Origin of the sequence: Neorhizobium sp. JUb45, from assembly GCF_004343585.1 — a bacterium.
GTDB lineage: Bacteria > Pseudomonadota > Alphaproteobacteria > Rhizobiales > Rhizobiaceae > Neorhizobium.
On sequence record NZ_SLYW01000005.1, the window covers coordinates 223,285 to 278,736 of the forward strand.

Consider the following 55,452-nt stretch of genomic DNA (forward strand, 5'->3'; position numbering starts at 1 on the left):
GGCGCGCCCGCCGGCTTTATCTGACAGAGGAAGGCAGAAAGGCCGCGACGGCCATTCGTGCAAGGCTGGTGGCGCTCGAACACGAACTGCTGGAAGAGTTCGGTAATGGCGACATTGCCGCGATGCTGAACCTCTTCGAACGGGTGGAGACGAAGATTGAACAGGCAAGGGAGAAGGCGGGCAAACCGTGAGACATCTCCTTTCCTTCTTGACCGATATCGACCCCGCGCGCCTGCAGGCGACGGCGCGCACCGCCATTGCCTCCTGCGTGGCCCTCGGCCTCGGCACGTTGATTGGCCTCGATCACCCGCAATGGGCGGCAATGACCGTCTGGATCGTCGCCCTGCCGACGCGTGGCCAGCGTCTGGAACGAAGCCTCGCGCGTATTGCGGGGACGACGATAGGCGCGATGGCGGGCATCGGCTTCATCGTTTTGTCAGGCGGCAGTCCAATCGGCATCGTTCTCGGCCTTGCCCTGTGGCTGGGCCTTTGCGCCGGCACCGGCAATCTGCTGACCGGCCCGTTGTCCTATGTCAGCCTGCTGGCGGGATATTCCGCCGCCATGGTCACACTACTCGGTCATGGGCATGAAGACTCCATCGCGGCGCTTGCGCTCGATCGTATCCTGACGATCTGCCTCGGCGGCTTGATCGGGACGCTCGCCGCAATTTTCAGCACCACGAAACCCTCCGATATTGCCCAGGACACACGTGCCATTGTCGAAACCTTCCTCGATCATGTCGCGGCCGGCGGTCCCGACCGCCAACAGCGTGCGCAGCTGATCGCGGCGATGGCCGTGCTGGACGAAAAACTGGATGCCGTATCCGCAGGCTCGCTGCGTACACGCCGGCAAGCGCGCGATATCCGGCAATTGCTGGCAGCCATCATCGGATGCCTCACGGAGCCGAAACCACACGCACCAGGCAAGATCCCGCCGACGCCGGATCGGACGGGCACGCCGCTATGCGATGACGCCGTGGCAAACCGTATCGCGACACTGGCGGCGGACGTCGCATCATCATCACCGCATCTGGCCGCCTCGCTGACGGCAGTGGCGGCGGCATGGCGGCAGGCCAATCCAACCGCCGGTACGATCGACAGGGAGCGCCCGTCCCACCCCGCCCTGCCTCGGCATCGCGACCGGATCGGCGCAGGTCGTGCAGCCTTGCGTTCGGCCGGCGCCGTGGCCGCGACGGGTATGCTCTGGGTGATCACCGGCTGGCCGCTCGGGCCTTACATGGTGATGGGCGCGGCGATCATGACGTCGGTCTTCTCAACCTTTCCGACCCCTCACCTGCAGATGCGCTGGGTGGTTGGCGGTTCGGTTGCCGGCGCGCTGGCGGCAGTGTTCGCCCATCTGTTCATCCTGCCGATGGCCATGAGCGCAACGCTGGCAGCCCTTTTGAGCATGCCGCTCATTCTTCTTGGCGCACCGGTCATGGCGCATCGGCGGGTGGCGCTGGCCGGCATGGAATACAATCTCATCTACCTGCTGATGATGAACCCGAACCTGCCGGTCGATGACAATCTTGCGCGCGCGCTGCTGCAGGCAGTTGCCGTCGTGCTTGGTCCGGTCTGCGCCTATCTGGCGTTTCTGGCAGTCCCCATCGATCCGCGTCGACGGCTTGATTTCATCATCCGGCTGATCGTCTCCGAACTCACGGCCATTGCGAAAGGGGATTTTGACGACTTGAAGCGCCGCCGACACTGGCGTTTGCGCATTCATCACCGGCTGATGTTGCTGGCCCGATGGGCGCATCGCAGCGGTGGCACCGGTTCCCTTGCATCCGATGGCGGAATGACAGCACTTGCACTTGGCAACACGCTTCTGCATGTGCGGGACATGGCGGCAAGGCCGGCCCTGTCCGCAGGATCGCGACGCGCGCTGAAGGCGACATTGTCGAGTGTCGCCACCCTGCCCGAAAAGCCGGAACGCGTGACCCGGCTTTTAAGAACGGCTGCAAAGACCCTGACAGAAATCGATCCGCAGAGTGCCGCGGGCCTCACCGAAACCGCCGGCCTGCTGGCCGCCAATCAGGATTTCTTCAGGCGCGCAGGCTGACCGGAAAGGACGAACTCAATCGTCCTCGCCGTGGCCCGCAATCATCATCGCCTCGAAAGCCAGGCGATCGGTCTTGCGCATGCGTTCCGATTCCGATTTCAGCTGCCCGCAGGCAGCCAGAATGTCACGACCACGCGGCGTGCGGATCGGCGACGCGTAACCGGCCTGATTGATGAAATCGGCAAACTTTTCGATCGTTGCCCAGTCCGAGCACTGGTAGTTTGTGCCCGGCCACGGGTTGAACGGGATCAGGTTGATCTTGGCCGGCACGCCCTTCAGCAACTGAACCATCGCCTTAGCGTCTTCCAGGCTGTCGTTGACGTCCTTCAGCATCACATATTCGAATGTGATGCGGCGGGCATTCGACAGGCCGGGATAGTTGCGGCAGGCGTCGATCAGTTCCTTCAACGGATATTTCTTGTTGATCGGCACCAGCATGTCACGCAGCTCGTCGCGCACGGCATGCAGCGAGATGGCCAGCATCACGCCGATTTCGTCACCGGTACGGAAAATTTCCGGCACGACGCCCGAGGTCGATAGCGTCACGCGACGCTTGGAGAGGGACAGACCATCTCCATCCGTGGCGATCAGAAGCGCCGTCTTGACGTGGTCGAAATTATAAAGCGGCTCGCCCATGCCCATCATGACGATATTGGTGACCTTGCGGTCACCTGTCGGCACAAAAGCGCCAGGCGGCGTGTCGGCACCCGGAAAGTCGCCAAGCCGGTCGCGGGCCAGAAGAAGCTGGCTGAGAATTTCCTCGGCAGTCAGGTTACGAACCAGGCGCTGCGTACCGGTGTGACAGAAGGAACAGGTCAGCGTACAGCCGACCTGGCTGGAAATGCACAGCGTGCCGCGGCCTTCTTCGGGAATATAGACCGTCTCGATCTCGACCGGACGACCGGCACCGCGCGGCGGAAACCGCAGCAGCCACTTGCGCGTGCCATCGTTGGAAATCTGCTCCTCGACGATTTCCGGACGGGCAATGGTGAAATGCGCCTTCAGCATTTCGCGCATGTCCTTGGCGACATTGGTCATCGCGTCGAAATCGGAAACGCCGCGAATGTAAAGCCAATGCCACAGCTGGCTGACGCGCATACGCACCTGCTTTTCGGGAATGCCCTTTTCTTTCAGAGCCGCGCCCATCTGTTCGCGCGACAAACCGATCAGCGATGGCTTGGAACCGAAAAGATCCGGATTGGCGACAAGCGGCTTCTTGGCGACGACGCCTGGCGCAAAAACCTCTGTGACTGACATGTTCTATCCCGTTCGAGCACATGACCAGCGCCACCGCGAAACAGGCGGATAAGGCTAGGGGCATGTCTGTTCGTGAAACCTGAAACGGCCGCGGCAACGTGTGGCCTGACCCTGTTGAGCCGGGCTTTATCATCAAAATGCCGCCGCGTCACCCTGTCTTGGAAAAACGACGAAGGCCGGTCTTGCGACCGGCCTTTCTCTGAAACGCGCAATAAAATTCTTACTTGCAGGATTCGATCTGCTTGAGAGCAGCCGAAATACCGGCGAGCGAATAGGCGTAGGACGTCTTGGTGCCGCGGCCGGAAACGGCGCTGACGCTCATGTTCGTGCCGGTCTTCATGGCGGCGACCAGGGCCGGCTCTTCGGCAGCATTCTCCACCCAGGCAGCCTTTTCCTTGGTGAACATGACAAAATTCTTGCCATCGATAGTGACAGTGACCTTGGAATTGGCCTGCATCGTGTAGCCCATCATTGCCTGCGGTTCGTAGGAGATGTTCTGGCCCGGACGCTGCGAAACGATGAAGAAGATGTCCCCATGATCGACGGAAGCAGGTTCCTTGGTGGTCGGAACCGACAGGACGTAGCAGACCGTGCCGTTACCCTGCTTGTAGGAATATGCGCCCCAGGCCTTGAACTGCTGAATACGGTTCGGCGCCTGTGCGGCGGCAATGCTCGTGCCTGCCAGCATGAGGCTCAGCGCAATGGCAATCTGTCTTGCAAACATGGGTTTCCTGCCAATTTTTTTATGAACGGTCGACCGGAAGTCCCTGCGGGCGTGGTCGCGATCGCTCTATTTTGACCAAATTCTGGTTACCAAACCGTGAAGAACGGTCCTGAAAGGGAAGGAGGTGTACCACTTCCGGCATCATGGGACATTTCGCCTGAACCCGGTTTTAACCACGTTTTTGACTTTGTTTCACCTGAAGTTCGAATGTGGGCCTGTGCGCCCCTCATATTTTACTGACACAAGGAATGGGGCAACAGTTTGTCCTCTTCCAATACGCTGTTTTGACATTAGAATAGCTGAATACGAGACGGATTTTTGATGAATGACGGACGAAGTGCTCAGCGACAGTGACCAGAAAGATCGCTTCGCCGCTCTGGCAAGGGCTGTCGCGGAAGATCGCGACCAGCTTGCATTTCGCCAATTGTTCGATCATTTCGCGCCACGCCTGAATTACTGGCTGCATCGCCGCGGCCTTGCCAATGAGGAAGCGGAGGAAATCGTTCAGGAGGTCATGACGGTTCTCTGGCACCGCGCCCAACTCTACGACGTCAATCGCTCGTCGCTTTCGACATGGCTGTTCCGCATTGCCCGCAATCGCCATATCGACCTGCAACGCCGCATCAAGACCAGGATGATCGACGGCAAGGAACCGCTGCTACAGATCGATGACGTGCCCGGCATGGAGACCATGCTGGAAAGCGAGGAGCGTGAGGCGCAAGTGCGCGAGGCATTGACCCGCATTCCCGGCGAGCAGATGGAGCTGGTGCGCGCCTCGTTTTTCCTCGGTTATTCGCATAGCGAAATCGCCGCCTGCACCGGCCTGCCGCTCGGCACGGTCAAATCGCGCATACGACTTGCGTTCGAGCACCTGCGCAAAGCGCTCGATAATTCAGATCGATTGTCGTCGTAATGGATCTTTATTTGGCGGCGGAGGCTGCAGCGACATCCGTCTCGTCAGCCAGGGCACGGTCGGCAGCCTCGTAATGCTCGTCGGTGATGTGGACGCTGATCATCTTGAGCGCTGCCGCAAGCACCGCGACATCATCCGTAAAGCCGGCCACCACAAGAAAATCCGGGATGATATCGATCGGCAACACGAAATAACCGAGCGCCGCCAGCAATACACCCTTGGCCCGAGTGGGCGTTTTCGAATCGGTGGCGCAATAGAAGGCGGCAACCAGATCTCGCGAAAACGGAACGTAGCGGGCCGCCTTGCGAAGCGTCGGCCAGAATTTGGCTTTCACCTGCGTCTCGCGGCGATTTTGAGTTTCCTCGTCGCCGGCCAACAGTATCTCACCGATTTTCACGTCATCCATAAAAGCGTCTCCGAAGCGAACCCCGTGGAGCCCCTCATATGGCCATGACAGGCCATACCTTCAATCCTGGCCAGCAACGCTATCCATCAAATGCGCCAGCTTGAAGTCAAGCTCGGTCAGTCCACCGGCATCATGCGTCGACAGCGTCACATCGACCTTTGAGTAGACGTTGAACCATTCCGGATGATGATCGAGCTTCTCCGCAAAAAACGCGCATTGCGTCATGAAGCCGAAAGCCTCGACAAACGTCTTGAACTTGAACGTCCTGACGATGGCCTTGCCATCATCCCGCAAGGCCCAGCCGGAAAGGTTTGCCAGTTCACCTTCAATGGATTTAGCTTCGAGTTTCTGGGGTCGCATCATGCACCTTTGAAATCGATCGGAAGCCTTCAGTAGAGGCTGGTCTCATGAAGCTCGCCGCCCGCATGGCTCGCCCCCCATGATTCGTTCAGCGGAAAGATTTCCTCTGTCACGTAAGGTCCGCCACCGACAGATTCCTTCGATGACAGAAGGACGAAACGGCCGGCCGTAAACGGCATGGCATGGAAATTCCCGCGACCGCCGAGATAATGCACGACATCATCCAGGCGGCAGGATTTCAGCCGTCCCAGCGTCACATGCGGCATGAACTTTCTCGGCTCGGCAGGCAGGCCAATACGCTGGCAGATCCGTTCGATCTCACCCTGCAAGGCAGCCATTTCGGGGGATGGCGTGACACCTGCCCAGACCGAATGCGGCTTCTTAGAGCCGAAGGAACCGATACCGTTGATACTGATCTGGAATTCCTGCCGGTCGATCCGGTCCAGCCGGTCAACGATTTCGTCGGCAGTGCGGTTATCGACATCGCCGATGAAGCGAAGAGTGATGTGATAGTTCTCCACATCGATCCAGCGTGCTCCGGGTATTCCGCCCCGCAGCAGTGACAGGCTCATCGCGACATTGCGCGGTATCTCGAGGGCGGTGAAAAGTCTCGGCATGGGGACCTCCTCGAATCTCTCGGATCTGACAACAGCGGAACATGCATGACGGTTCCGTGCAACCTACTATTTCTTCTCCATAAGAATAGAGCGAACAAAGTTCTGCATAACCGGCAGAGAGCGCTCGACCATGACCTTCACACCCTCTGCATTGGGATGCATGCCATCGTCCAATTGCAGCGATTGTTGGGCTGCAACGCCATCGAGAAAGAATGGATAGAGCGGCACATCATATTTTTCCGAAAGCTTTTTATAGATCGGATTGAAACGCTCGGCATATTCGCCGCCCATGTTCGGCGGCGCCATCATGCCCGCCAGAACTACAGGAATGCCTCGCTCTTTCAGCCGCGCCAGAATGCCGTCGAGGTTCTTTTCGCTCTGCTCAGGCGAAATACCGCGCAACGCGTCATTGGCGCCGAGTTCGACGATCACGCCTGCCGTGCCATCCGGCACCGACCAGTCGATGCGCGACAGTCCGCCGGATGTTGTATCACCGGAAACGCCGGCATTCGTGATCGTGACGCTCAGCCCTTCGACCTTTAGCGCCGCTTCCAGCTGCGCCGTGTAGGATTCGTTTGGAGGCAATTGATAACCCGCCATCAGGCTGTCGCCAAAACCGACGATCTGGACGGATTGGGTTGGTGCGGGGCTTTGTGCCACGGCAGAAAAGGCCGTTAACGACAACGTGGTTATGACGGTGAAGTGAAGTGCGAGCGCTTTCAATCCCATGAAGACCTTCCTAGATTGCCAACCTGTTCGCCGGCCCCTTGCCGACATCCCATCATGACCGCTGTGTACATGCCAATATAGGACGCCTGCGCGTGACTAAAACCATCATCGAGCTGAAGAAGGCTGATCTTACCCTCGGCAGCGCCGCCGCATCCGTGCATGTATTGAAGAATATCGACGTCCAGATCGGCCGCGGCGAAGCCGTCGGCATCGTTGGCCCATCCGGTTCGGGCAAATCGACCCTGCTGATGGTTCTCGCCGGCCTGGAACGGCTCGATAGCGGCGAGATCGTCATTCTCAACACCCCGCTCCACCAGCTTTCCGAGGATGGCCTGGCGGATTTCCGCGGCCGCAATATCGGTATCGTCTTCCAGTCGTTTCACCTGATCGCCAACATGACCGCAATCGAGAACGTTGCCGTGCCGCTGGAACTGGCCAATGCGCCGAACCCGTTCGAAACCGCGCGCCAGGAGCTGATCGCAGTCGGCCTCGGTGAACGTCTCAATCACTATCCCGGCCAGCTGTCCGGCGGTGAGCAGCAGCGCGTGGCGATCGCCCGTGCGCTTGCCCCCTCGCCTTCGGTTCTGATCGCCGACGAGCCGACCGGCAATCTCGACACCGAGACCGGCCGTCAGATTGCCGACCTCCTGTTTTCAAAACAGGCCGAACGCGGCATGACCATGCTGCTCGTCACCCACGACAACGCACTTGCAGCTCGCTGCTCGCGGCAGATACGCGTGCGCTCAGGCGAAATCGTTGCCGAAGGTGCAGCACCCGGTAGTGTCGGAGAAGCAATCCGCGCATGAGAAACAGCACGTCCGCCCGCCTGTCGATCGCACTTCGCCTCGCCCTTCGCGAAATGCGCGGCGGCCTTTCCGGGTTTTACATCTTTCTCGCCTGTATCGCGCTCGGCACCGGCGCCATTGCCTCGGTGAATTCCGTTTCGCGCGCCATAACCGGCGCGATCGCAACCCAGGGCCAGAGCCTGCTAGCCGGCGACGTGCGTTTCGAACTGAACAATCGCGAGGCAAGCGAGGAGGAGCGTACATTCCTCAACGGCCTCGGCACGGTATCGGTCTCCACCAACCTCCGCTCGATGGCGCGGCTGCCGGATGGCTCCGACCAGACGCTTGCCGAGGTGAAGGCCGTCGATGGCGTTTATCCGCTCTATGGTCAATTGAAGACCGAGCCGAACATGCCGATCACCAATCTCCTCACCCATGAGGACAACGTGTATGGCGCGATCGCTGCGCCGCTATTGCTCGATCGTCTCGGCATCTCGGTTGGCGACGAATTGCTGCTCGGCAACGCGCGTATCAAGATCAAGGGCACGATCGTCACCGAACCGGATGCGGTCTCTGAAGGTTTTGGCTTTGCGCCGCGCCTGCTGATTGCCCGTGATGCCCTTACCGCATCCGGCCTGATCACCACCGGCAGCCTTGTCGAACATGCCTACCGCATCAAGCTGGCAGACCCGACCACAAGCAAGGCCGTTGTCGCCAGCGCCAACAAACAGTTCCCGAGTGCCGGCTGGTCTGTTCGCAGCAGCGATCGCGCAGCGCCGTCGCTGACGGAAAATGTCGACCGCTTTTCGCAGTTCCTGACGCTTGTCGGCCTCACCGCCCTCATCGTCGGGGGTGTCGGCGTCGCCAACGCCGTGCGCGCCTTCCTCGATAGCAAGCGCACCACCATCGCCACGCTGAAATGCCTCGGTGCACCCGCTTTCGTCGTCACCATCACCTATCTGTTCCAGATCCTCATTCTGGGCGGCGTCGGCATTGCCATCGGCCTTGCCGTCGGCGCCATCGCGCCCTTCATCGCCCTGCGTTTTCTGGATGGCGCATTGCCCGTTCCGGCCGAAGTCACGCTTTATCCGTCCGCACTCGGCATCGCAGCCCTGTTCGGCCTTCTGACGACCTTTGCCTTTGCCATCCTGCCGCTTGGCCATGCCCGCGAAGTACCGGCCACAGCGCTCTTCCGCGAACAGGGTTTTGAGCAGGCCCGCCTGCCCTCCTGGCCCTACCTCGCGGCCGGTGGCGTTGCCTTGGCAGCCCTTGCGGCACTGGCGATCTTCGCCGCCGAAGACCGATTTATCGCCTCCATTTTCCTCGGTGCGGTTGCTGCGGCATTCGTGCTGCTGCGCATTGTTGCAGGTGGCATATCGGCGCTGGCGCGCCATTGCCCGCGTGTCTCTTCGCCCGCCCTGCGACTGGCGATCGGCAACATCCATCGTCCCGGTGCGCTCACTTCGTCCGTTGTCCTGTCGCTCGGCCTCGGCCTGGCGCTGTTGGTCACACTGACGCTGATCGACGGCAATCTGCGCCGCCAGTTGAACGGCACGATGACGCAGAACGCCCCCAATTTCTTCTTCGTCGATATCCAGAGCGCCGAGCGCCAGGGTTTTGTCGATATCCTGAAGCAGCAATCTCCGCAGGGCACGATCACCGAAGTGCCGATGTTGCGCGGACGCATTCTCGCCTTCAACGGTGAGGACGTCGCCAAGATGAACGTGCCGCCATCGGGACGCTGGGTTCTGCGCGGCGATCGCGGCATCACCTATGACGCCAGTCTGCCGACCGGCTCGAAACTGGTCGAAGGCGAATGGTGGTCTGAAGATTATACCGGTGAACCGCTCGTTTCCTTCTCGGCGGAAGAAGCGGGCGAACTGGGGCTGAAGATCGGAGACACAGTTACCGTCAACGTGCTTGGCCGCAACATCACCGCCAGGATCGCCAACTTCCGTAAGATCGAGTGGGAATCGCTTTCGATCAACTTTGTCATGGTCTTTTCGCCCAACACGTTTCGGGGCGCGCCACATGCGTGGCTGGCAACGCTGACGGATGCCGGCGCATCACCGCAGGCCGAGGCCGCCATCCTCAGAACAGTGACCAACGCGTTCCCGACCATCACCAGCGTTCGCGTCAAGGACGCGATCGACATTGTCGATCAGTTGGTGGGACAGCTCGCGACTGCCATTCGCGCGGCCGCCGCCGTGGCGCTGATCGCCTCCGTGCTGGTGCTGGCCGGCGCACTTGCTGCCGGCAACCGCGCCCGCACCCATGATGCCGTGATCCTCAAAACGCTCGGTGGCACGCGCTCCATGCTGATCCGCGCCTTCAGCTACGAATACATGATCCTCGGCACGGCAACGGCCATCTTTGCCCTGTTCGCCGGCACCGGTGCGGCCTGGTATGTGGTGGCAAAGATCATGCGCCTGCAATCGACCTTCATGCCGGATGTCGCCGTGCTGACGCTGGTGATCGCGCTGGTGCTGACGGTCGGTATCGGTCTTGCCGGCACGTGGCGCATTCTGGGACAGAAGGCGGCACCCGTATTGCGCGAACTTTGATATATGGGCCTGACGATCGTCAGGCCCCGACCGCATGTGCGCATTAAATTTTCTCCACTTTCAGGATTCGGGCTTCAAAGCCTTGAATGATAACGCAACTGCCAGCATATTCTCTTCATGCTTGCTGGAGCTCCGCAGCGGCGACCGGCATTTGCCCGCACACCGAAACGATCTGGGAGCTTTGAGAGGAAACCATGGCTGATCCCTACAACTACCAAAACCGCATGGCACGCGGCGGCGTACAGTCGGGCGCGATGATCGATCAGGGCCTTCGGTCCTATATGCTCAAGGTCTACAACCTGATGGCGCTCGGTCTTGCGATCACCGGCCTGGCTGCCTACGGCACCTATACCGCAGCGCTCAGCAGCCCGGCATTCGCACAAGCCATCTTTGGCTCGCCGCTTCGCTGGGTGGTAATGCTGGCGCCGATCGCGCTCGTCTTCTTCCTCAGCTTCCGCATCCATAAGATGAGCGTTTCTGCAGCGCAGACGACGTTCTGGATCTATGCGGCGCTGATGGGTCTTTCACTGTCGTCGATCTTCATGGTCTATACCGGCCAGAGCATCGTTCAGACGTTCTTCGTGACCGCCGCTTCCTTCGGCGCGCTGTCGCTTTACGGCTACAGCACCAAGAAGAACCTGTCGGCAATGGGTTCGTTCCTGATCATGGGCCTGTTCGGCCTGATCATCGCCTCGATCGTCAACATCTTCCTCGCATCTTCAGCACTCGGCTTCGCCATCTCGGCAATCGGCGTGCTGATCTTCGCGGGCCTCACCGCCTACGATACGCAGAAGATCAAGGAAATGTATTACGAAGGCAACGACGCCACCACGACCGGCCGCATGGCCATAATGGGCGCGCTGACCCTGTATCTCGACTTCATCAACCTCTTCCTGTTCATGCTGCGCTTCCTTGGAAACCGCGATTAATCAGGAATTCGTCCATTCTGGAAAGGCGGGGCTTCGGCTCCGCCTTTTTATTGCCGCCCTTAGGGGCTGGGCATAGGTTTGGTCCCACCGAACAACATCAGGCCTCTCCATGACCTTTCGCCTGCGCGACGCAACGCCTGCCGATCTTGCCGCCATTACGGAAATCTACCGTGACAGCGTTCTCAACGGCACGGCGAGTTATGAAATTGCACCGCCGGATCAGACGGAAATGGCTGGCCGCTTTCAGGCCATCAGGGACAAGGGCTATCCATACATCACTGCCGAGGACGATGACGGCACGCTTCTGGGGTATGCCTACGCTTCGGCTTTCCGTACCCGCCCCGCCTATCGCTGGCTGGTGGAAGATTCGATCTATCTGGCGCCGGAAGCCCGTGGCAAAGGCGTCGGCAAGGCGCTTTTGAAGGAATTGCTGATCCGCTGCGAAGCACTCGGATTCCGCCAGATGGCAGCCGTCATCGGTGGCGCCAGCCCGGCCTCGGTCGCGGTCCACAAAAGCCTAGGCTTCGAGATGACGGGTACCATGAAAGGCACCGGTTTCAAGCACGGTAAATGGCTGGATACGGTGTTCATGCAGATTGCACTTGGCGATGGAACGAACACCGCACCGGACCCTGCGACCTATCCCGGTTCGCTTTTTAGCGAATAAGCAAAAGCGAGCCGTTCAATCTACCAGCTTCAACACCTTGTCGAAGACCTTCAGCACCTGCTGAAGCTCATGGCCACGTTTCAGGATCGTTCCATGCGTATTGACCACCGAAAAGGCGCCCTGCTTGGCGGCAAGTTTCGGATTTTTCTCGATACGGAAAAGCGGCATTTCACCCGATCGCTTGAAGACGGAAAAGATCGCTTTCTCGCTCGTGTGATCGATCGCATAATCCTTCCACTCGCCCTCACCCACCATGCGTCCATAGATCCACAGGATGGCGTCGAGTTCGCGCCGGTGAAAGGTCACGGGCAGCGGATCGAGATTTTTTCTATACTGGTTGAGATCGACAACAACGGTACCGTCTTCGGGTTTTGATCCCCTCGGAAAATCCGGCTGATCAGTCATCACGGCTCCAGATCGACTATTGCAGAGATATGACAGTGTGCCTCAGCAGCCATAAAATGCAAGACGCAGACGGTTGAGCCAGAGACACCTTACAAAATCAGCGGATGCAATCGACCAAGGTTATTTTTCTCGCCGCATTTCGGTCAAAACAGCGCCCGAATCCGAGGCGAGATTGGCTTTGTTGGTTGACGCCTTTGCGTCAAACAAGCCCGATCCGGAGCGCTGACCCTTACCCCCAGCCCCCCAACGCCTCGGATCGGGCAACCAACACCCTTCCAGACATCAGCAATATCCGGTCTCGTCACGAATCATTTTTTGATGGAAAGCGTCAGTCGCGCTTGCGTCCGGCCATCAGCATGGTTGCGCCGACAATGGCTGCGGGTTCGCCACCTGGCTTGGAAGACTGCAGCAGAATGGCGCAGCCATCCTTCTTGCCCTTGCCCATGGTGCGGGCAGGTACAGTGATCTTCATGTCCTTGCCATCCCACATGCCGACGGTCTGCACATCGTAAACGCTGTGCCAGTATTCCATCTGCTTGCCGGTGTTCTCGCCCTTCTGGACCTCGACCTTTTCCTTCTTGGTGAAATAAGCGATCACGATATCGGCCTTGCCGGTGCCGGCGCCGATATTGATCTCGATCTCTTCACCGTTCATGGCGGCCTTCACCGGCACTGTCAGACCCTGGCCGGCCGTTTTCATGCCGTCCATCTTTCCGTTGATGGCGGTAAGGTCGGTTCCGATCAGGTGATCACGGCCATTGACGACGGCCTGCGGGGTATAGACGCCGCTGCGCCCGAAGGCATGAGCATAACCGTACTGGCGCTCGGTGTTTTCCTTGGAGCTCAGCGTATCGGTCCAGCCGAGATAGTTCCAGTAATCGACATGATAGGAGAGCGCGACGACATCGCCCTGCTCGACCAGCTTCTTCAAGGCGGCGTCTGCCGGCGGACAAGAGGCACAGCCTTGCGAGGTGAACAGCTCAACGACGCCCTTCGGCTCCGCAATATCGCCAGCACAGGCAAGACCGGCAGAAAACAGGCCGATCAGGAATGCGGCGCTACGGACAGTCGAAAACATCGAATAAAACCCTCTGGCGAACCGGCAATCACAACGGTGACAGTACGGTCACGCACATCTCATCCTGCAAAATAGTCAATCCATGTAGTCAAACGGAAGTCACAACAGGGTGAGGACCAGATACGTGATCGGTGCCTCTGTCATGTTTCTTGACGATTTGCCATGAATTGCTGAAAAAACTACGAGCGTCAAATCAGTTTCAGCAAGCCTTGGGTCAAATAGACGGCACCGACAGCTGTCACGACCCAGCGGGTCCAGCTTCGGAAGTTTGCGTCCGTCATTTTCTGCAGGATACCGTTGCCGGCACGCGCGCCGAGTATGGCGATTGGAGCCGCGATCAACACAGCGATGGCATCGACCGTTGGAAGCTGTGAAGCAGCATCCCAGTAAAAGGCGATCTTCGCCATATGTGACAGTGTCTGAATGGATGCCTTTGTCGCAATCACCTTGCGGCGGTCCATCTGGGTGCGAATGAAGAAGATATCGACCGTAGGACCCGCCACGCCGACGCTGATCGTCATGCCGCCCGAAAGCAGCCCCGCCAGAAAGGCGTGCGAAGGACGCGATGCATCGAGCTTCAGCTTGTTGACCGGCAACCAGACGAGGATGGGCATCAGGCCGACGCCGATCAGCACCACCATCAGGTTGGGCGTATAACTGGTCAGGAACAGGATCACGGCCGACAGCGCCACGCCGGAACACAGGACGGCAAGGATTTTCCAGTCGATATACGCGCGCGAGAACCATGCGCGGGAACCGTTCGACACCATCTGGATGACGCCCTGAATCGCGATTGCCGTGCCGACGGGATAGAGAAACAGCAGCACCCAGAGCAGGATCAGCCCGCCTGCCATGCCGAAAATGCCGGAGAGCAGCGACGTCAGGAAGACGGTGACTGCCATTCCGATGAAAATGATGAGGGACAAGGGTGGGAAACCTGAAAATGCGATGCGGATTTATGGATTGAAAGAAACGCCCGCCGAATGAACCGGCGGGCGCTGTATCGGCGAACTCAGGCAGCCAGATCGCGAAGAACCGTCTGCAGAATGCCGCCATTGTTCATGTAGATGACCTCGTCGAGCGTATCGATGCGGCACAGGATCTTGACGTCCTTCTCCGTGCCGTCAGCGTACGCGATCTTGGCAATCTTCCACTCACGCGGCTTGATATCGCCTTCCAGCCCCTCGATGGTGACGGTCTCATCACCCTTGAGGTTGAGCGAAGCCCAGGTCGTGCCCTCTTCGAAAGTGAAGGGAACCACGCCCATGCCGACCAGATTGGAGCGGTGGATACGCTCGAATGACTGGGCAATCACAGCCTTGACGCCAAGCAGGTTGGTGCCCTTTGCAGCCCAGTCACGCGACGAACCGTTGCCGTATTCGACACCGGCGAAGATGACCAGCGGCGTGCCTTCTTCCTTGTACTTCATCGCCGCATCATAAATCGACAGCTCTTCCTTGGACGGGTAGTGAATGGTGTAGCCACCTTCCTTGCCGTTCGGGCCGAGCATGTGATTGCGGATGCGGATGTTGGCGAATGTGCCGCGCATCATCACTTCGTGATTGCCGCGACGTGTGCCGTACTGGTTGAAGTCGGCAACAGCGACGCCGTTTTCCGTGAGGTAGGCGCCTGCCGGCGACGAAGCCTTGATCGAACCGGCCGGGGAAATGTGGTCGGTGGTGATCTTGTCGCCGAACAGACCGAGGACGCGGGCGCCCTTGATGTCCTTGAGACCGGTTCCCTTTTTGCCCATGCCGACAAAATAAGGCGGGTTCTGCACATAGGTGGAGTTGTTGTCCCAGGCATAGGTATCACCATCCGGGATCTGTACGGCCTGCCAGTTTTCATCGCCCTTGAAAACGTCCGCGTATTTGCTCTCGAACAGTTCGCGGGTGACGTATTTCTGGATGAACTCCTGCACTTCGGCAGAGGTCGGCCAGACATCCTTGAGGAAGACCGGCTGGCCATCGCTGCCAATGCCGAGCGGCTCCGTCGTCAGATCCTTCTGCACCGTGCCGGCCAGCGCATAAGCGACAACGAGCGGCGGCGAAGCCAGATAATTGGCCTGGACGTCCGGCGAGATACGGCCTTCAAAATTGCGGTTGCCCGAAAGCACGCCCGAAACGATCAGGCCCTTGTCGTTGATCGTCTTCGAGATCGGCGCCGGCAGCGGGCCGGAATTGCCGATGCAGGTGGTGCAGCCGAAACCGACAAGGTTGAAGCCGAGCGCATCGAGATCATTTTGCAGGCCGGACTTGGCAAGATATTCGCCGACGACCTGGGATCCTGGTGCAAGCGAGGTTTTCACCCAAGGCGCAGTCTTCAGACCCTTGGCAACGGCGTTGCGGGCCAGCAGGCCGGCAGCGATAAGAACCGAGGGGTTGGACGTGTTGGTGCAGGACGTAATGGCGGCAATCGCGACGTCGCCATGGCCGAGATCAAAATCGGTGCCTTCGACCGCATAGCGGTTTTCCAGCTGACCCGGCTTCTTGTATTCGGTGTCCATCGAGCCGGCGAAACCGGAGGCGATGCCTTCCAGTGGAATACGGCCTTCCGGACGTTTTGGGCCGGCCATGGACGGCACGACGTCGTTGAGATCGAGTTCCAGCGTATCGGTAAAGACGAGATCGGCACCGTCATTGTCGCGCCACATGCCTTGCGCCTTGGAATAGGCTTCGACGAGCGCGATGCGCTCCTTGGTGCGGCCGGACATGTTGAGATAGTTGACGGTTTCGGCATCGACGGGGAAGAAGCCGCAGGTAGCACCGTATTCCGGGCCCATATTGCCGATCGTCGCACGGTCTGCGACCGGCATGTTGTCCATGCCCGGACCGAAAAATTCGACGAACTTGGAAACGACGCCCTTCTTGCGCAGCATCTGCACGACGGTCAGCACGAGGTCGGTCGCGGTGACGCCTTCCTTCAGCTTGCCGGTCAGCTTGAAGCCAATGACTTCCGGCAGAAGCATGGAAACCGGCTGGCCGAGCATGGAGGCTTCGGCCTCGATGCCGCCGACACCCCAGCCGAGCACGCCAAGGCCGTTGATCATCGTGGTATGAGAGTCGGTGCCGACGCAGGTATCGGGATAGGCGGTAACTTCGCCATCTTCCTCATTGGTCCAGACCGTCTGGCCAAGATATTCGAAATTCACCTGATGGCAGATGCCGGTGCCGGGCGGCACGACGCGGAAATTCTTGAACGCCTGCTGGCCCCACTTGAGGAAGCGGTAACGCTCGCCATTGCGCTGGTATTCCAGCTCGACATTGCGGGCAAAGGCGGTCGGCGTGCCGAATTCGTCGACGATGACCGAGTGGTCGATGACGAGGTCGACGGGCACGAGCGGATTGATTTTCTGCGCATCGCCACCGAGCGACTTGATGCCGTCGCGCATGGCGGCGAGATCGACAACCGCCGGCACGCCGGTAAAGTCCTGCATCAGCACACGGGCGGGGCGATAGGCAATTTCAGCCTCGGCCTTGCCCTTGTTGTTGAGCCATGCGGCAACGGAAAGGATCTGCTCCTTCGTGACGGACTGGCCGTCTTCGAAGCGCAGAAGGTTTTCCAGCAGCACCTTCATGGAAAAGGGCAGGTTGGAAACGCCTGCAAGGCCGTTCGCTTCGGCTTTGGGCAGGCTGTAATAGACATAGTCCTTACCGCCTACGGTAAGGACGGAACGACATTGAAAGCTATCAATAGATTTGGCCACGGAAAATAACCCCGCTGATATCAAGAGCCAACACGCGCGTGCGGACGCCTATGCACTTGGAAATGCACTATAGGATGCGGGTGCGACCATTTCCGCTGTCCGCACGAGAAGATTTATGGTCTTCAGGTCCGGCGCTGAGTGGAAATCACGCCGGCCGCTGGCGTGGTTGCCATGTATATAGATAGTTTCTAAGAAGCCTTCCAGATGCTTTGACGCAGAGCACGAAACATTTTTGCGATCAGATGTTTGAAAACTTGACGAAAGCCCGCAGATGCGACTGACGGTAGACGCCCTGAGCGCGCGACGCGGAGAAGACCTTATTTTCAAGGATATCTCCTTCACGCTCGGTGCAGGAGAAAGCCTGATCCTGACCGGCCGCAACGGCTCGGGCAAGTCCACCCTGCTGCGCGCCATCGCCGGATTGCTGCACCCGGAAAGCGGACGGGTGATCTGGATTTCGGACGGCGCGGAAGACGGTATGCGAGCGGCGGAAGCCTGCCACTATCTCGGCCACCGCAACGCCATGAAGGCAGAATTGTCAGTGCGCGAAAACCTCGAATTCTGGCAAAGCTTTTTCGGCGATTTTGCCGGCGGTCAGGGCATGTCGATCGGCGAGGCGGCGGAAGCGGTCGGGCTCGGCGGCATAACTCACCTACCCTTCGGATATCTGTCCGCCGGCCAACAGCGCCGCATGGCCTTCGCCAAGCTGCTTGTCGCCTGGCGCCCGGTCTGGATCCTCGATGAGCCGACGGCAGCACTTGATGTGAGTGCGGAAAGCGTTTTTACCGCCTTGATCAAGACCCATCTCGGCAAGGGAGGCATCGTGCTGGCGGCCACCCATCAGCCGCTTGGGCTAGAGAATACCCAGGAATTGAAGATGACGGGCTTTGCCGGTGTTATGGAGAGCATGTGGTGATACAGCTTCATTATCGCCTCCCCCCGGCAGCCCCCCTCTGCCCTGCCGGGCATCTCCCCCTCAAGGGGGGAGATCGGCTGGGCGCACATCCCGCAAACCACTTTAGCCTTTCCGTGCAACACAAGGTTCTTGGAGAAATTACAGTCAGGCGCCTTGTGATCTCCCCCCTTGAGGGGGAGATGCCCGGCAGGGCAGAGGGGGGTAACCGCACCCACGAGGCTCAGCCACAATGATCGCCCTTCTCCTCCGCGACGTCAAACTTTCCGTCCGCGCCGGTGGCGGGGCACTGATCGGCGTCCTGTTCTTCATGACGGTGGTCGCCGTGATCCCGTTCGGCGTCGGTCCTGACCTCAACCTGCTGTCGCGCATCGGCCCGGCCATCGTCTGGATCGGCGCGCTCTTATCGTCGCTGCTTGGCCTAGACCGCATGTTCCAGACCGATCGCGAAGATGGCTCGCTTGACCTTATCCTCATGCAGGAACACCCGCTGGCGCTGACCGTGCTCGTCAAATGCCTGGCGCACTGGCTCGGCAACGGCCTGCCGCTGGTGATCGCCTCGCCGCTTCTCGGTCTGTTCATGAACATGGACGAGGTGGCGATCGGTGCGACAATGCTGACGCTTCTGGTCGGCACGCCGGCACTCACCTTTATCGGTGCTGTCGGTGCCGCCGTGGCCGTCGCACTGCCGCGTGGTGGCCTGCTGGTTTCCATTCTGGTCCTGCCGCTGGCCGTCCCCGTTCTGATTTTTGGCGTCAGCGCTTCATATGCCGCCGTGCAGGATCCCGCTCCCTTCATGCCGCCGTTCCTGATACTGGTGGCGATCACGATGTTTTTTGCCGTTCTTGGCCCGCTGGGTGCGGCACTGGCTTTGAGAAACGCCGGCGATTGACTAGAAGCAAAGCCGTGGCCCGCCCCATCAAGTAGAAAGCCCCATGCCTCAAACTGCTGTTTTGACCAAGCTGACAGATCTCGCCAACCCGACGCGGTTTCTGAGCCTTGCTGCGCGCATCCTGCCATGGATGGCGGGGATCACCGCGATCCTGTTCGCGATCGGCCTTTACCTGAGCTTTGCCGGCGAAGGCGATTACCAGCAGGGCATGACGGTGCGCATCATGTATGTGCATGTGCCGGCCGCCTGGCTGTCGATGATGTGTTATTCGGTGATGGCAGCGTCGGCGATCGGCACGCTGGTCTGGCGTCATCCGCTGGCCGATGTTTCCCATAAGGCGGCCGCCCCGCTCGGTGCGGCCTTCACGCTGATCGCGCTCGCTACCGGTTCGCTGTGGGGCAAGCCGATGTGGGGCACATGGTGGGTGTGGGATGCACGCCTCACCTCCGTTTTCGTGCTGTTCCTGATGTATCTCGGCCTGATCGCGCTCAACCGCGCCATGGACGATCCGGGCAAGGCAGCGCGTGTTTCGTCCGTGCTGATCCTCGTCGGTTTCGTCAACATTCCGATCATCAAGTTTTCGGTCGACTGGTGGAACACGCTGCACCAGCCGGCCAGCGTCATCCGCATGGGCGGCTCAACGATCGACAGCACCTTTCTCTGGCCGTTGCTGATCATGGCCATTGCCTTCACCATGCTGTTTTTCACGCTACATGTGGCTGCGATGCGCAATGAAATCTGGCGCCGCCGCGTCAGCGCGCAGCGCCGAATGGCGGCTCGCATGGCCGGCCAGAAAACGGACAATACCGCTGAGAAGGGTGCGTGACATGACCCATACATTCTACATCGCCATGTCATACGGCATCGCCGCCCTGATCAGCCTCTGTCTGATCGCCTGGGTCTGGCTGGATGGCCGGGCCCGGAGCAGAGAGCTGGCGGAACTCGAAGCGTCCGGCATTCGCCGCCGCTCGACCCCGAAGCCAGAAGGCGAAAAGGCATGACCAACACGCAACCGACGGAACAGAAACAGCGCGAAGGTGAGCGTCGCGGTTTTGGCCGTTATGCGCTGGCGCTCATCCCACTTGCCGTTTTTGCCGGTTTTGCCGCCATTGCCGGTAAGATGCTTTACGATCAGGACGTGAACGGTCGTGACGTCTCGGCAATTCCTTCAGCGCTGATCGGCCAGAAAGCACCAACGCTCGCGATGCCGGCACTTGACGGCTCAAACCTGCCGGCGCTCAACGCAGATGCCATCAAGGGCAAGCTGACGCTGGTCAACGTGTTTGCATCCTGGTGCGTACCGTGTCGGCAGGAACATCCGATCCTGAAAAGCCTTGCCGAACAAGGCCAGTTGAACATCGTCGGCATCAACTACAAGGATCGCAACGACAACGCGCTGCGTTTCCTCGGCGAACTCGGCAATCCCTACAAGGCGATCGGCGTCGATCCGAACGGCAAGGCGGCGATTGACTGGGGGGTTTACGGCATTCCGGAAAGTTATCTGGTCGGCCCGGACGGCACGATCCTCTACAAGAAGGTCGGTCCCTTCGACAGCCAAAGCCTGACCAATGGCCTGCTGCCGGCCATGGAAAAAGCGCTCTCGAAATCCTGAACAGCGCAGATGACCGGCGGCTCAGGCCGCCGATATGCTGTGAATGCTTGCCGAGCTTTCCGGCCGCTGACGACCTTCGATGACGACACGGTTACGACCGGTGTCCTTGGCAGCGTAAAGGCAGGAATCGGCTCGCGAAATCGCCTCATGAACCGAGCGGTCGTTGCGTGAGACGGTGGATACGCCAAAACTTGCCGTGACCTTGCGACGAATGCCGGTTGTTTCCCAGCGACGGTTGGCAAAGGCGTGGCAGATGACCTCCGCATGCACACCGCCCTCGGTGAGTGACATGCCGGGCAGGAAGGCAACGAATTCCTCCCCGCCGAACCGGGCAATCAGCGCCCCTTCCGGCAACTGTCGGCGGAACATTTCAACCAGAATGGTGATGACCACATCGCCGGCCGCATGGCCGTAATCGTCATTGACCCGCTTGAAGTGATCGACATCGCTGCAGATGACCACGCCACGCTCGCTTAATTCACCAAGCTCGGCAATGGCACGATCGAAACCGCGGCGGTTAAGCGCATTGGTCAGCGGATCGCGATGGGCCGCATCCTGATGACCTCCGATGACATCGAGGACCGTTGCCGCAAGCGCCGTCAGCGCCATCAGGAAACCGATAATGCTGGCGCCGACCTGCATGAAGAAGGCGTAGTCCGATGCCAGAAAGCGATCGAAGCCCATATAGGACTGGTCGGCCAGCACGAACGACATGGTAACCAATCGCACCAGGGTCTCGATGAACACGAGGCTGACGATACCGAACAACGCGATATCGATTGGACGGCGCAGATCGCGAACCACGGCGGCAAGCGGCAGGGCGATGAGAACCAAGCAGAAGACGTCGCTGGACAACAACTCGCCACGCATGCTGTCCGCGATCAGGACGAAGTAACCGATGGCGACCATCCCGATCGCCCAAAGCGCCATACGTGCTTTACGAAGACGCGGGCGGCGGAAACGCAGGAGAAGCGCGTCACCGAACAGATAGAAGCCGGTGAAGAAGAAGGCATTCGCCAGAACAGCCTGTCCGCGTGCCGGAAGGAAACCAAGCAGCAAGGGCGTGGCAAAGCCGAGAGCGGCGGCGATATAACCAAAACCCCAGGCAGGGGCACTGCGGTCGCCCAGGCGCGCCACCCCGAAAAACACCAGACCGAAGGTCAGGAAAATGAAGGGCAGCAGATAGGCGAAATTATCCTGGGATTCCATGTCGTCCTCGCGACGCGGCCTAAGGGGTACATCCCCTCAAGAACTGACATTCCGGTTCTATGACGCGACTGTTAACGAAACCTGATTGCTTTTACGCAAGTGCACAGGCTTTACAGCGCGGATTGCCATTCGCGCACTGCATCCACGGGGGAAACCAGCATCAGCACGTTCAGCGTCAGATTGTCGCGGATCAGATAACCGGTGAGCAGTTCGAAGAAAATCGCAATCGCCACCGTCATCCAGACAGGCAGGCGTGCCGCAACGAAAAATCCGAGCGCCATGGAGACAGTGTCCATCGCCGAGTTCAAGATACTGTCGCCGTTATAGCCGAGTGCCATCGTGGCCGAGCGATAGCGGTCGATGATTAAAGGCGAGTTCTCAAGAATTTCCCAACCGGCTTCGATCAGCACCGCCAGCGAGAAGCGGGCCGACAGCGGTGCGCGACGCAATACCAGCCAGCCAAGCCCGTAAAACAGAAAGCCGTGGATGATGTGGGAGGGCGTATACCAGTCGGCGATATGCTGCGAATTGCCGGGCGAATTTACCCCCGGCTCGAAAAGTTTTATGTAACCGCATTCGCAGATCGGGATACGGCCCATAAAATACAGGATGCCGATCTGCGCGATGAACAGAACCAGCGCGCCCAGCAGCCAGCGGCGCGATTGAGAATCCGGTTCGAAGGCGCCCGTCGCCGTCACTTGCCGTTATCCGTCGCGGTGTCTTCGATCGTGTGGCGCATGATCAGCGGCATCTGCGAGAGCGTGAAGGCGATGGTAATCGGCATCGTGCCCCATACCTTGAAGTTGATCCAGAACGCATCGGAAAAATTACGCCAGACGACTTCGTTGATGACGGCGAGGAACAGGAAAAAGATGCCCCAGCGAACCGTCAGCTTTCGCCAGCCTTCCTCATCCAGCCGGAAGGCGGCGTTGAAGACGTAACCGAGCAGCGACTTGCCGAACAGGAGGCCGCCGAGCAGGACGACACCAAACAGGGTATTTACGATGGTCGGCTTCATCTTGATGAAGGTTTCATCCTGCAGCCAGATCGACAGGCCGCCGAACACCATGACCACCACGCCCGAAACGAAGGGCATGACCGGCAGGTGCTTGAAGACGATCTTTGAAACAATCAGCGACGCGACGGTCGCCACCATGAACAGCGCCGTTGCAATCAAAAGCGGCCCGCCAATGGCGGTCAGCGCCGGAAATTTTTCCGCCAGCCATTCGCCACGAAGATTGCCGAAGAAAAAGACCAGCAAAGGGCCGATTTCCAGCGCCAGCTTGAGGCCGGGATGCTGTTTCTCTTCCTTGGTCGGCGTGGTGTCGCTTTCGATCTGCATGGGATCCAACTTCTTGGGCTAAGCGTCAAACGGGTTGTGCTGGCGAAGCCAAACACGCTTTTCGTGGCATCAATGCGTCAGGCCGGCAATGGCATGGGCGAAATCCTGCGCCTCGAACGGCTCCAGATCATCCACGCCCTCACCCACACCGATAAAATAGACCGGCAATTTGTGCTTGGCAGCAATGGCGACCAGAATGCCGCCGCGCGCCGTGCCATCGAGCTTGGTCATGATCAGGCCGCTGACGCCGGCGACATTGCGGAAAATTTCCACCTGGTTCATGGCGTTCTGGCCGGTCGTGGCATCAAGCGTCTGCAACACGGTATGCGGTGCATCGGGGTCGAGCTTGTTCAGAACACGCACGATCTTTTCCAGTTCCGCCATCAGCTCGGCCTTGTTCTGCAGACGGCCGGCAGTATCGATGATCAGCACGTCCGACTTGTTGGCGCGTGCCTGCTCGAAAGCGTCATAGGCAAGGCCCGCGGCATCCGCGCCAAGCTTGGTGCCGATGAATTCCGAACCGGTACGATCCGCCCAGATTTTAAGCTGCTCGATGGCTGCCGCGCGAAAAGTGTCGCCGGCGGCGAGCATGACCTTCAGGCCCGAGCCAGAGAGTTTTGCAGCCAGCTTGCCGATCGTGGTGGTCTTGCCGGTGCCGTTGACGCCGACGACGAGGATGACATGCGGCTTGTGATCGAGATCGAGCTGCAGCGGCTTGGCGACCGGCGCCAGAACCTTGGTGATTTCCGCCGACATGATGCGTGACACGTCTTCGCCGGTGACATCCTTGCCGTAACGTTCCGACGACAGCGTATCGGCAATACGCATGGCGGTTTCGACACCGAGATCGGCCTGGATCAACAGGTCTTCGAGTTCTTCCAACGTCTGTTCATCCAACTTGCGCTTGGTGAACAGGGCAGTGATCTGGCCGGTCAGCTGCGACGATGTGCGGGCAAGGCCGGCGCGCAGGCGCTGGAACCACGTAAGGTTTGCCGGGGGGACGACCGCGACCGGTTCGGCTTCCGGCTTGGCAGTGGAGAAACCTTTGGGCAGGATTGGTGTGGATGGGGCTGCGCTTGGAACGATTGCCACTTCACCGCTGGAATCAGCAGTTGAGGTAATACCCCCCTCTGTCCTGCCGGACATCTCCCCCTCAAGGGGGGAGATCGAATCGTGGCTTACGCCCTGCTCTATAACGGACGTCGAAGCCTCAGAGATGGACTTTTGAGCAGGCGAACCATCACCTTTTACGCCCTCTTCAGATGGGGCCGAAGCCGGCGCATCCGTGATCTCCCCCCTTGAGGGGGAGATGCCCGGCAGGGCAGAGGGGGGTGATTCTGCACTCGGAACATCGACGGTTTCGGCCGCAGCCTCCGCCTCCAGCAGCGACAACGGCACGACGCCAAGTTCCGAAATTTCCTCGACGCCCGGAAGAATGGCAACAGGCTCTTCCTCGGCAACCTGAGTCTCGACCGCAGCTTCCTCAAAGACATCACCGGACGGCCCACCCGCCGTTTCCATTTCCACAGCCGCGACCGGGTCAGCGGCAACAGGCAGATCCTCATCACGCGATTTCGGCTCCAGCTCGGCCTGAACGGCAGCAACGTCGGCCGCCGCGTCCGGGGCCGGATGCGCGACCTGTTCCTCTGCCGGCTTGTCGCCGAAGGTGAAGACGCGTTTGATGAAGCTCAATGCCATATGTGATATCCGTTCCGGTCAGGCCGCCTGCTCGTGACGAGCATCGGCCACGACGGTCATGTCGAGATGTTTGCCGTTGTGCCCTGTTATCATAACGCGCTTGAAGTCGCGGGGAATAAGGTCAGGGGCTGCAACCAGCGAAAAGTTTTCCGTATGCGCCAAGCCGTTGTTCTCAACGATGATGGTCTGCTCGGTGCCGACCATGCGATCGAGATGGGCGCGGTGCAGCGCTTCGCCACGGGCGCGCAGCCGTGCCGCACGATCCTTGACCAGCGCGCGATCCACCTGCGGCATGCGGGCGGCCGGCGTGCCGGGGCGCGGGCTGTAGGGAAAGACATGCAGGAAGGAGATGCCGGCTTCTTCTGCAAGCGTTGCGGCACCTTCGAACATCTCTTCCGTCTCTGTCGGGAAACCGGCGATCATATCCGCCCCGAAGGCGATATCAGGCCGCAGGCGGCGGGCCTGTTCGGTAAAGGCCAGCGCCTCGGCGCGGCTGTGGCGGCGTTTCATGCGCTTCAGGATCATGTCGTCCCCATGCTGCAAGGACAGATGCAGATGCGGCATGAAACGTGGTTCGTCGGCAATCAGATCCCAGAGGTGATTGTCGGCCTCGATACTGTCGATCGACGACAGGCGCAGGCGACGAATGTCGGGAACCTGTTTCAGCAGCGTCTTGGCGAGATAACCCAAGGTGGGGGTACCGGGCAGATCGGCGCCGTAGCTGGTGGCATCAACGCCGGTCAGCACGATTTCGCGATAACCGCTTTCCGTCAGTTTTCGCGCCTGTTCAACCACCGCGCCCATCGGCACGGAGCGGGAATTGCCGCGTCCATAAGGGATGATGCAGAAGGTGCAGCGGTGATCGCAGCCGTTCTGTACCTGTATGAAGGCGCGCACATGCCCATCGATATGCCTGATCATCTGCGGCGCTGTCGCCTTGACGCTCATGATATCGTTGACGCGCAGCTTTTCTTCCGCCGACACGCCGAAATCCGGCAGGGCGCGATAGGAGGTGCTTTTCAGCTTTTCTTCGTTGCCGAGCACCATGTCGACTTCGGCCATATCGGCAAAGGTCTGCTTTTCGGTCTGCGCGGCACAGCCGGTGACGATGATGCGGGCATGCGGGTTTTCGCGGCGCACACGGCGGATGGTCTGGCGCGCCTGACGCACCGCTTCGCCTGTCACGGCGCAGGTATTGACCAGCACGGCATTGTTGAGCCCAGCCTTTTCGGCTTCGGCCCGCATCACTTCCGATTCATAGGTGTTCAGCCGACAGCCGAAGGTGATGACCTCGACGCCGCTCAATTCACCCTCGCTTCGGGTTTTTCATCCCGGACAAAACTGCCGGTGACCGGATCGACCTTGCCGGACCATTCCCATTCGGCAGGACCGGTCATGACGACGTGATCGTTTTCGCGCCACTCGATGACAAGCGGCTGGCGGCTCGGTGCCGATGCCACATCGATGGTCACCGTGCGGCCTGTGCGACCGGTGCGGGCAGCGGATACGCCGGCGGCACAGGCGGCGGAACCGCAGGCGAGCGTCAGCCCGGCACCACGTTCCCAGGTGCGGGTGCGCAAGGAACTGTTGGATGTGACCTGCGCCAGCGTGATATTGGCCTTTTCCGGGAACATCGGATGATTTTCCAGCATCGGGCCAAAGCGCTCGAGATCGAAGGTCATCGGGTCCTGATCGACCCAGAAGACCGCATGCGGATTGCCCATCGACATGGCCGAGGGCGAATGCAGCACGGGCGCATCGATCGGGCCGATCTGCAGCTCGATACGGCTGGTGTCGAAAAACTCTTCCTCCAGCGGGATGCGATCCCAGGCGAAAACCGGCTTTCCCATATCGACCGAGATCGTGCCGTCCGCATGCTCTTCCGCATTCAGAATGCCGGCCACCGTCTGGAAGGTAAAAGTCTTGCGTCCGGTCTCGGCAGCCAATGCCTGCACGACGCAGCGCGTGCCGTTGCCGCAGGCCTGCGCCTTGGTGCCATCGCAATTCAAAATGTCGATCCAGGCATCGGTGCCATCAGCCCTCGGATCATGGATGGCCATGATCTGGTCGAACTGGGTGGCAGGATCGGCATTCAGCGCAATCGCCGCATCAGGCGTCACCATATCGGGACGGCCTCGCATGTCGACGACCAGGATCTTGTTGCCAAGCCCGTTCATGCGCGCGAATTCGACCTGTCCTGTCATGATGCTGATCCATTCCCGGGCCTGCGCCCCTATCTTCAAGGCGTATATGGCCGAAAGTATCGGGAATTACCAGTGGTGCCTAATGGTCGCCGCTTACCCGAAAATCCGCTCCACCAGACCATGCACGCGCCGAAATGCGGCCTTGGCGCCTTCTGCGGCTTCCATTTCTTCGGCTTCGGAAAGCGGCAGGTCGTTATAGGCCGAAACGAAATTGCGCCAATGCAGGCCACGGCCTTCCGGATGACCAGCGAGATGGCGGGCGCCAAAATCATCCGACAGATCCAGCTTGGCGGCTTCCTTGCGCAGGAAGGCGGCGCCGAGATTGGAGCCTTCAGCCACATAAACCCAGCCGAGTGCTGCGGCAGGGCTCAATGGTCCTGTTGTGGTAACAAGCTTTTCAGCCACGTCACCGAGATCGACAATATCCTGACGCAGGGCTTCCAGACGGCAGCGATCGGCAAGGCCAGGAAGTTTCGCATTCAGCTCCGACGACGCATAAAGCGGCGCGACATCCGCATGGAAATGATGCTGAACCTCGAGGAACAGGGCGTAACGGTCCCGGTCAGCAAAGGGTTCGGCACACATGATGCGCTTGTCCAGCGTATCATGTGTGCCCGCCGTCAGCGCCTTCAGACGCTGGATACGGGTGGATTCGGCCGGACGTTCGAGTTCGATCAGCATTTCTTGTCCCTCAAGCTCATGTTTCGCATGAAGCAAATCGGAGTGGGTGTCGTCAAGTGCGCGTATTGGCGGAAATGGATGCGGGCACGTCGAAAACCTCGCCCGGCCGCATGGGACGAAAACGATCGCGAGAAATTTTTCGCGCATCGAGCGCGGCATGAAGCGCCTCCACAGGCTGCTCGACGCCCTCATTGGTGAGTTTCACGGTGCCCCAATGGTGGCCCGCAACAAAGGACGCGCCGCAAAGCAACATGCCCTCCACCGCTTCTTCCGGGTTCTGGTGCTGAGCCTTCATGAACCAGCGCGGCTCATAAGCGCCGAAAGGCAGGTTGGCGAGGCGGAAACCGCCATGCTTTTCGTGTGCCGCGCGATAATTGATGCCGCTGTGAAAGCCGGTATCACCGATATGATAGATTTTTCCGGCCGGTGTTTCGAACACGAAAGCCGCCCATAGCGCTTGCCGACGATCATTGAGGCCGCGAGCCGACCAGTGATGGCAGGGTTCGCAATGGAAAATGACGCCCGGCGCGACGGTTTCCTGAGCTCCCCAATCCATCACCGTGATCCCTGCATCCGGCACGCGTGTGCGGATGATCGCATCATTGCCGAGCGGGGTGATGAAATGCGGCTTGTCGCGCCCCTGCAGCACCCAGAGCGTTTCGAGATCGAGATGGTCGTAATGATTGTGGGTGACGAGCACGATATCGATCGGCGGCAGATCGCCGATGCGGATGCCGGGTGGGTTGACGCGCTTCGGGCCGGTCCACGAAAACGGGCTGGTGCGCTCCGACCAGACGGGATCAGTGAGGATGTTGAGGCCGGCGACCTGGATCAGCATGGAGGCATGGCCGACCATGGTGACGACGACGCGGTCTCCATCAATACGGGTTTCCGGGACGGCTTGCGGAAACGGGCTGGCAAAGGTGTCCGGCCAGGGAATATTGCCGTTGCCGAGTTTCCAGCGCAGGAGATCGGTCATGCCCGCCGGTTCTTCGCCATTCGGATTGAAGAAATGCGTGCCGTCGAAATGATCCGATACGGGACCGCTGTAATACTTATTGCCAGCCATGGCGCTCCTAGCCGTGAACCCGCCGGCAAGGGCCGCGATGGCGGCGAGACCGGTCCATTTGAAAAAATTGCGACGGTTCATGAGATCAGTCCGATGGTCGGAGTTTTCAAGGAGACGTTTTCAGGGAGGTGTGCTCAGGCGACTTCGATATCCGTCTGTGCAAAATCCTCGCCGACGAAGAGAAGTGGCGATTTGAACGTTTTGGCGGCGGCATAGGTAAAACAATCGCCGAAATTGAGTTTTGCCGGATGCCCGACGAAACGGCCAAATGTCTTCGCGGCATCGAGGGCGGTCTCGTGCAGTCCGGCGGGGAGATCGATCTCGGTGGCGTTGATCTGGTCAAGGAAATCGCCGACGAGTTTCTGCATTTCTTCGATCATACCTGCAGGCATCGGCGAATTTTCACCATAAAGAGAAGCCTTCTTCTTGCGAGTCAGCCCGATCACAGCTTCGAATATGACCAGCGAAGAATAATGGATAGGAGACTGCGCGGCATTGATCTTTTCGAGCAGCACAGCCGCGCCATCTTCGTCACTGATGATTGCAACGATGGCGGATGCATCGACAAACATCAGATTTCCCACATCTCGTCCATGAACGCCTTTTCATCGAAATCAGGATCCTTGGGGCCGAGCGCGGCATATCGCTCCTGCAAGGGTTTAATCCGCTCCTTCAACGGCTTTTCATGCGCCTCTCTCAGCACACTCTCCAACGCCAGACGCACGGCTTCCGTCTTGGTCTTGGTGCCAAGGTAGCGCATCACCTCGTCGGCCAGTGCATTGACCTTCGGATCACGGATATAAAGAGACATTGCACGTCACCTTCCGGCAGGGGCGATGGAATATTCAGTATAGACCAAATGAATATTCCCGCAATCGACAGCAAAACCTTGGCATCAACACTGGCGCGCCTATTTAGGCCGGCGTTGTGATGTCGTGCGCGAGAGAATGCGCCAATCGGCTTTGGATGGACCATGAGATTTTTGAAGATATTGATGATGGCCGGCGCATTGTCGCTTTCCGCGGTTTTCGCCTTAGCGCAGGATGTGCCGCCGCCCGTGCATGGCGTCACTTTCGAGGAATGGGCATCGGCCTCTGCCCGTATTTCCAACAGGACAAGTGAGGACGAGGTCTTCAAGACGCTGGCGATCGACAAGGCTCAGTTCGACGCAGTCAATGAGACCTTTACCCAGGCCTTGAAGGACGACAAGGATTTCAAGCTGATCACCTATTACGGTCAGGCCTTCAGCAACCTGAATGCCGGCCGGTTTGCCGCCAGCACGCAGGAAACGAAGCGCAAGCTTGCCAGCTTCGACGATTACGCCCGTGTCACCGGTCACATGGAGGCCGCCACCGATGTCGGCATCGATCCGCAGAAGGTGCTGGAAGAACATGGGCTGACCGTGTTCGAATACAGCCAGGACGGCGCCTACTGGGTCGGCCAGCTGCGCGACAAGAGCCTGTCGGGCAAAACTGCCGAAGTGAGTGGCTGGACTGACGGCATCGGCAAATACAAGTCGGAATACGCAGCCCGTTACGCGAAAAAATGATATTTGATGGGCCGCCGGCACCTGGTCGGCCCGTCCTTTACCCCTGCAAATCGGCCTCTTGCCTTGACTCTCGCCCCCATTTCCTGTTTAAGCCCGAAAATCTGCTGACAAGTCACGACTTGGAGCCGCCGACCGGGGCCGCCATACTGAGCCCGGAGGTCAACACCCGACAGCGCGTTGCGCCCTCGGGTGCTTTTTGGCTTTGCGCGCTCTTCGCGTCTTGTTTTCAGCGGTAAAAGACCCGACGTTTCCGGGCACCCGGAAACGAAGAAGGAAGTTGCGATGTTTGAGAACCTGCAGGACCGTCTTGGCTCCATTCTGAATGGACTGACCGGCCGTGGCGCGTTGAGCGAGGCGGATGTCTCCGCTGCGCTCCGCGAGGTTCGCCGTGCCCTTCTGGAAGCCGACGTGGCGCTCGAAGTGGTTCGCGCCTTCACCGACAAGGTGCGTGAAAAGGCCATTGGTGCCGAAGTTCTCAAATCGATCAAGCCCGGCCAGATGGTCGTCAAGATCGTCCATGACGAACTGGTCGAGATGCTGGGTTCGGAAGGCGTTGGCATCAGCCTGCACGCCGCCGCCCCGGTCGTGATCATGATGGTCGGTCTGCAGGGTTCTGGTAAGACCACGACCACCGGCAAGATCGCCAAGCGGCTGACCGACCGCGACAAGAAAAAGGTGCTGATGGCGTCGCTCGATACGCGTCGTCCGGCAGCCCAGGAACAGCTGCGCCAGTTGGGCGTCCAGACCGGCGTCGATACGCTGCCGATCATCGCCGGCCAGTCGCCGACCGATATCGCCGCGCGCGCCGTGCAGGCCGCCAAGCTCGGCGGCCATGACGTCGTCATTCTCGACACCGCCGGCCGCACCCATATCGACGAACCGCTGATGGCCGAAATGGCCGAGATCAAGCGCAAGTCCAATCCGCATGAAATTCTGCTGGTTGCCGATAGCCTGACCGGTCAGGACGCCGTCAATCTGGCGCGCAATTTCGATGAACGCGTCGGCATTACCGGCCTCGTTCTGACCCGTATGGACGGCGATGGCCGTGGCGGTGCAGCGCTTTCGATGCGCGCCGTCACCGGCAAGCCGATCAAGCTGATCGGTGTCGGCGAAAAGATGACGGAGATGGAGGAATTCCATCCCCGCCGTATCGCCGACCGTATTCTCGGCATGGGCGATATCGTCTCATTGGTCGAAAAGGCTGCAGAAAACATCGATGCGGAAAAAGCCGCGGCGATGGCCAAGAAGATGCAGTCGGGCAAGTTCGATCTGAACGACCTTGCCGACCAGTTGCGCCAGATGAAATCGCTCGGCGGCATGGGTGGCATCATGGGCATGATGCCGGGCATGGCCGGCATGAAGGACAAGCTCGCCGCATCCGGCATGAGCGACAAGACGTTCGACCGCCAGATCGCCATCATCTCCTCGATGACCAAGGCCGAGCGCGCCAACCCGGACATGCTGAAACATTCCCGCAAGAAGCGCATCGCTGCCGGTTCCGGCTCTGATGCCGCGGAAATCAACAAGCTTCTGAAAATGCACCGCCAGATGGCCGACATGATGAAAATGATGGGCGGCAAGGGCAAGGGCGGCATGATGAAGCAGATGATGGGCGGCCTTGCCTCGAAGATGGGCATGGGCGGAATGGGTGGTATGGGCGGAATGGGTGGTATGGGCGGCATGCCCGACCTTTCCAAGCTCGACCCGAAACAGCTTGAAGCCCTGCAGAAGCAGGCGGAAGCCGCCGGCCTGAAGCCGGGCGGCGGCCTGCCGGGCGGAATGGGTGGCCTTCCGGGCCTGGGCGGCGGTGGCCTGCCGGGTCTGGGTGGTTTTCCTGGTCTGCCCGGCCTGCCGGGCAAGAAGAAGTAAGAGGGAGCGCGTAGATGGTTGACACTGAAGTGAAGGCAAAGCTTCTGAGCTACCGCCAGTCGATCGACAATATCGATGCGGCGCTGGTGCATATGCTGGCCGAACGTTTTCGCTGCACCAAGGAAGTGGGCCACCTGAAGGCCCAATACGATTTGCCGCCGGCCGACCCGGCGCGTGAAGAATTCCAGATCGAACGCCTTCGCCAGTTGGCAAAGGATGCTCATCTGGACCCGGATTTCGCCGAGACGTTTTTGAACTTCGTCATCAAGGAAGTCATCCGGCATCATGAAGCGATTGCCGCCGAACACGGCGGTCCGAAACAGACTGCATAACCAACAAGATCAAGGCCCGCCGGATGGCGGCCCAAACCTAGGAGTAAAACTATGTCCCTGAAGATTCGTCTGGCCCGCGGTGGCTCCAAGAAGCGTCCTTACTACACGATCGTTCTGGCTGACGCCCGTTCGCCGCGCGACGGCCGCTTCCTGGAAAAGCTCGGTTCCTGGAACCCGATGCTGGCTAAGGACAACGCTGCCCGCATCGAACTGAACGCCGAGCGCATCCAGCATTGGATTGAAAACGGTGCACAGCCGACCGACCGCGTTCTGCGCTTCCTGGCCGACGCCAACATTGCTACCCGCGAAGCCAAGAGCAACCCGGTCAAGGCAAAGCCGGGCAAGAAGGCAATCGAACGCGCTGCTGAAAAGGCCCAGAAGATCGAAGACGCCAAGGCAGCTGCTGCCGAAGCCTCCGCTTCCGCTGAATAATCTTTTCGGACCGCAAGGTCTTGGGAACGGGTGGCATGGCGACATGCCACCCGTTTTCGTTTGTATTTCAGCAGCATGATAACGGCGCTTGCCCGATAATGCCTGCCGCCGTAAAAGACCGGAAACGACAACGAGGATCGGCACGCCCGTATGGCCAAGCTTGAAAACCCAATCCTGATGGCCACGATCGGCGCAGCCCAAGGCCTGCGCGGCGAAGTGCGCGTACGCACATTCACCGAAGATCCGATGGCACTTGGTGATTACGGCAACCTGCACAGTGCCGATGGCCGCGTCTTCGAGATCCTCGACCTGCGCGAAGCCAAGACTGTCGTCATCGTGCGGTTTCGCGGCATCAACGACCGCAATGCTGCCGAGGCGCTCAACGGGCTGGAACTGTTCATCGACCGCGAAAATCTGCCGGACGACGAACTGGAAGAAGACGAATTCTATTATGCCGACCTCGAAGGCCTGGAAGCCGTCGATGCCGATGGCAAGAGTTACGGCAAGGTGACCTCCGTCCACGATTTCGGCGCCGGCGACCTGCTGGAACTGAAGGGACCGGGCCTGCGGCCTGCCCTCATTCCGTTTTCGGAAGCGGCAGTTCTGGAGATCGATCTCGAAAACGGGCGTATTCTGATCGATCCGATGGCGGCAGGCCTGATCGAGGACCCCAATGAGGGCAAGGGCCAGGATGGCTTTCCCGGCGGCAACTGACCCATGACCTTTCGCGCGACCGTTCTGACGCTTTACCCCGAAATGTTTCCGGGCCATCTCGGCACCTCGCTTGCCGGTAAGGCCGCCGCGCGTGGTGAATGGTCGGTTGAAGCCGTGCAGATTCGCGATTTTGCGGAAGACAAGCACCGCACCGTCGATGACACGCCGGCTGGCGGCGGCGCCGGCATGGTGCTGAAGCCCGACATTCTGGCAAAAGCGATCGATTCCGTCGCGGCAGACAACCGCCCTCGCCTGCTGATGAGCCCGCGTGGCAAACCGCTGACGCAGGAGCGCGTGCGCGAACTGGCGGCCGGCGATGGCGTCGTCATCGTCTGTGGTCGTTTCGAGGGCGTGGATCAGCGGGTGATCGATGGCCGCGCACTCGAAGAGGTTTCGGTCGGGGACTACATTCTCTCCGGCGGCGAACCTGCGGCGCTGATATTGCTCGATGCCGTGGTGCGCATTCTGCCCGGTGTGATGGGCAATGTTCTGTCCGGCACGCATGAAAGCTTCGAGACCGGCATGCTGGAACACCCGCACTACACCCGGCCGCAGGTTTTCGAAGGCCAGGAAATTCCCGCCGTACTGACGTCGGGAAACCATGCGGCTATTGAAAAATGGCGGCAACAACAGGCCTTGAAGCTGACGAAAGAGCGGCGACCGGACCTTTTGGACTGATATCGAGCGTCAACCGGTGTCTTGCATGCCGCAAACGCCGCATTTCCGGCACAAAAACGCGACCGGTGGGATGACAAGCGGTCCCCTTTGGTGTATTGGCCCGCTCGGACATGGGCAAATGCCCGTAACCGATAAGCAAAGAATGGCGAACCCGCTCTGCCGAAAAGGCTGATCCCGAGGCGACGACCCTTAAAAGTCTGGACCAGAGGATGATCATCGAGCGCTCTGGCTGTTTCAGAAAAACTAGAGGTTATATCGATGAACATCATCCAGCAGCTTGAGGCCGAACAGGCCGCCAAGATCGAAGCCAAGCGCAAGCTCCCTGCTTTTGAAGCCGGCGACACCCTTCGCGTCAACGTTCGCGTGACGGAAGGTACCCGTACCCGTGTTCAGGCTTACGAAGGCGTTTGCATCGCTCGTTCGGGCGGCGGCATCAACGAGAGCTTCACGGTTCGTAAGATCTCCTACGGTGAAGGCGTCGAGCGCGTATTCCCGGTTTACTCGCCGCTGGTCGAAGGCGTCGAAATCGTTCGCCGCGGTAAGGTCCGTCGCGCCAAGCTGTACTACCTGCGCGATCGTCGCGGCAAGTCGGCTCGTATCGTTGAAAACACCGGTACGCGCGCCCGCAAGCTGAACGACGCCGAGCGCGCTGCGGCGGCCGAGGAAAAGGCACGTCTGGAAGCCGAAAAGGTAGCAGCAGCACAGGCACTGGCCGCCGAAAAGGCAGCTCAGGAAGCCGCTGAAGCCAAGGCCGCTGAAGAAGCAGCCGCAGCAAAGGCAGCAGAAGCTTCTGCAGAATAAGATTTGCCGACAAGGCAATGTTGAAAAGGCGGCCTTCGGGTCGCCTTTTTTGTTGCGGCACAGCTTTTTCAGGCAATACGACAGGCTGACGGCATTGCGACGGAACCGATGGCGCCCTTGAGCATTCTGACACCGGATTGCAAAAGCCGGAGCCAACCCGTGAAACCGATCGTCATCGTACCCATGAAACTCGCAGCATGCCTGACGATCGGCGTCGCCGGTATCATCGGTGCGGCCTACGCGGCATCCTTAGTCGTGACCGATTACAAACCGCACCATTTTGCGCATATGGACGCGCCGCTCTGGACCGACAGGCCCGTCGCCATCGATCGCAATGCGCAAGCGCTTGAACGTCTACCGGCGATGGTCGCCAGTGCCGATGTGCCGGCTCAGGAAACGCCGCTGGGTGCGGAGATCGCCAGCGCTGCCAACGCAGTATCGCCGCAGCGTCTGCCCGCCACCAGCCAGTTGGCGCAAGTATCGCTGCCGGGTGACGAGACCGATGCCGGCATCGAATTGAGCGCGGCCCATACCGACTGGTGTTTTGCCCGCTACCGCTCCTATCGGATCGAGGATAACAGCTACCAGCCGTTCGATGCCCTGGAACGCCAGCAATGCCAGTCACCGCATGAGACAGGCACGCCCGTAGCCGCCGCTTACGACATGGGTGACGCGACGCTCCCGGCGGATGTCATGCCAGAGGAGCAGGTCGCTGCGGAAGAACCACAGATGATCGCCGATTCCGGCAGCATCGACACATCCTGGTGTTTTGCGCAATACCGATCCTACCGTGCCGAGGACAACAGCTATCAGCCGTTCGACGGCGGGCCGCGTCGCCAATGCGTACCGCGCGAAAGCAGCTACTGACACCACCCGGCAACAGAACAGGCATCTGTCATCATCCTTTCACGCACCGGATTGCCGACATTTTACGGAACTGCTATATACGCCGTCATGGGATCGAAATTCGGATGTCTCGCGAAGGAAGTTTTTGTGCTGCAGGACCATAAGCGTCTGCCGGCACGTTTCTTTGCGCGCGTATCCGGGGCGCTTTGCAGCCGACTTAGCTGACCGGGCCGACATGCCCGGCACGGCGGTATTTTGACCGCCCGCATTCCCTTCTTCAAAACATGACCATTTGCAATGGATGTCAGCCATGAGCGCACCGCGTACCCTCTATGACAAGATCTGGGACGACCACGTTGTTTCGGAAGAAAACGGAACCTGTCTTCTCTATATCGACCGTCACCTCGTTCACGAAGTGACGTCGCCGCAGGCTTTTGAAGGCCTGCGTCTGGCCGGCCGCAAGGTGCGCGCCCCGGAACGCACACTCGCCGTCGTCGATCACAACGTGCCGACCACCAGCGACCGCCATCTCGGCATCAAGAACGAGGAAAGCCGCATCCAGGTGGAGGCGCTCGCGCAGAATGCCGCCGATTTCGGCGTCGAATATTATTCCGAAAAGGATGTCCGTCAGGGCATCGTGCACATTGTCGGCCCCGAACAGGGCTTTACCCTGCCGGGCATGACCATCGTCTGTGGTGACAGCCACACGTCCACGCACGGCGCTTTTGGTGCGCTGGCGCACGGCATCGGCACGTCCGAGGTAGAGCACGTGCTCGCCACCCAGACGCTGGTGCAGAAAAAGGCCAAGAACATGCTGGTGCGTGTCGATGGCAAGCTGCCGGAAGGCGTCACCGCCAAGGACGTGATCCTCGCCATCATCGGCGAGATCGGCACGGCAGGCGGCACCGGCCACGTGGTCGAGTTTGCCGGCGAGGCGATCCGTTCGCTGTCGATGGAAGGCCGCATGACGGTCTGCAACATGACGATCGAAGGCGGCGCCCGCGCCGGCCTGATCGCGCCGGACGAAACGACGTTCGAATACATCAAGGGCAAGCCACGCGCTCCCAAGGGTGCGGCGCTCGACATGGCGATCGACTACTGGAAGACGCTGCACAGCGACGAAGGCGCCCATTACGACAAGGTGATCGTGCTCGACGGCGCCAATCTGCCGCCGATCGTCTCCTGGGGTTCTTCGCCGGAAGATGTCATCTCGGTTCAGGGCACTGTTCCGAACCCGGACGATATCGCGGAAGAGAACAAGCGCACCTCGAAATGGCGGGCGCTGGAATATATGGGCCTGAAGCCCGGCCAGAAGATGACCGACATCACCGTCGACCGCGTCTTCATCGGTTCCTGCACCAACGGCCGTATCGAGGATCTGCGTGCGGCGGCAATCGTCGTCGAGGGCAAGAAGGTAGCACCCACGGTCAATGCCATGATCGTGCCGGGCTCCGGTCTCGTCAAGGAACAGGCGGAAGCCGAGGGCCTCGACGTGATCTTCAAGGAAGCCGGTTTCGAATGGCGTGAGCCGGGCTGCTCCATGTGCCTTGCCATGAACGACGACCGCCTCAACCCGTATGAACGTTGCGCTTCAACTTCGAACCGCAATTTCGAGGGTCGTCAGGGCTACAAGGGCCGCACGCATCTCGTCTCGCCCGCCATGGCGGCGGCGGCGGCAGTTGCCGGGCATTTTGTCGATATCCGCGAGTGGAAATGATTTTGATGGGGCCGGATCAATCCGGCCCTTTCTTCCTGATGCTGTTCATTGACAGACAAGCCGCGACTTTTATGCTGGCGTCCTGATACTCTTCAGCTCCGTCACAAGGCGCCCTCCCCCGTGAACCTGACAATGATCGGCCTGGCGCTGTTTGCGGCCATTCTCCACGCCAGCTGGAACGCCTTTCTGCGTTCGGGTGCCGACCGCATGTGGTCGGTGACGGTGATGAGCATATCCGGCACGGTCATTGCCGTGCCGCTGATCCTGATCTATCCGCTTCCCTCCCCAACGGCGCTGGCCTTCATCTTCGTCTCCTCGGCCCTGCAGACGGCCTACAGCTTCTTTCTGGTGGTCGCCTACCGTTATGGCGATCTCGGTCAGGTCTATCCGATCATTCGCGGCACCGTGCCATTGCTGGTAACGCTGATCGGCATCCTGTTCCTCGGCGTTCACCTCGAGACACCGCAGATCACGGGCGTGGCGCTGATCACCCTTGGCATCATGAGCCTCGTGCTGGGTCGCTCGGGCGTGTCCGCCACATCACTGGGGCTGGCGCTTTTGACCGGTGCGCTGATTTCCACCTATGCACTCATCGATTCCACCGGCATTCGCCATGTCGATGAGACAATGACCTATTCCGCCTGGGTCCTGCTGGTCTACGGGCTGATGATGGTGGCGGTCTATACCGTCATGCGCGGCCGGCTGAGGATCGACTTCACATCGCGTGAGGCGCAAAAGGCGCTGGGTGGCGGTGTGTTTGCGCTGATCGCCTATGCCGCCGTGATCGCCGCCTATTCACTCGGCCCGGCAGGACCGGTGACGGCGATCCGCGAAACGAGCGTGGTGTTTGCCGTTCTGATCGGCCGGATCTTTTTAGGCGAGGCGCTCACGCCGAAACGCATCTTTGCCTGCGTGGTCGTAGCGGCCGGTGCAATCCTGATCGGCCGCTGATCAGAGCACTTTCACGACCGTGCCCTTGCGGATGAAGCGCAGCACACGCTGCATGTCCCTGAGCTTGACCGCGACGCATCCTGCCGTCGGCTGGTAGCCGGGGCGGATGAGATGAAAGAAGATGGCCGAGCCGCGATGCCGCTTGCGCGAAGAGATGTTCCAGTCGAGCACGAGGCACACATCGTAAAGCCCGTCCTCCCGCGTCATCTCCTCATGGCTGGGCTTGAACGGCGCCTTCACCAGACGATTATAGCTCGGGTGCTCCGGCTGATCGCACCACAGCATATCGGGGCGGATGCGGCGCATGGGGAGTGCGGTCGGCAGCGCGCGAACACGATCGCCGCGGACAAAACCGTGAAGGACGGGCATGGCAGCGATCGGCGTGGCACCATCCCCCTCGCGCTTGAAACCGGTGCGCCCGGATCGACCGATCGCCGCCGGAACGGTGACCGGGCCAAGCTGAACGAGCGCCCGCGACCGTTTTCCGGGCGCCGGACGGACCACAATGACAGGTCCACGCCTTGTCTTTTCGGCTTTTGCTCGCATTTTCCTCACAAGTTTTTGCTTTGCTCATGATTTTATTTGAATTCATAGCAAGCTAGCACTTACATCAAGTGCCCGAAACAGTCGGCCGCGTGCGCTTTCACAACCGTGACGGCACGCGACAACAAAGAGGCAAGTTCTACATGGCAGCACGCACCATCCTTCTGGTCGATGACGACAACGATCTTCGCGAGACGCTGGTCGAGCAGCTTTCCTTCTATGAAGAATTCAACATTCTGCAGGAAAGCAACGCCACCAAGGCGATGCAGGCGGCCAAGGCTTCCCAGATCGACCTGCTGATCATGGATGTCGGCCTGCCGGACATGGATGGCCGCGAGGCCGTGAAGCTCCTGCGCAAGAGCGGTTTCAAGGCGCCGATCATCATGCTTACCGGTCATGACACCGACAGCGACACCATTCTCGGCCTCGAAGCCGGCGCCAACGACTATGTGACCAAGCCATTCCGCTTTGCGGTTCTTCTGGCGCGTATCCGCGGCCAGTTGCGCCAGTTCGAACAGAGCGAGGACGCGACATTCACCGTCGGGCCTTACGTGTTCAAGCCGAGCCAGAAGCTGCTGACCACCGACGACGGCAAAAAAATCCGCCTGACTGAAAAAGAAGCGGCGATCATCCGTTATCTCTACCGCGCCGGGCAGAAGGTGGTTACCAGAGACGTGTTGCTGGAAGAGGTCTGGGGTTATAATTCCGGCGTCACCACGCACACGCTGGAAACCCATGTCTACCGCCTGCGCCAAAAGATCGAGCGCGACCCGTCCAACGCGGAAATCCTCGTGACGGAAAACGGCGGTTACAAGATCGTACCGTAAGGACTGGAACAACAATGGCACTTGCCGACGATATCCGCCTGCTCTCGCAGGTGCCGTTGTTTTCCGACATGGATGGCGACCAGCTGCGGCTGATCGCCTTCGGCGCCGAACGCCGCACCATCGGCGAAGGCCAGGCCCTGTTTCGCGAACACTCCCCCGCCGAATGCGCCTTCGTGATCGCCAGCGGCCGTTTTCAACTGTCGACGCTTGGCCGTGATGGGCACCAGCAGGTGGAAAAGGAAGTGGGCGCCGGAGCGCTACTCTCCGAACTGGCGCTGGTGACGATGGTGGAGCGCAAATACACGGCTGTGGCGCTGCAGGACAGCGACGTGCTGAAAGTGACGCGCACCCTGTTTCACCGCCTGCTAGAGGAATATCCGCGCGCGGCGCAGATCTTGCAGGCCCGCATCCGCGACAATCTGGTGCGCATGGCGCAGGCGGCAGCGGCGATGGAAAGCCGGTTCCAGTAAGGACGGTTGGCTCAGCGGGTTTGGGGGGTGGATCCTCGGGTCAAGCCCGAGGATGGCCAAACTGAAGGAGCGAGGATGCCACAAGCACCCATTTCCTCACACGGAAACGATCTCAGAATTTTCAACCGCTCGGGACTTATCGGCTCGCCGCAGCATTGATTGAGGCCCCCTCACGCCTCCCTACCGTCGTCATCCTCGGGCTTGACCCGAGGATCCAAACCCAAGCAGCCTGGCCTTACTTTCCCCCACTCAGAACTTGAACGTCGCGGTCACCGGCACATGGTCCGACGGCTGGTTCCAGCCGCGGGCTTCCTTCAGCACTTCTATTCTGTCCAGGAACGGCCCGAGCTCCGGCGACGACCAGATATGGTCGAGACGACGGCCCTTGTTGGCGGCTTCCCAGTCCTTGGCGCGGTAGCTCCACCACGTATAGATCTTTTCCGGTTCCGGCGTGTACTGACGCATCAGGTCCAGCCAGCCGCCCTTGGCTATGACCTCCTTCATGCCGTCGGTTTCCACCGGCGTATGACTGACGATCTTCAAAAGCTGCTTGTGCGACCAGACATCGTGTTCCAGCGGCGCGATATTGAGGTCGCCGACAAGGATGGATGACACACCCGGCATATCCGCCTTCAGCGCCTTCATCTCTTCGAGAAAATCGAGCTTGTGGCCGAATTTCGGATTGATGGTGCGATCCGGCTCGTCGCCACCGGCGGGAACGTAGAAATTGTGCAGGCGGATGCGGCGCGAACCGCGCTCGAAGATCGCCGAAATGTGGCGGGCATCACCGACATTACAGTAGTTCTGGCGATGATCTTCCGACAGGGGAATGCGCGAGGCGATTGCCACGCCGTGATAACCCTTCTGTCCGTGGATGATTATGTGCTCGTAACCGAGCGCCTTCAGGGGCGCGAGCGGGAATTCCGGCTCCTGGCACTTGATCTCCTGCAGGCAGAGGATATCCGGCTGGTGACGGACGATGAACTGCTCGACGATCGGCATGCGCAGCCGCACGGAATTGATGTTCCAGGTGGTGACGGAAAATGACATGCGAGCGATCCCCTGCTGATGGCCAAGGGTCTAGGCAATTTCCAATCTCCTGAAAAGCAGAAAGGCCGCCTTTTCGGCGACCTTCCGCAATCTCATCATGCTGTAAACAGCTTATCGGCGGCGGACCGCGTCGTAATCGATCTGAAAGACCTTGTTGTCGAACTGCGTGCCGTTCTGGACGTTATAGATCATCACCGACGTCTCCTTGTTCTGAAGGTCGGTAATGGTCCACTGACGCAGGTCATAGGTTTTCGGATCGAACATCATGGTGATCGTCGAATCGCCAAAGATGCTCTTGTTGCCGAGCACGATGGTGATCAGGTCCGACTCTTCCTTGACATCACGTACTGTCTGGTTCTGCAGGTCGATCTTTTCGGACAGAAGCAGGCTGAGCGGCGTCTTGGAGAGCGGATAGATATCCCAGGTCTTCAGCTTCAGATTGCCGATGACGACATTCTTGCCGTCGGCAATGACGCGGATCGGCGACGGATCCTCGAAATTGAAACGCAGTTTTCCGGGACGTTCGATGAAGAATTTTCCGCCGGTCTGTTCGCCGCGCGGGCCGAACTGCACGAATTCGCCCATCATGGTTTTGACGGAGGAAAAGTGATCGGCGATCTTCTGCGCGGACGCATTGCCCTGCGCGAAAGCCGGAACGCCTGTGAGACTGCCAAGCGCCATGGCCGTGACGCCGGTGACGAAACCGCGGCGGCTGAGGGAGGGTGTCAAAATCTGCGGCATGGTCTTAACTGTCATTCAATATTCTCCTTCAGTCTCTTCCTTACTGTCAAAGGCGGCGGCTTCGTGGCCGCGCCTCTTCACAGCGCGGTTACCGATCGAGAATATCGTTCTCCGTCGGCACCAGTATCTCGCGTTTGCCGGCATGGTTTGCCGGGCCGATCAGCCCTTCCTGCTCCATCCGCTCGATCAGCGACGCAGCGCGGTTATAACCGATCCCCAGACGACGCTGGATGTAGGATGTTGAGGCCTTTCCGTCACGCAGCACGATTGCCACCGCCTGATCGTAAGGGTCATCCGAATCGGAAAGATTGGATGTGCCCGCCGGGCCGCCTTCGTCGTCATCCTCGTCGTCTGCCGTAATTGCTTCGAGATATTGGGGCGAGCCCTGGCTTTTCAAGTAGGAGACGATTTCCTCGACTTCGTTATCCGACACGAACGGACCATGGACACGCTGGATGCGACCACCACCGGCCATGTAAAGCATGTCGCCCATGCCAAGCAGCTGTTCTGCACCCTGTTCGCCAAGGATCGTGCGGCTGTCGATCTTCGAGGTAACCTGGAAGGAAATACGGGTCGGGAAGTTGGCCTTGATCGTACCGGTGATGACATCGACAGACGGGCGCTGGGTGGCCATGATGACATGGATGCCGGCGGCACGCGCCATCTGCGCCAGTCGCTGCACCGCGCCTTCGATATCCTTGCCGGCGACCATCATCAGGTCGGCCATTTCATCGATGACGACGACGATATAAGGCAGCGGCTTGAGATCGAACTCTTCCGTCTCGTACATCGCCTCGCCGGTCTGGCGGTCGAAGCCGGTCTGCACGGTGCGGGTCAGCACTTCGCCCTTGGCCAGCGCCTGTTCGACGCGGGTGTTGAAGCCGTCGATATTGCGCACGCCGATCTTCGACATCTTCTTGTAGCGCTCTTCCATCTCGCGGACGGTCCATTTGAGCGCGACAACGGCCTTTTTCGGATCGGTGACGACAGGCGACAGCAGATGCGGGATGCCATCATAGATCGACAATTCCAGCATCTTTGGATCGATCATGATCAGGCGGCACTTTTCCGGGCTGTGCCGGTAAAGCAGGGACAGGATCATGGTGTTGATGGCGACCGATTTACCCGAACCGGTGGTACCGGCGACGAGAAGATGCGGCATCTTGGCGAGATCGGCGATGACCGGTTCGCCGCCGATCGTCTTGCCGAGCGCCATGGCGAGCTTGGCCTTGCTGCCTTCGAAATCGCGGCTGCCGATCATTTCTCGCAGATAGACGGTTTCGCGGGTGGAATTGGGCAGCTCGATGCCGATCGCATTGCGGCCGGGCACGACGGCAACACGGGCGGCGATCGCACTCATTGAGCGGGCGATATCGTCGGCAAGGCCGATGACGCGCGACGACTTGATGCCGGGGGCCGGCTCCAGTTCGTAAAGCGTGACGACGGGACCTGGGCGAACATGGATGATCTCACCCTTGACACCAAAATCTTCCAGCACGCCTTCCAGCATGCGGGCATTCTGCTCCAGCGCATCGGCCGACAGCGATGCATCGCGGGCAACGGCTTTCGGCTCCGTCAGCAGATGGACGGAGGGGAGCTGGAAACCTTCGGGATCGATGAACGAGGACTGTGCTTCGCGGCCGACACGGGCGCTCGGCTTCGGCGCGGCCGCTGCCGGCGTGACACGCGAACTGTTGCCGCGGCCGCGGGTACCGGAAACAAATTCATCATCATCCGGCAGGATGCCGGCCGGACGGCGCATACCGATGTCGTCGTCATCCTCGTCGTCATCGTGAGACGATGCCGGCGCGGAGATGGCGCGGCGCGCCATGGTGCGATTGGCAAACTCGCCGCCATCCATGGAGGGCTCACGGCGCTCGCCACGATTCACCGCCTTGGCGCGCACCGGCTCGTTCAGGCCGCCGAATTCGTCATCGTTGAAATCATAAGGCTGCTCATGCTGGCCGCCCATGCGACTGCGCGACTTGATGCCAAACAGACGGCGGAACTGCGCCTGCCCCATATACCAGTAATGCGCGAGAGCGCCGAAGGCCAGGAAGCCGGCAAAACCGCCCTCATCGTCTTCGTCGTCATCCTGCGCAGCATTGCGGCGCGGCGGTGCAGGAACGTCGTCCTCATCGACCTCGACCACATCGCGATGGCCGATGACGCCGGAAGAAAACAGCATCAGCCAGGCCGTCGGCAGCGCAAAGATGCAGCCGAGAATGGTGGCGAGCATGCCGGTCGGATAAGCGCCGACGAAAAGCGCCGGAAAACGCAGGATCATGTCGCCCAGAACCCCGCCGATACCGTTGGGGATCGGCCAGGTGAGCGGCGCCGGAAAGCAGCCGAGAGTGGCGGCACCCGCAAGAGCCGCGCCGAACCAGGCGGCAATACGGGCAGGCAGACGATCGATATGCCGGCCGGTGATCAGCGCCATGGCCCAGGCCAGGATTGGCAGCAGCGCCAGCACGCTGGACAAGCCTAAAAACTGCATCATCAAGTCGGCAAAGGCCGCACCCGCGGACCCGAGAAGATTGCTCGGCTGGTTGTCTGTGGCATAGGAGAAACTCGGATCGGCGACGTTCCACGTCGCCAGCGCGGCAATGGCCAGCGCGAGCCCGAGAAAGATCCCGAAACCGAGAAGCGCCAGAACCTGACGCATGACGAAAGCGGTAAGCACGAGGCGCGTCGATCTATGCGCCATGGCTGCCGAATTGCTTCTGCTCATTATCACCAGCCTGTAACCAGTTTTGGGCATGGCGGTCGGTCCGGCGGCCCGACACGCAATGCGCCCAGATGAGAGCAAGCTAACGAAAGCAGGTTAACGCAACTTTAACCACGCCTGTAAGGGCAAAATTTACCCCGGCAAAAAGGCCCGGAGCGGGATCGCGCCGGGCCTTTGAAACGTTTGGAGGTTGAGAACATCACGCGGCGGGCAGGCCCGCCGCGCAAAAGTCATCAATCGTGGTAGGCAGCTTCGCCGTGCGAGGCAAGGTCGAGACCTTCGCGTTCGGCTTCGACCGTGACGCGCAGGCCGACGATGATGTCGACGATCTTGTAGATGATGAAGGAGCCGATACCGCACCATGCGATGGTGACGAGAACGGCATAGACCTGCGTCATGAACTGGCCGCCCATGGTGACGCCTTCGGCATAACCGATGCCGCCGAGCGACGCAGAAGCGAAGATGCCGGTGGCAAGCGCGCCGAAGAGGCCGCCAATGCCGTGGACGCCGAACACGTCAGCCGTGTCGTCGTAGCCGAACTTGTTCTTGATGACGGCAACGAAGAAGTAGCACAGCGGCGAAACGATCAGGCCCATGACGATGGCGCCCATCGGGCCGGCAATGCCGGCAGCAGGCGTGATGGCAACGAGGCCGGCGATCATGCCCGAAACGGCACCGAGCAGCGAAGCCTTGCCGCGGGTAAACGTTTCGACGATGCACCACGAGATGATGGCAGCAGCGGTGGCAACGAAGGTGTTGACGGTTGCGAGCATCGCGCCGCCGGAGGCTTCGAGGTTGGAACCGGCGTTGAAGCCGAACCAGCCGACCCACAGCATGGCGGCGCCGACGAGCGTCAGCGTCATCGAATGCGGAGCCATCATGTCCTTGCCGTAGCCGGTACGCTTGCCGACCATGATCGCACCGATGAGGCCAGCGAGACCCGCATTGATGTGAACGACCGTGCCGCCAGCGAAGTCAAGTGCGCCCCAGCCGAAGATCAGGCCGTTTGCGTCCCAGACCATGTGAGCGATCGGGAAGTAGACGAAGGTGACCCACAGGATGCAGAACAGGATCGAAGCCGAGAACTTGATGCGTTCGGCAAAGGCGCCGATGATCAGTGCAGGCGTCAGTGCTGCGAAGGTCATCTGGAACATCACGAAGATGAATTCCGGAATGACGACGCCGTCAGAGAAGGTTGCGGCCGTCGAATCGACGCCGACGCCGGAGAGGAACATCTTGGCCGTGCCGCCCCAGAAGGCAGACGTGCTGCCACCGAAGGCGAACGAGTAACCGTAGGTGACCCAGATCAGCATGATGGCCGCACCAGCGACCGTGCACTGCATCAGGACGGACAGCATGTTCTTGGCGCGGACGAGACCGCCGTAGAACAGCGCAATGCCCGGCATCAGCATGAACAGCACGAGAAGCGTGCAGATGAACATGAAGGCGGTATCGGCCTTGTCCGGAATCGGTGCTGCGGCAGCGGCAGCAGGTGCTGCTTCCTGCGCAAACGCGACGGCCGGAGCGAAAAGCGCAGTTGCTGCGGCCCCAACGCGTCCAAGGTTGGAAATTTTTGTAAACGACATAGCTGGAAAACTCCCCTGACCGCCCTGCTTAAAGCGCTTCTGTGTTGGTTTCGCCGGTACGGATGCGCACGGCCTGTTCGATCGAGTAGACAAAAATCTTGCCATCGCCGATCTGGCCCGTCTTTGCGGACGACGCGATGGCTTCTACGGCCTTTTCAACCACATCGGCTGCGACGGCGATTTCGATTTTCAACTTCGGCAGGAAGCTGACGGCGTATTCGGTGCCACGATAGATTTCGGTATGTCCCTTCTGGCGCCCGTAACCCTTGACCTCGGTTACGGTCAGGCCCTGGATACCGACTGCCGTGAGAGCTTCGCGCACCTCATCGAGCTTGAACGGCTTGATAATGGCCATCACGATTTTCATGTGGTTTCCCATCCTTTGTTATCTCGGCGCCAACGGCCGATGTTCCCTGATCGACGGCTGATCAGGCGCATCGACTGCCACTCACCATTCAAGGCGCGTGCCAGATTCGAAACGAGAAATAAGTTATTGAAATGTAAAGATTAAAGATCAGCGCGTTAAACTTGCGGCAACTGATTGCCACAAAAGCGCCCAAATTAACGGCGCTTTTCAAAAAATGACTATTATTTAGTCATTTGCCCGTTTGCGAATCAGACCTTCCTGCGCGACGGACGCAATCAGCACGCCGGAACGCGTAAAAAGGCTGCCACGGGTCATTCCGCGGGCATTTCGGGCGTTCGGGCTGTCCTGCGTGTAGAGAAGCCAGTCGGCGAAATCGACCGGGCGATGAAACCACATGGCGTGGTCGATGCTTGCCGCCTGGATATTCGGATCGAAGATCGTCGAGCCATGCGCGTAGAGCGAGGTATCGAGCAGCGTCATATCGGACAGATAGGCCAGCACAGCGGCCTGCACGCCACGATCCATCGGCACCGGCCCAGTCGTGCGCACCCAGATCTGCTGCTCGGGCTCGAGTTTTTCGCGCGTCATGTAGTGGCGCAGAGAGACGGGACGGAATTCGACCGGTCGCTTCTGGCCCCAATATTTCTGGATCGCCTCGGGCGCATGCGACAGGACCTGCTTCTGGAAATCCTCCTCACCCAGCAACTGTTCCGGCGGCGGCACGTTCGGCATGTCGATCTGATGGTCGAAACCGGGCTCATCCACCTGGAAGGACGCCGTCATCGTGAAGATTGGCCGGCCATGCTGGACGGCGACGACACTGCGGGTGGTGAAACTGGAGCCGTCACGCATGCGCTCCACCTGGTAGACGATCGGCACGGCCGGATCGCCGGGGCGCAGAAAATAGGCATGCAGCGAATGGGTGAAACGATCCGCATCGACGGTGCGCTGGGCGGCAACCAGTGCCTGCGCGATCACCTGCCCGCCAAAAACGCGCTGCCAGCCAACCTTCGGGCTTTTGCCACGAAACAGGTTTTCCTCGAGCTTTTCGAGATCGAGCGTGGCGAGCAGGCCATCCATGGCGGAGCGTGCGGAATCGTCGTTATGCGGCATTTTGATCAGTCCCGGTGATAGGAAGCCGAAGAGGCATGCTCTATATAGACGAAGAAGCAGAATAGAAAACGGAGCCTGATATGCTGGACATGCTGATCGTCGGAGGCGGCTATGTGGGCCTCAGCGCCGCGGTGGCCGTCAAGCAGGCAGCGCCGCATCTGGCGGTCGAGGTGATCGAGGCAGCGCCGGAAGGCGTGTGGGAAAAGGATGAGCGCGCTTCTGCGGTGATTGCCGCCGCTAGCCGCATGCTCGACGTGTTTGGCGCCTGGCAGGAAATCTTGCCGGATGCGCAGCCGATAAACCGCATGATCGTCACCGATTCGCGCACCTCCGATCCGGTTCGTCCCGTTTTCCTCACCTTCGATGGAGACGTCGAGGGAGGCCGGCCATTTGCCCACATGATTCCCAACGTCTCGATGGTGCGGGCGCTGCGCAATGCCTGCGCACGCCTCGGCATCAGCATCCGCCACGGCGTTTCCGGCACCGGTTTCGTGACCGGCAACACGGCGACCACCCTCTCACTCTCGGATGGCTCGACGGTCGAGACCCGCCTTCTGGTTGCCTGCGACGGCGTACGCTCAAAGCTGCGCGATATGGCCGGCATCAAGACGGTGAGCTGGAAATACGACCAGTCGGGCATTGTCGCCACCGTCGAACATGAACGTTCGCACGAAGGCGTGGCCGAAGAACACTTTTTGCCGTCCGGCCCGTTCGCCATCCTGCCGCTCACCGGCAACCGTTCGTCGCTGGTCTGGACCGAGCGCACCGCCGATGCCGACCGGCTGGTCGCATCGGACGATCTGGTGTTCGAGGAAGAATTGCAGCGTCGCTTTGGCCACAAACTGGGAGAATTGCGCGTTCTGGGCGGACGCAAGGCATTTCCGCTCGGCCTTACCCTGTCACGATCCTTCGTCGCCCAACGGTTTGCATTGGCGGGCGATGCTGCCCATGGCATCCACCCGATTTCCGGCCAGGGCCTCAATCTGGGCTTCAAGGATGTGGCAGCGCTGGCGGAGACCGTGGTCGAGGCCGACAGGCTCGGTCTGGATATCGGCTCGCTCAACGTGCTGGAACGTTACCAGTCCTGGCGCCGCTTCGACACATTCAGAATGGGCGTCACCACTGATGTTCTGAACCGGCTGTTTTCCAACGATGTCGGCCCGATCCGTATCGCGCGCGATCTGGGAATGGGCATCGTCGAGCGCCTGCCGGGTGTGAAATCCTATTTCATCGGGGAAGCTGCTGGCACCTCGGAAAAAGGCGGGCCACGCCTGCTGTCCGGTCAGGCGATCTAACCGACAAAACTCAGCCTTCGAGCTTGCGGGCTTCGGAGACAAGCATGATCGGAATACCGTCGCGGATCGGATAGGCGAGCCGCGGCCCTTCCGACACGAGTTCATTGGTATCGCGCTGAAACACCAGCCGCCCCTTGGATAGCGGGCAAACCAGCAGTTCCAGCAGCCTTGGATCAACCTTGCTCAGTCTCTCGTCCATCGTCTCGCCTATTGCAGCCTTGTCGTATCAGCCTCGCCAAAACCGCGCGCCAGCAGGATCTCGGTGATCGCGATCAACGTGTCGGCGCGGGATTTCAGGTCCGGGGCTTCCAGCAATGCCTGTTTTTCGGCCGGACCGAAAGGGGACATCATCGACAGGGAATTGACCAGCGTGCGATTTCCGGCGCGCTCCACACTTTCCCAGTCCGCTTCCAGCTTGTTGGCATCGAGATAGGCGCGAAACACCCGCAGCAGGGCATCGCGATCGACGGATGCCTCATCCTCGTCGGTCAGGTCCGAAAGGAATGGCGAAATCTTGAAGCTGCGGAACGGGTGCCCGTCGCCAACTTCCTCGATCAGGCGAAAGCGGCAGATGCCGCTGAGAGAGGTGATGTAACGGCCGTCGCCCGTTTCGCCGAAGGAGGTGATGCGCCCGATACAGCCGATATGGCTGAGCGCGGAGCGTACTCCCTCTTCGCCCTCATGTTCGCCCATGGCGGGCTGCACGATACCGATCAACCGGTTGCCGGAAATGGCGGCATCGAACATGGCGAGATAACGCGGCTCGAAAATATTGAGAGGCAACTGGCCGCCGGGCAGAAGAAGCGCGCCGGTCAAAGGGAAAACGGGGACTTTTTCGGGCAGGTCCTCGAGTTTCAGATATCGCGCGTTGCCAACATGCATGCCTAACCTCCGGAAGTTCCGGCGGTCTCTCCCGCGGCTCTGTTTCATGCCGGCTGACCGCCTCACGAGTAATGTGGGGCGGTCATGCCGAAACGCAAGTGCAAGATTTGATCAGGAAAACAGAATGGACGACAGACGTCGGCGCGCCGAAATCGTCGCCGGATCTTTTGGACCCCAGACTTCGAAAAACTGCAGAAGCTGGCGGCGCGCGCCATCCTCATCGAATGTACGATCCTTGCGCATGATCGTCAGAAGGTGCTCGGCGGCCGCTTCACGATCGCCCTGCACGTTGAGGATTTTTGCAAGGTTCATGCGCGCTTCGTGATCGTCCGGATTGGCGGCAAGCGCCTGCTCAAGCGCCACGGGATCACCGAGCTTGCGGGCTTCCTCGATCTGCTCCAGCTTGGTTTTTACTGCCTGAATGGCAGGATCGGCGCTCATTTCTTCCGGCAGCGAGGCCAGCATCTGGCCGGCACGCGCGGTTTCGCCAAGTGCGATCAGGCACTGCATCATGCCGGCAGCGGCCTTTGCATTTTCCGGATCGGCCTGAAGCACGGCACTGTAAAGCTGGGCAGCATCCTGAACCTGACCGGCGACCAGCAGGCCTTCGGCTTCTGTCAGCACAGCCTCGATTTCGGCCGCCTGATCGGCGCCGGGAGGGCCGGCCAGCTTTTCGACGAATTCACGCACCTGGCTTTCCGGCACCGCACCCATGAAACCATCGACCGGGCGACCATCGACAAAGGCGATGACGGCCGGGATGGACTGAATGCCGAGCTGGCCGGGAATGGACGGGTGATCATCGATATTGAGCTTGACCAGACGCACCGCGCCGCCCGCCTCGTTGACGACCTTTTCGATGACTGGCGTCAACTGCTTGCACGGCCCGCACCAGGGCGCCCAGAAATCCACGAGAACCGGGCGGAGACGCGATTCCTCCAGAACATCCCTGGTGAAACCGGCCGTCGTCGTATCGACGATGACATCGCCGGCCGGTGCAGGCGCAGAAGCTGCGGCAACAGGTGCCGGTGCGGCAGGAGCGCCGCCATAGGAGACCGAAGCCCCGCCCTGGCCGCCGTAAGACTGGCCATAGGAGCCGCCATACTGGCTGCCGCCATAAGGATTGTTCGTGTCGCTCATGATGGTCTCCCCGAAGGTCTTTGAATGTCTTCTATATGTAGGCTGAAAAGATCGTATGTCAGCCCGTTACTTTCAAGACAAGCGGCTCATGCCCCGTGGCCTTGAAGAAGCGGATCAGATCAGTCGTCGAAACCGAGGTCGTCGCGTCGTTCGAAAGCGGGTGGCCGTTGATGATCTCGGATGCCATCAGCGCCTCGTCCAGCACGAAGGTGACGTTGTTGTCCTTGTCGTTGAAGGCGGCAAACACCGTCACCGAGCCGGGAATGACCCCTAGAAACTCGATCATCTTTTCCGGGCGGCCAAAAGAGACGCGACTGGAAGCACCGATGACCTTGTGAATGGTCTTCAGGTCCACCTCGGCCCGCTCCTCCACGGTCACGACAAAATACTGGTCCTTCTTGTCCTTCACGAACAGGTTCTTGGTGTGAGCGCCGGGAATTTCGTCGCGCAGGCTTTCCGACTCGGCAACGGTGAAGACCGGCGCATGGGTTTTGGTCGCATGCGGGATGCCGAGGCCATCCAGAAATTCAAAAAGATCGGCGGCGGTGGCGGGCAGTGTCACGGGCTGTTCAGTCTCGGTCATGTCGTGCTGTTCCATTGAATGTTTTCGCGACATTAGACAGCGCATCCGGTGGCAACAAGGTCTGCAAGCGACATGATCGGACCCGCCTGCTCGCTCGAGCATTGAGCTTTTTATCAACCGCCTCACCATTTTCTTCGCGTGCAGACAATTTCCCTGTTGCATTTGAAAATGGTTTGAGCGATACACCGCCTCGTCGCAGCGATGCGGCCCACGGTTCAGCATAACTACCCCGAACCGATGGATTATGAGCGGGTGTAGCTCAGGGGTAGAGCATAACCTTGCCAAGGTTAGGGTCGAGCGTTCGAATCGCTTCACCCGCTCCATTTTCTCTTCAAGCCGAATTGAGACACGATAGCACACGCTCAGCGTGATCGCTTTCGACATGACTGTTTTCGCGCTGGCGTAATCGGCATGCGGCCACGAATGGCGCACCGGCTTTTTCCACAAACACCATCAGAAAAATGCTCCAGCCTCGTCACAAAGGTGTTGCATTTGAAAATGGTTTGAGCGATACACCGCCTCGTCGCAGCGATGTGGCCCACGGTTCAGCATAACTACCCCGGACCGGTGGATTATGAGCGGGTGTAGCTCAGGGGTAGAGCATAACCTTGCCAAGGTTAGGGTCGAGCGTTCGAATCGCTTCACCCGCTCCATTCTCTCTCAGGAGAGATTTTTCCGAAAAACATCCATGACATTACGATCTGACCGGGCCTGACAAAGGCTTCGTTTGCCATGTCGGAAAAAGTTTAGCATCGCGGCGGAATAAACCGCATGCGGCTTGCGTATACTGGATCATGAGCAACAAACGGCAGCCCTTCGACGTTCTGACACAGCTTTCGAGCTTGCGTCGTTACGCGCGCTCGCTTGTTCGCCACCCTGATGATGCGGAAGACCTGGTCCATGACGCGCTGGTGCGCGCCTATGAACGCAAGGCGACATTCCGCACCGGCGGCAACCTGCGCAACTGGCTGCTGTCGATCGTCCACAACACCCATATCGACCGCCTGCGCCGCGCCAAATCGCTGGATCGCCGCCATGACGACGCGGCCTATTTGGTCGACACCGTGGAGCAGACCGATCCCCATCACTCGATCCGCCTGAAACAGTTGCGCGAGGCGTTTCACGATCTGCCCGATGAGCAGCGCGATGCCCTGCATCTGGTGGCGATCGAAGGCCTTTCCTATCAGGAGGCCGCCACCGCCCTTTCCATTCCCGTTGGCACGCTGATGTCGCGCATTTCGCGTGCGCGCGAAAAACTGCGCGCCTTCGAGGAAGGCCGGCGCAATGCCACACCCAGTCACCTGAAGATCATTGGAGGCGGACGCGATGAAACCCGTTGACCCGATCCTGCCCACCGATATCGACGCCTATGTGGACGACCAGCTCGACACCGCGCGCCGGATCGAGGTGGAGGCCCATCTGTCCGAACACCCGGAGATCGCCGCCAAGGTGATGGCCGACCTTTCCATTCGTGGCGAATTGCGTCTGGCGCTGGCAAAGGCGCCGACACATGGCCGGCCCGAAACCCGCGAGGCCGCCCGCCGCCTCCAAGGTGCGCTGTCGCGCAACCGCATGATCCATTCGATCCAGCGCGTGGCGGCAATCGGCCTGCTTCTGTGCGCCGGCTGGGTTGCCAATACCTATGTCGGCCCGTTCACGCCGAGCACGGTGGAAGCCTCGACACCGGTCCCGAGTTTTGTCGATGCGGCGATCGGTGCGCATACGACGTCGAAACTGCGCTCGACCATGCCGTCGCAGACGGAAACGGCCAATTACGACGCCGCCGACATCCGCTCGGCCACCGCCATCGTCATGCCGGATATTCCGGCCGACTGGCAGGTGAAGGACGTACAGATCTTTCCATCCGCCTTCGGCCCGAGCGTCGAGGTGACCATCCTGCGCGACGGCACCGAACGCCTGTCGCTGTTTGCCGTACGCCCCGGCAGTTTTGCCGTGCAGCAGGCGATGCTGACCAAATCCGGCGGTGTGCAGGCTTCCTACTGGCAGATCGGTGACGTCGCCTATGCGCTCGTTTCCGAAACAGACAACGCCAACCAGCTCAAGGACGAGGCGCAAACCCTCGCCGACACGCTTTACTAAGTTCAACAGAGGAGCAATTTCATGAATACGCCCCGTTTCGGCTACAATGCCTCGGTCGAATCCCGCGCGGGATTTGACGAGGGCCTGCGCAAGCACATGCTGCGCATCTACAACTACATGGGCCTCGGCCTGGTCATCACCGGCATCGTCGCTTTCGTCGTCGGCACCACGCCGGCGCTCTACGTGCCGATCTTCTCGTCGCCGCTCAAGTGGGTGGTGATGCTGGCCCCGCTCGCCTTCGTGTTCTTCTTCTCGTTCAAGATCCAGTCGATGTCGGCCGCATCGGCACAGATGACCTTCTGGGCCTTCTGCGCCGTGATGGGTCTTTCGCTCGCTTCCGTGTTCCTCGTGTTCACCGGTGCCAGCATCGCCCGCACCTTCTTCATCGCCGCCACCATGTTCGGCGCGACCAGCCTCTACGGCTACGTCACCAAGCGTGACCTCGCCAAGTTCGGCTCGTTCATGATCATGGGTCTGATCGGCGTGATGATCGCCTCAATCGTCAACATCTTCCTCGGCTCCAGCGCCCTGCAGTTCGCCGTCTCGGTCATCGGTATCGTCGTTTTCGTCGGCCTGACCGCCTGGGACACCCAGAACATCAAGGAACAGTATGCCGAAAACTACGATCAGGAGAGCCAGCAGAAAATGGCCGTGATGGGCGCGCTGTCGCTCTACCTGAACTTCGTCAACATCTTCCAGCTGCTGTTGAACTTCACCGGCCAGCGCGAAGAATAAGACGCATAACCAAGGAGTATCCTTCATGGACCAGAACGACCGCCACGCAATCGACGGCCTGTTCGGTAAACTGAAGCAGGTTGAAGGCCAGACCGGACCACGGGACGGCGAGGCCGAAACCTTCATCAACCAGCGCGTCGCATCGCAGCCGGCAGCGCCCTATTTCATGGCGCAGACGATCGTCGTGCAGGAGCAGGCACTTGAAGCCGCCCAGCGTCGTATCGAGGAACTGGAATACCAGGCCTCGGCACGCCCCGCAGGCGGTGGCGGGTTCCTCTCCAACCTGTTCGGCAACAACAGCCAGCCGCGTCAGCAGCCCGCCAACAGCGCCGCCTATCGCGGTGCGGCACCAGCGACAGCTGCCGCTTACGGTAATCAGGGTTACGCCCAGAATGCCAATGGCGACGCGAATGGTCAGCCGGGCGGCCAGCAGGCCGGACAGCCAAGCGGCCCCTGGGGTCGTCAGGGCGCCGCACAGCGCGGCGGCTTTGGTGGCGCGGGCGGCGGCGGCGGTTTTCTGGCCGGTGCTGCGCAGACAGCCATGGGTGTCGCCGGCGGCGTGCTGCTCGGCAATGCCATCA

The 55,452-nt window shown here is 60.0% G+C and carries 60 protein-coding genes and 2 tRNA genes (2 of these 62 cut by a window edge); 31 read left to right on the forward strand and 31 right to left on the reverse strand.

Annotated features, from left to right (window positions below; translation table 11 throughout):
• On the forward strand, positions 1-191 hold the final stretch of the coding sequence (locus tag EDF70_RS20375) for a MarR family transcriptional regulator (protein ID WP_132277309.1). The gene continues 274 nt to the left of window position 1, outside the view; only the last 191 of its 465 coding nucleotides appear in the window; its start codon lies off the left edge, out of view; the stop codon is at positions 189-191.
• Entirely contained in the window at positions 188-2,062 is a 1,875-nt protein-coding gene (locus EDF70_RS20380) for an FUSC family protein (RefSeq protein ID WP_132277311.1), read from the forward strand. The genes EDF70_RS20375 and EDF70_RS20380 overlap by 4 nt, the downstream gene beginning before the upstream one ends.
• 15 nt (positions 2,063-2,077) lie before the next feature.
• Here the strand turns inward: EDF70_RS20380 and rlmN are convergent, their stop codons facing one another.
• Entirely contained in the window at positions 2,078-3,319 is a 1,242-nt protein-coding gene (gene rlmN / locus EDF70_RS20385; protein WP_132277313.1) for a 23S rRNA (adenine(2503)-C(2))-methyltransferase RlmN, read from the reverse strand.
• A 220-nt stretch (positions 3,320-3,539) separates the two neighbouring features.
• On the reverse strand, positions 3,540-4,043 hold the full coding sequence (locus EDF70_RS20390; protein WP_132277315.1) for an invasion associated locus B family protein: 504 nt from the start codon (positions 4,041-4,043) through the stop codon (positions 3,540-3,542).
• A 325-nt stretch (positions 4,044-4,368) separates the two neighbouring features.
• Here EDF70_RS20390 and EDF70_RS20395 point away from each other — a divergent pair, with 325 nt between their 5' ends.
• On the forward strand, positions 4,369-4,956 hold the full coding sequence (locus tag EDF70_RS20395) for a sigma-70 family RNA polymerase sigma factor (RefSeq protein ID WP_132277317.1): 588 nt from the start codon (positions 4,369-4,371) through the stop codon (positions 4,954-4,956).
• Between the two features lie 7 nt (positions 4,957-4,963).
• On the opposite strand, the gene EDF70_RS20400 is transcribed toward EDF70_RS20395, so the two are convergent.
• The 4 genes from EDF70_RS20400 to EDF70_RS20415 all read right to left on the reverse strand — a co-directional run bounded on the left by EDF70_RS20400 (position 4,964) and on the right by EDF70_RS20415 (position 7,068).
• Positions 4,964-5,362 (reverse strand): YkvA family protein, encoded by a 399-nt coding sequence (locus EDF70_RS20400; RefSeq protein ID WP_132277319.1) that lies wholly within the window; start codon positions 5,360-5,362, stop codon positions 4,964-4,966.
• A gap of 60 nt (positions 5,363-5,422) precedes the next feature.
• Positions 5,423-5,722 (reverse strand): 4a-hydroxytetrahydrobiopterin dehydratase, encoded by a 300-nt coding sequence (locus EDF70_RS20405; protein ID WP_132277321.1) that lies wholly within the window; start codon positions 5,720-5,722, stop codon positions 5,423-5,425.
• Between the two features lie 29 nt (positions 5,723-5,751).
• Entirely contained in the window at positions 5,752-6,339 is a 588-nt protein-coding gene (gene thpR, locus EDF70_RS20410; protein WP_132277323.1) for an RNA 2',3'-cyclic phosphodiesterase, read from the reverse strand.
• Positions 6,340-6,405: 66 nt separating this feature from the next.
• Positions 6,406-7,068: an arylesterase gene (locus EDF70_RS20415; protein WP_132277325.1), complete on the reverse strand. Its 663-nt coding sequence runs from the start codon at positions 7,066-7,068 to the stop codon at positions 6,406-6,408.
• A gap of 92 nt (positions 7,069-7,160) precedes the next feature.
• On the opposite strand from EDF70_RS20415, the gene EDF70_RS20420 reads away from it, so the two are divergent.
• The 4 genes from EDF70_RS20420 to EDF70_RS20435 all read left to right on the forward strand — a co-directional run bounded on the left by EDF70_RS20420 (position 7,161) and on the right by EDF70_RS20435 (position 12,013).
• Positions 7,161-7,874, forward strand: coding sequence for an ABC transporter ATP-binding protein (locus EDF70_RS20420; protein ID WP_132277327.1), 714 nt, complete (start codon positions 7,161-7,163; stop codon positions 7,872-7,874).
• On the forward strand, positions 7,871-10,417 hold the full coding sequence (locus tag EDF70_RS20425; RefSeq protein ID WP_132277329.1) for an ABC transporter permease: 2,547 nt from the start codon (positions 7,871-7,873) through the stop codon (positions 10,415-10,417). Before EDF70_RS20420 ends, EDF70_RS20425 begins: the two co-directional genes overlap by 4 nt.
• 194 nt (positions 10,418-10,611) lie before the next feature.
• The gene (locus tag EDF70_RS20430) at positions 10,612-11,346 is read left to right on the forward strand and encodes a Bax inhibitor-1/YccA family protein (RefSeq protein WP_132277331.1); all 735 of its coding nucleotides are present in this window, start codon (positions 10,612-10,614) and stop codon (positions 11,344-11,346) included.
• Between the two features lie 109 nt (positions 11,347-11,455).
• Positions 11,456-12,013, forward strand: a complete 558-nt coding sequence (locus tag EDF70_RS20435; RefSeq protein WP_132277333.1) for a GNAT family N-acetyltransferase — start codon at positions 11,456-11,458, stop codon at positions 12,011-12,013.
• A gap of 15 nt (positions 12,014-12,028) precedes the next feature.
• Here EDF70_RS20435 and EDF70_RS20440 read toward each other — a convergent pair whose 3' ends face one another.
• The 4 genes from EDF70_RS20440 to acnA all read right to left on the reverse strand — a co-directional run bounded on the left by EDF70_RS20440 (position 12,029) and on the right by acnA (position 17,202).
• Positions 12,029-12,418: a DUF2794 domain-containing protein gene (locus EDF70_RS20440; RefSeq protein WP_132277335.1), complete on the reverse strand. Its 390-nt coding sequence runs from the start codon at positions 12,416-12,418 to the stop codon at positions 12,029-12,031.
• 328 nt (positions 12,419-12,746) lie between these two features.
• Positions 12,747-13,496 carry a thioredoxin family protein gene (locus EDF70_RS20445; RefSeq protein WP_132277337.1) on the reverse strand — a complete coding sequence of 250 codons (750 nt, stop codon included), beginning with the start codon at positions 13,494-13,496 and terminating at the stop codon, positions 12,747-12,749.
• Between the two features lie 188 nt (positions 13,497-13,684).
• A complete protein-coding gene (locus tag EDF70_RS20450; protein WP_207908279.1) occupies positions 13,685-14,422 on the reverse strand; it encodes a sulfite exporter TauE/SafE family protein in 738 nt (245 codons plus the stop codon).
• An 86-nt stretch (positions 14,423-14,508) separates the two neighbouring features.
• On the reverse strand, positions 14,509-17,202 hold the full coding sequence (acnA, locus tag EDF70_RS20455; RefSeq protein ID WP_132277339.1) for an aconitate hydratase AcnA: 2,694 nt from the start codon (positions 17,200-17,202) through the stop codon (positions 14,509-14,511).
• 271 nt (positions 17,203-17,473) lie between these two features.
• Here acnA and ccmA point away from each other — a divergent pair, with 271 nt between their 5' ends.
• The 5 genes from ccmA (at position 17,474) to EDF70_RS20485 (ending at position 20,619) form a co-directional block, all read left to right on the forward strand.
• Entirely contained in the window at positions 17,474-18,118 is a 645-nt protein-coding gene (gene ccmA / locus EDF70_RS20460; protein ID WP_132277341.1) for a heme ABC exporter ATP-binding protein CcmA, read from the forward strand.
• 229 nt (positions 18,119-18,347) lie between these two features.
• Positions 18,348-19,007: a heme exporter protein CcmB gene (gene ccmB, locus EDF70_RS20470; protein WP_132277343.1), complete on the forward strand. Its 660-nt coding sequence runs from the start codon at positions 18,348-18,350 to the stop codon at positions 19,005-19,007.
• Positions 19,008-19,050: 43 nt separating this feature from the next.
• Positions 19,051-19,833, forward strand: a complete 783-nt coding sequence (locus tag EDF70_RS20475; protein ID WP_132277345.1) for a heme ABC transporter permease — start codon at positions 19,051-19,053, stop codon at positions 19,831-19,833.
• A gap of 1 nt (position 19,834) precedes the next feature.
• Complete coding sequence (ccmD, locus tag EDF70_RS20480; protein WP_132277347.1) at positions 19,835-20,008, forward strand: heme exporter protein CcmD; 174 nt, start codon at positions 19,835-19,837, stop codon at positions 20,006-20,008.
• A complete protein-coding gene (locus tag EDF70_RS20485; RefSeq protein ID WP_132277349.1) occupies positions 20,005-20,619 on the forward strand; it encodes a DsbE family thiol:disulfide interchange protein in 615 nt (204 codons plus the stop codon). Before ccmD ends, EDF70_RS20485 begins: the two co-directional genes overlap by 4 nt.
• Before the next feature lie 21 nt (positions 20,620-20,640).
• On the opposite strand, the gene EDF70_RS20490 is transcribed toward EDF70_RS20485, so the two are convergent.
• From EDF70_RS20490 to EDF70_RS20535, 10 genes are all read right to left on the reverse strand, one after another.
• The gene (locus tag EDF70_RS20490) at positions 20,641-21,828 is read right to left on the reverse strand and encodes a GGDEF domain-containing protein (protein WP_132277351.1); all 1,188 of its coding nucleotides are present in this window, start codon (positions 21,826-21,828) and stop codon (positions 20,641-20,643) included.
• A 110-nt stretch (positions 21,829-21,938) separates the two neighbouring features.
• Positions 21,939-22,526 (reverse strand): DUF2585 domain-containing protein, encoded by a 588-nt coding sequence (locus tag EDF70_RS20495; RefSeq protein ID WP_132277353.1) that lies wholly within the window; start codon positions 22,524-22,526, stop codon positions 21,939-21,941.
• The gene (locus EDF70_RS20500; RefSeq protein ID WP_132277355.1) at positions 22,523-23,170 is read right to left on the reverse strand and encodes a septation protein A; all 648 of its coding nucleotides are present in this window, start codon (positions 23,168-23,170) and stop codon (positions 22,523-22,525) included. Before EDF70_RS20500 ends, EDF70_RS20495 begins: the two co-directional genes overlap by 4 nt.
• Before the next feature lie 69 nt (positions 23,171-23,239).
• Complete coding sequence (ftsY, locus tag EDF70_RS20505) at positions 23,240-24,868, reverse strand: signal recognition particle-docking protein FtsY (protein ID WP_132277357.1); 1,629 nt, start codon at positions 24,866-24,868, stop codon at positions 23,240-23,242.
• 18 nt (positions 24,869-24,886) lie between these two features.
• A complete protein-coding gene (mtaB, locus tag EDF70_RS20510; RefSeq protein WP_132277359.1) occupies positions 24,887-26,173 on the reverse strand; it encodes a tRNA (N(6)-L-threonylcarbamoyladenosine(37)-C(2))-methylthiotransferase MtaB in 1,287 nt (428 codons plus the stop codon).
• Positions 26,170-27,072, reverse strand: a complete 903-nt coding sequence (gene dapF, locus EDF70_RS20515) for a diaminopimelate epimerase (protein WP_132277361.1) — start codon at positions 27,070-27,072, stop codon at positions 26,170-26,172. The genes mtaB and dapF overlap by 4 nt, the downstream gene beginning before the upstream one ends.
• Positions 27,073-27,165: 93 nt before the next feature.
• Positions 27,166-27,753 carry a biliverdin-producing heme oxygenase gene (locus tag EDF70_RS20520; protein ID WP_132277363.1) on the reverse strand — a complete coding sequence of 196 codons (588 nt, stop codon included), beginning with the start codon at positions 27,751-27,753 and terminating at the stop codon, positions 27,166-27,168.
• Between the two features lie 52 nt (positions 27,754-27,805).
• Positions 27,806-28,903 carry an MBL fold metallo-hydrolase gene (locus EDF70_RS20525; RefSeq protein ID WP_132277365.1) on the reverse strand — a complete coding sequence of 366 codons (1,098 nt, stop codon included), beginning with the start codon at positions 28,901-28,903 and terminating at the stop codon, positions 27,806-27,808.
• A gap of 53 nt (positions 28,904-28,956) precedes the next feature.
• Positions 28,957-29,394: a type II toxin-antitoxin system VapC family toxin gene (locus EDF70_RS20530; protein ID WP_132277367.1), complete on the reverse strand. Its 438-nt coding sequence runs from the start codon at positions 29,392-29,394 to the stop codon at positions 28,957-28,959.
• Positions 29,394-29,633 carry a type II toxin-antitoxin system VapB family antitoxin gene (locus EDF70_RS20535; protein ID WP_132277369.1) on the reverse strand — a complete coding sequence of 80 codons (240 nt, stop codon included), beginning with the start codon at positions 29,631-29,633 and terminating at the stop codon, positions 29,394-29,396. Before EDF70_RS20535 ends, EDF70_RS20530 begins: the two co-directional genes overlap by 1 nt.
• A 162-nt stretch (positions 29,634-29,795) precedes the next feature.
• Here EDF70_RS20535 and EDF70_RS20540 point away from each other — a divergent pair, with 162 nt between their 5' ends.
• From EDF70_RS20540 to EDF70_RS20590, 10 genes are all read left to right on the forward strand, one after another.
• A complete protein-coding gene (locus EDF70_RS20540; protein WP_132277371.1) occupies positions 29,796-30,371 on the forward strand; it encodes a hypothetical protein in 576 nt (191 codons plus the stop codon).
• A 282-nt stretch (positions 30,372-30,653) separates the two neighbouring features.
• Positions 30,654-32,240, forward strand: coding sequence for a signal recognition particle protein (gene ffh, locus EDF70_RS20545; RefSeq protein WP_132277373.1), 1,587 nt, complete (start codon positions 30,654-30,656; stop codon positions 32,238-32,240).
• Positions 32,241-32,254: 14 nt separating this feature from the next.
• Complete coding sequence (locus tag EDF70_RS20550; RefSeq protein WP_132277375.1) at positions 32,255-32,572, forward strand: chorismate mutase; 318 nt, start codon at positions 32,255-32,257, stop codon at positions 32,570-32,572.
• Between the two features lie 51 nt (positions 32,573-32,623).
• A complete protein-coding gene (gene rpsP / locus EDF70_RS20555; RefSeq protein ID WP_132277377.1) occupies positions 32,624-33,004 on the forward strand; it encodes a 30S ribosomal protein S16 in 381 nt (126 codons plus the stop codon).
• A gap of 150 nt (positions 33,005-33,154) precedes the next feature.
• Positions 33,155-33,718, forward strand: coding sequence for a ribosome maturation factor RimM (gene rimM / locus EDF70_RS20560; RefSeq protein WP_132277379.1), 564 nt, complete (start codon positions 33,155-33,157; stop codon positions 33,716-33,718).
• Positions 33,719-33,721: 3 nt separating this feature from the next.
• On the forward strand, positions 33,722-34,396 hold the full coding sequence (trmD, locus tag EDF70_RS20565) for a tRNA (guanosine(37)-N1)-methyltransferase TrmD (RefSeq protein WP_132277381.1): 675 nt from the start codon (positions 33,722-33,724) through the stop codon (positions 34,394-34,396).
• A 258-nt stretch (positions 34,397-34,654) separates the two neighbouring features.
• Complete coding sequence (gene rplS, locus EDF70_RS20570; RefSeq protein ID WP_132277383.1) at positions 34,655-35,197, forward strand: 50S ribosomal protein L19; 543 nt, start codon at positions 34,655-34,657, stop codon at positions 35,195-35,197.
• 159 nt (positions 35,198-35,356) lie between these two features.
• Complete coding sequence (locus EDF70_RS20575; RefSeq protein WP_165932079.1) at positions 35,357-36,064, forward strand: BA14K family protein; 708 nt, start codon at positions 35,357-35,359, stop codon at positions 36,062-36,064.
• Between the two features lie 289 nt (positions 36,065-36,353).
• Positions 36,354-37,760: a 3-isopropylmalate dehydratase large subunit gene (gene leuC / locus EDF70_RS20585; protein ID WP_132277389.1), complete on the forward strand. Its 1,407-nt coding sequence runs from the start codon at positions 36,354-36,356 to the stop codon at positions 37,758-37,760.
• A gap of 120 nt (positions 37,761-37,880) precedes the next feature.
• The gene (locus EDF70_RS20590) at positions 37,881-38,711 is read left to right on the forward strand and encodes a DMT family transporter (RefSeq protein WP_132277391.1); all 831 of its coding nucleotides are present in this window, start codon (positions 37,881-37,883) and stop codon (positions 38,709-38,711) included.
• On the opposite strand, the gene EDF70_RS20595 is transcribed toward EDF70_RS20590, so the two are convergent.
• On the reverse strand, positions 38,712-39,257 hold the full coding sequence (locus EDF70_RS20595; protein WP_132277393.1) for a L,D-transpeptidase: 546 nt from the start codon (positions 39,255-39,257) through the stop codon (positions 38,712-38,714).
• Positions 39,258-39,397: 140 nt separating this feature from the next.
• On the opposite strand from EDF70_RS20595, the gene EDF70_RS20600 reads away from it, so the two are divergent.
• Together EDF70_RS20600 and EDF70_RS20605 are read left to right on the forward strand one after the other, a co-directional pair.
• Positions 39,398-40,081: a response regulator transcription factor gene (locus tag EDF70_RS20600; protein ID WP_132277395.1), complete on the forward strand. Its 684-nt coding sequence runs from the start codon at positions 39,398-39,400 to the stop codon at positions 40,079-40,081.
• A 14-nt stretch (positions 40,082-40,095) separates the two neighbouring features.
• Positions 40,096-40,551 carry a cyclic nucleotide-binding domain-containing protein gene (locus EDF70_RS20605; protein WP_132277397.1) on the forward strand — a complete coding sequence of 152 codons (456 nt, stop codon included), beginning with the start codon at positions 40,096-40,098 and terminating at the stop codon, positions 40,549-40,551.
• A 249-nt stretch (positions 40,552-40,800) separates the two neighbouring features.
• Here the strand turns inward: EDF70_RS20605 and EDF70_RS20610 are convergent, their stop codons facing one another.
• The 6 genes from EDF70_RS20610 to tesB form a co-directional block, all read right to left on the reverse strand.
• On the reverse strand, positions 40,801-41,601 hold the full coding sequence (locus EDF70_RS20610; RefSeq protein ID WP_132277399.1) for an exodeoxyribonuclease III: 801 nt from the start codon (positions 41,599-41,601) through the stop codon (positions 40,801-40,803).
• 111 nt (positions 41,602-41,712) lie between these two features.
• Positions 41,713-42,357 (reverse strand): outer membrane lipoprotein carrier protein LolA, encoded by a 645-nt coding sequence (locus tag EDF70_RS20615; protein WP_132277401.1) that lies wholly within the window; start codon positions 42,355-42,357, stop codon positions 41,713-41,715.
• 73 nt (positions 42,358-42,430) lie between these two features.
• A complete protein-coding gene (locus EDF70_RS20620; RefSeq protein WP_132277403.1) occupies positions 42,431-45,073 on the reverse strand; it encodes a DNA translocase FtsK in 2,643 nt (880 codons plus the stop codon).
• Between the two features lie 230 nt (positions 45,074-45,303).
• Complete coding sequence (locus EDF70_RS20625) at positions 45,304-46,656, reverse strand: ammonium transporter (RefSeq protein WP_132277405.1); 1,353 nt, start codon at positions 46,654-46,656, stop codon at positions 45,304-45,306.
• Between the two features lie 28 nt (positions 46,657-46,684).
• Entirely contained in the window at positions 46,685-47,035 is a 351-nt protein-coding gene (locus EDF70_RS20630) for a P-II family nitrogen regulator (RefSeq protein WP_165932080.1), read from the reverse strand.
• A gap of 213 nt (positions 47,036-47,248) precedes the next feature.
• Positions 47,249-48,136 carry an acyl-CoA thioesterase II gene (gene tesB / locus EDF70_RS20635; protein WP_245519256.1) on the reverse strand — a complete coding sequence of 296 codons (888 nt, stop codon included), beginning with the start codon at positions 48,134-48,136 and terminating at the stop codon, positions 47,249-47,251.
• An 80-nt stretch (positions 48,137-48,216) separates the two neighbouring features.
• Between tesB and EDF70_RS20640 the strand changes: the two genes are divergently transcribed.
• Positions 48,217-49,431: a ubiquinone biosynthesis hydroxylase gene (locus EDF70_RS20640; RefSeq protein WP_132277409.1), complete on the forward strand. Its 1,215-nt coding sequence runs from the start codon at positions 48,217-48,219 to the stop codon at positions 49,429-49,431.
• Between the two features lie 10 nt (positions 49,432-49,441).
• Here the strand turns inward: EDF70_RS20640 and EDF70_RS20645 are convergent, their stop codons facing one another.
• The 4 genes from EDF70_RS20645 to EDF70_RS20660 all read right to left on the reverse strand — a co-directional run bounded on the left by EDF70_RS20645 (position 49,442) and on the right by EDF70_RS20660 (position 52,036).
• Positions 49,442-49,630 (reverse strand): Trm112 family protein, encoded by a 189-nt coding sequence (locus tag EDF70_RS20645; RefSeq protein WP_132277411.1) that lies wholly within the window; start codon positions 49,628-49,630, stop codon positions 49,442-49,444.
• An 8-nt stretch (positions 49,631-49,638) separates the two neighbouring features.
• The gene (locus tag EDF70_RS20650) at positions 49,639-50,313 is read right to left on the reverse strand and encodes an LON peptidase substrate-binding domain-containing protein (protein ID WP_132277413.1); all 675 of its coding nucleotides are present in this window, start codon (positions 50,311-50,313) and stop codon (positions 49,639-49,641) included.
• Between the two features lie 111 nt (positions 50,314-50,424).
• Positions 50,425-51,453, reverse strand: coding sequence for a thioredoxin (trxA, locus tag EDF70_RS20655; RefSeq protein ID WP_132277415.1), 1,029 nt, complete (start codon positions 51,451-51,453; stop codon positions 50,425-50,427).
• Positions 51,454-51,511: 58 nt separating this feature from the next.
• Positions 51,512-52,036: a prolyl-tRNA synthetase associated domain-containing protein gene (locus EDF70_RS20660; RefSeq protein WP_132277417.1), complete on the reverse strand. Its 525-nt coding sequence runs from the start codon at positions 52,034-52,036 to the stop codon at positions 51,512-51,514.
• A gap of 248 nt (positions 52,037-52,284) precedes the next feature.
• Between EDF70_RS20660 and EDF70_RS20665 the strand changes: the two genes are divergently transcribed.
• The 6 genes from EDF70_RS20665 to EDF70_RS20690 all read left to right on the forward strand — a co-directional run.
• Positions 52,285-52,359, forward strand: a tRNA-Gly gene (locus tag EDF70_RS20665).
• A 255-nt stretch (positions 52,360-52,614) separates the two neighbouring features.
• A tRNA-Gly gene (locus tag EDF70_RS20670) sits at positions 52,615-52,689 on the forward strand.
• Between the two features lie 141 nt (positions 52,690-52,830).
• Positions 52,831-53,376: a sigma-70 family RNA polymerase sigma factor gene (locus EDF70_RS20675; RefSeq protein WP_132277419.1), complete on the forward strand. Its 546-nt coding sequence runs from the start codon at positions 52,831-52,833 to the stop codon at positions 53,374-53,376.
• Complete coding sequence (locus tag EDF70_RS20680) at positions 53,363-54,136, forward strand: anti-sigma factor (RefSeq protein ID WP_132277421.1); 774 nt, start codon at positions 53,363-53,365, stop codon at positions 54,134-54,136. Before EDF70_RS20675 ends, EDF70_RS20680 begins: the two co-directional genes overlap by 14 nt.
• A 21-nt stretch (positions 54,137-54,157) precedes the next feature.
• The gene (locus EDF70_RS20685; RefSeq protein ID WP_132277423.1) at positions 54,158-54,871 is read left to right on the forward strand and encodes a Bax inhibitor-1/YccA family protein; all 714 of its coding nucleotides are present in this window, start codon (positions 54,158-54,160) and stop codon (positions 54,869-54,871) included.
• A gap of 25 nt (positions 54,872-54,896) precedes the next feature.
• On the forward strand, positions 54,897-55,452 hold the 5' portion of the coding sequence (locus EDF70_RS20690) for a DUF2076 domain-containing protein (RefSeq protein ID WP_132277425.1). Its footprint extends 119 nt past the window's final position; only the first 556 of its 675 coding nucleotides appear in the window; it begins with the start codon at positions 54,897-54,899; its stop codon lies off the right edge, out of view.

What these genes read in the sequence shown, in the direction of transcription:
- EDF70_RS20605 (WP_132277397.1), top strand. Translation starts at nt 40,096, where the DNA reads ATGGCACTTGCCGACGATATCCGCCTGCTCTCGCAGGTGCCGTTGTTT.
- EDF70_RS20520 (WP_132277363.1), bottom strand. Translation starts at nt 27,753, where the DNA reads ATGCTGATCGAACTCGAACGTCCGGCCGAATCCACCCGTATCCAGCGT.
- ftsY (WP_132277357.1), bottom strand. Translation starts at nt 24,868, where the DNA reads ATGGCATTGAGCTTCATCAAACGCGTCTTCACCTTCGGCGACAAGCCG.
- EDF70_RS20490 (WP_132277351.1), bottom strand. Translation starts at nt 21,828, where the DNA reads ATGGAATCCCAGGATAATTTCGCCTATCTGCTGCCCTTCATTTTCCTG.
- EDF70_RS20435 (WP_132277333.1), top strand. Translation starts at nt 11,456, where the DNA reads ATGACCTTTCGCCTGCGCGACGCAACGCCTGCCGATCTTGCCGCCATT.
- EDF70_RS20415 (WP_132277325.1), bottom strand. Translation starts at nt 7,068, where the DNA reads ATGGGATTGAAAGCGCTCGCACTTCACTTCACCGTCATAACCACGTTG.
- EDF70_RS20540 (WP_132277371.1), top strand. Translation starts at nt 29,796, where the DNA reads ATGAGATTTTTGAAGATATTGATGATGGCCGGCGCATTGTCGCTTTCC.
- rplS (WP_132277383.1), top strand. Translation starts at nt 34,655, where the DNA reads ATGAACATCATCCAGCAGCTTGAGGCCGAACAGGCCGCCAAGATCGAA.
- ccmD (WP_132277347.1), top strand. Translation starts at nt 19,835, where the DNA reads ATGACCCATACATTCTACATCGCCATGTCATACGGCATCGCCGCCCTG.
- EDF70_RS20615 (WP_132277401.1), bottom strand. Translation starts at nt 42,357, where the DNA reads ATGACAGTTAAGACCATGCCGCAGATTTTGACACCCTCCCTCAGCCGC.
- rimM (WP_132277379.1), top strand. Translation starts at nt 33,155, where the DNA reads ATGGCCAAGCTTGAAAACCCAATCCTGATGGCCACGATCGGCGCAGCC.
- EDF70_RS20430 (WP_132277331.1), top strand. Translation starts at nt 10,612, where the DNA reads ATGGCTGATCCCTACAACTACCAAAACCGCATGGCACGCGGCGGCGTA.
- EDF70_RS20640 (WP_132277409.1), top strand. Translation starts at nt 48,217, where the DNA reads ATGCTGGACATGCTGATCGTCGGAGGCGGCTATGTGGGCCTCAGCGCC.
- EDF70_RS20685 (WP_132277423.1), top strand. Translation starts at nt 54,158, where the DNA reads ATGAATACGCCCCGTTTCGGCTACAATGCCTCGGTCGAATCCCGCGCG.
- EDF70_RS20645 (WP_132277411.1), bottom strand. Translation starts at nt 49,630, where the DNA reads ATGGACGAGAGACTGAGCAAGGTTGATCCAAGGCTGCTGGAACTGCTG.
- EDF70_RS20440 (WP_132277335.1), bottom strand. Translation starts at nt 12,418, where the DNA reads ATGACTGATCAGCCGGATTTTCCGAGGGGATCAAAACCCGAAGACGGT.
- EDF70_RS20400 (WP_132277319.1), bottom strand. Translation starts at nt 5,362, where the DNA reads ATGGATGACGTGAAAATCGGTGAGATACTGTTGGCCGGCGACGAGGAA.
- tesB (WP_245519256.1), bottom strand. Translation starts at nt 48,136, where the DNA reads ATGCCGCATAACGACGATTCCGCACGCTCCGCCATGGATGGCCTGCTC.
- EDF70_RS20535 (WP_132277369.1), bottom strand. Translation starts at nt 29,633, where the DNA reads ATGTCTCTTTATATCCGTGATCCGAAGGTCAATGCACTGGCCGACGAG.
- ffh (WP_132277373.1), top strand. Translation starts at nt 30,654, where the DNA reads ATGTTTGAGAACCTGCAGGACCGTCTTGGCTCCATTCTGAATGGACTG.
- EDF70_RS20610 (WP_132277399.1), bottom strand. Translation starts at nt 41,601, where the DNA reads ATGTCATTTTCCGTCACCACCTGGAACATCAATTCCGTGCGGCTGCGC.
- EDF70_RS20660 (WP_132277417.1), bottom strand. Translation starts at nt 52,036, where the DNA reads ATGACCGAGACTGAACAGCCCGTGACACTGCCCGCCACCGCCGCCGAT.
- EDF70_RS20675 (WP_132277419.1), top strand. Translation starts at nt 52,831, where the DNA reads ATGAGCAACAAACGGCAGCCCTTCGACGTTCTGACACAGCTTTCGAGC.
- EDF70_RS20390 (WP_132277315.1), bottom strand. Translation starts at nt 4,043, where the DNA reads ATGTTTGCAAGACAGATTGCCATTGCGCTGAGCCTCATGCTGGCAGGC.
- EDF70_RS20525 (WP_132277365.1), bottom strand. Translation starts at nt 28,903, where the DNA reads ATGAACCGTCGCAATTTTTTCAAATGGACCGGTCTCGCCGCCATCGCG.
- rlmN (WP_132277313.1), bottom strand. Translation starts at nt 3,319, where the DNA reads ATGTCAGTCACAGAGGTTTTTGCGCCAGGCGTCGTCGCCAAGAAGCCG.
- EDF70_RS20680 (WP_132277421.1), top strand. Translation starts at nt 53,363, where the DNA reads ATGAAACCCGTTGACCCGATCCTGCCCACCGATATCGACGCCTATGTG.
- ccmB (WP_132277343.1), top strand. Translation starts at nt 18,348, where the DNA reads ATGATCGCCCTTCTCCTCCGCGACGTCAAACTTTCCGTCCGCGCCGGT.
- trmD (WP_132277381.1), top strand. Translation starts at nt 33,722, where the DNA reads ATGACCTTTCGCGCGACCGTTCTGACGCTTTACCCCGAAATGTTTCCG.
- trxA (WP_132277415.1), bottom strand. Translation starts at nt 51,453, where the DNA reads ATGAGCGACACGAACAATCCTTATGGCGGCAGCCAGTATGGCGGCTCC.
- EDF70_RS20405 (WP_132277321.1), bottom strand. Translation starts at nt 5,722, where the DNA reads ATGCGACCCCAGAAACTCGAAGCTAAATCCATTGAAGGTGAACTGGCA.
- ccmA (WP_132277341.1), top strand. Translation starts at nt 17,474, where the DNA reads ATGCGACTGACGGTAGACGCCCTGAGCGCGCGACGCGGAGAAGACCTT.
- EDF70_RS20485 (WP_132277349.1), top strand. Translation starts at nt 20,005, where the DNA reads ATGACCAACACGCAACCGACGGAACAGAAACAGCGCGAAGGTGAGCGT.
- EDF70_RS20425 (WP_132277329.1), top strand. Translation starts at nt 7,871, where the DNA reads ATGAGAAACAGCACGTCCGCCCGCCTGTCGATCGCACTTCGCCTCGCC.
- EDF70_RS20395 (WP_132277317.1), top strand. Translation starts at nt 4,369, where the DNA reads ATGACGGACGAAGTGCTCAGCGACAGTGACCAGAAAGATCGCTTCGCC.
- EDF70_RS20625 (WP_132277405.1), bottom strand. Translation starts at nt 46,656, where the DNA reads ATGTCGTTTACAAAAATTTCCAACCTTGGACGCGTTGGGGCCGCAGCA.
- EDF70_RS20595 (WP_132277393.1), bottom strand. Translation starts at nt 39,257, where the DNA reads ATGCGAGCAAAAGCCGAAAAGACAAGGCGTGGACCTGTCATTGTGGTC.
- EDF70_RS20550 (WP_132277375.1), top strand. Translation starts at nt 32,255, where the DNA reads ATGGTTGACACTGAAGTGAAGGCAAAGCTTCTGAGCTACCGCCAGTCG.
- EDF70_RS20475 (WP_132277345.1), top strand. Translation starts at nt 19,051, where the DNA reads ATGCCTCAAACTGCTGTTTTGACCAAGCTGACAGATCTCGCCAACCCG.
- rpsP (WP_132277377.1), top strand. Translation starts at nt 32,624, where the DNA reads ATGTCCCTGAAGATTCGTCTGGCCCGCGGTGGCTCCAAGAAGCGTCCT.
- EDF70_RS20500 (WP_132277355.1), bottom strand. Translation starts at nt 23,170, where the DNA reads ATGCAGATCGAAAGCGACACCACGCCGACCAAGGAAGAGAAACAGCAT.
- EDF70_RS20600 (WP_132277395.1), top strand. Translation starts at nt 39,398, where the DNA reads ATGGCAGCACGCACCATCCTTCTGGTCGATGACGACAACGATCTTCGC.
- EDF70_RS20445 (WP_132277337.1), bottom strand. Translation starts at nt 13,496, where the DNA reads ATGTTTTCGACTGTCCGTAGCGCCGCATTCCTGATCGGCCTGTTTTCT.
- dapF (WP_132277361.1), bottom strand. Translation starts at nt 27,072, where the DNA reads ATGACAGGACAGGTCGAATTCGCGCGCATGAACGGGCTTGGCAACAAG.
- thpR (WP_132277323.1), bottom strand. Translation starts at nt 6,339, where the DNA reads ATGCCGAGACTTTTCACCGCCCTCGAGATACCGCGCAATGTCGCGATG.
- EDF70_RS20630 (WP_165932080.1), bottom strand. Translation starts at nt 47,035, where the DNA reads ATGGGAAACCACATGAAAATCGTGATGGCCATTATCAAGCCGTTCAAG.
- EDF70_RS20650 (WP_132277413.1), bottom strand. Translation starts at nt 50,313, where the DNA reads ATGCATGTTGGCAACGCGCGATATCTGAAACTCGAGGACCTGCCCGAA.
- EDF70_RS20620 (WP_132277403.1), bottom strand. Translation starts at nt 45,073, where the DNA reads ATGAGCAGAAGCAATTCGGCAGCCATGGCGCATAGATCGACGCGCCTC.
- leuC (WP_132277389.1), top strand. Translation starts at nt 36,354, where the DNA reads ATGAGCGCACCGCGTACCCTCTATGACAAGATCTGGGACGACCACGTT.
- EDF70_RS20530 (WP_132277367.1), bottom strand. Translation starts at nt 29,394, where the DNA reads ATGTTTGTCGATGCATCCGCCATCGTTGCAATCATCAGTGACGAAGAT.